The following is a 57,671-nucleotide window of genomic DNA, read 5'->3' on the forward strand; positions in this document are numbered from 1 at the left end:
TAAACTTGATGACGGTAACTGTTGTTGTCTTAGGGTTAACGAACTGAATCACTTTCGCTTCTAGAGAAATTGACTGGATTTTGCCTCCCACCTCTGCCGCCATCAATGAGAGCGGCATAAGAAATAGGGAAAAAAATATGACTGCTTTCTTAAACATATGGATCCTCCAATGAAAAAGTTATGCATCCACTCATAACAACTCTTACAAAGAGTGAAATTAATCAGGGAAAAGTCGTGAACATGCCTCGATCGTTCAAGTTACGGCATTCCATTTAGCGCCTTTATTAATTAGTGTATCCTTATATTCGCAAATGCTAATAAAAATAACTTGAGCTAATCCACATTTACAAAGGATTTTTATCTTTAAGAAGGCTCAAACTGCAACAAAAAGAACAAAGGAAATCAGGCTCTATCATTGGCTAACGGTGACATTATACCGATTGTTATTAGTTATAGGCACGAGCAAAACGGCCTGTCGTGCTTGCTGTGTAATTACGGGAATATGCAGGAATAAACACCGACTCACCTTTTTGGATAGTCAGTGTTTCGCCACTACTGTGATTTACGGTTAGTGGCATATCGATCGCCAGAAGAATTTCAGCACTTGATGTAGTTAGTTTTGTACCTTGCTGGTTCTGATACACACTGAACTTAAAGTCGGGTACCGGAATTGGGTAGTGAAGCCCCCCCTCAGATTGCTCAGGAGCAAGTAGTAGCATATCTGCTGGCATCGGTACAAACCGTGTACTTGCCACCAACTCAGCAATATCCATATGCTTCGGGGTTAGGCCCGCACGAAGTACGTTATCGGAGTTCGCCATGATCTCAAGGCCTGTGCCTTTGATATAGGCGTGCGGCGTGCAAGCATCGAGGAACATTGCTTCACCAGGCTGCAGTGTCAGCACATTCAGCATCAGCGGCGAGAACAGGCCGATGTCACCCGGATACTGTCCGGCCAGATCCAAAATTAACGCAAACAGAGCCTCTTCTTTGTGCTGCGCAGCATAAACCAATAGCGCATTTACCGCGGTCTCTTTCATTTCATCCTGCAACGATAGAATCGCTTCGAAGAACTGACGCAGGCCGGCTTCATTTTGATTTTCTTCCAGTGCTATCACCAATTCATTTAAATCAGCGTTTTCCAGAACATGAAAGAAACTAATTATTTCGGCAAATTCACGGAAGCCGTTCATTGCCTGATAAGGTGTCAGCGCGAAAACCAGCTCCGGCTTGTGATTTGGATCTTTGTAGTTACGGTGACCGGCACTTAGCGCAATGCCTGCTCCTTGCTCTTTGGCAAAACCAACTTCGGCCTGTGCCTTACTTGGGTGAACTTGAATAGACAGGGCTTTTTCTGCCGCTAATATTTTAAACAGGTAAGGTAGCTCACCAAACTGCTTGTCAGCTGCCTCGCCAATAATCGTTGCTTTATCGGTCTCGATAAATTCAGCCAGACGGGTTGCCTTGCCAGCGACATCAACCTGCGAACAACCGTTTGGGTGGGCACCCATCCAAATTTCCGCTTGTGGCCGGCCTTCAGGGTTGGCGATGCCAAAAAGAGATTCAATCGATGTTGTGCTACCCCATGAGTAATCTTGGATGACATTGTGCATGCGGAAAAAACACGTAGATGTAGAGACAGTCATTGTTTACCTTTCTTTTTATTACTGATTTCACGAGAAAAACCTCCCCCCGATTAAGGAGGGAGGTTAAGCGCCAAGCCGGGGGTACAAAGCTTTTTCACTCAGGAGACTGTGACGCCGTTATTCGCTATTGTTTCATTAGTACGGTTTCAGCAGTGGCTTATGCTAGTGCCGCTTGTGCTTTCGCCTGACGCATTTTCTTCAGAGAAATCGCAACCAACGCCGTCACTACAGAGCCCGCAATCATACAGACGATAGCCATTAGTGGTTTGTTCATCGCACCAAGGAGTGCTACCACTGGCCCACCATGTGCCACGCTGTTAGTGATACCGAATGAGAATGCCATCACTGCCGCAACCATCGAGCCAAGCACGTTAGCAGGGATCACTGACATTGGGTCTTGAGCGGCAAATGGAATTGCACCTTCGGAGATACCTACCAAGCCCATCGCACTGGCAGCTTTACCCGCTTCAACTTCCGATTGTTCAAAGATATTCAGCTTGCGACCCAATATTGTCGCAAGACCCATACCCAGAGGAGCAACAGGAATGGCACACGCCATCGCTCCCATAAATTGCGTCTGACCGCTTGCAATCATGCCGACAGAGAACAGGAAGGCAACCTTGTTGAATGGACCACCCATATCAAAGCCAGCCATACCACCTAATACAATACCCAGCAGAACCACGTTACCTGTGCTCATGCTGGTTAGCATTGCATTCAGACCATCCATCAAACTTGCAATCGGTGCGCCGATACCAAAGATAAACAGGCTAGAGATAAACAAGCTACCCGTAATTGGTGCAATCATGATTGGCACCAACGGCTGGATAAACTTGTGGTAATTTTGGTTAACGACCCACTTAACGAAATAACCGACCAACAAGCCCGCAACAATCGCACCGATAAAACCCGTGCCCGCTTCCGCACCATAGAATGAGCCGTTGTTAGCAATCCAGCCACCAATCAGACCCGGAGCCAGAGCAGGACGATCGGCAATGGCATAGGCAATGTAACCAGCCAGAATCGGGATCATCAAAGTAAAGGCAACTACACCCACATCAAGCACTTTCTGCCACATGCTACCTTCAGGGATCGCCATCCCGGCTTCCGTTGGCTGACCACCTAGTGCCAGAGCCAGCGCAATCAACAGACCACCGGTAACCACGAACGGGATCATGTGGGATACGCCGTTCATCAGGAAGCGATACAGGTCGGAACGTGCCTGAGACACTTTGCTTTCCGTCTGCGCCGGCGCATCATCACCCGAAGCCTGATAACGTGTGGCTTGAAGCGCTTGGTTGATCAGCCCTTTGCCATCTTTAATTGGTGCCTTCACACCGGTTTTTACCAGTTTTTTACCGGCAAAACGTGCCATGTCTACCTGCTTGTCACAGCTAACAATAATCGCTTCGGCACGTTCGATATCTTCCGCTGTCGGGCTGTTCTTTACCCCGATCGAGCCGTTGGTTTCCACTTTGATTTCATAACCAAGCTCAGCCGCGGCTTTTTCCAGCGCTTCAGCGGCAAGGTAAGTATGCGCCACACCGGCCGGACAACCCGTGACGCCAATTAGCAGGCCTTTATCCGCTGCTGGTGCTGCTTGATTCGGTTCTGTTTTTTCCAGTAACAGGTTCAGTGCGTCCTGTTCATTTTCCGCTGACATAAAGGCATCAATGAAACCGTCTTCAATCAGTTTTGAGGAAAGTTCGGCCAGCACTTCAATATGGTGGTTTGCACCGCCGTCTGGCGAGGCAATCATGAAAAAGAGTTTTGATGGCAGGCCGTCTTCTGCGCCGTATTCGATACCCCCTCGGCTGATACCGATTGCGACTGCAGGTTCAGCCACCGCGCCACTTTTGGCATGAGGCAGTGCAACTCCATCTTCGAAACCGGTGTTACCCAGTTCTTCACGGGCATGGATATCCGCTAAAAACTGTGCTTTGTCATGAACTCGACCTTGCTGATGCAACACGTCGATCATCTCAACAAAGACCTCTTCTTTGGTCGTTGCCTGAAGGCTCAGGCATATCAATTTCTCATTAATCAAATTGGTGATCATAAGTGTTCCCCCTGTTTTATTTTTATGTTCAGCATTTATGTTGCCGTTGGGGATATTTTCAGCGAACGGGCACCAATCTGATAGTGCATCAGAGAGGCATTTACTGGATATTTGTAACATCATTTTTGCTTTGTGATCTAATTCTCATATTTCCAACCATATGCCGACAAACATAAAAAAAACACTTAAACATTAAATATCAGCAAGTTGAAATGAATATTAGTCATAAAAACCTTCACTACATTCATCAATCAGAAATAACAAATCACACCTCAACTAGACAGGAGTAACCAATAATGCGAGACCATCACGTCTATTTGCGTGACCCCGCTCACGGATATCTCCCCTTACTGCTCGCTCGGGTAGTATCAAACTGCGGGACAATGAATAATAGTGTCTGTATTTACAGAACAGATAGGCATAGTCGCGAACACCATGAGTCAAGTTTTCCATGATCTCATCGCTAACCTGCTTTCGGAGCGCGAACACTTCAACCGCATTTGGTTCGCCGGTGATCAACTCACACCACCGCCGTTTAGCTATCAGGTGAACTTTCCCCGTCTGGAACTGGTGATCAGTGGCGAGTACATCAACGAGCTCGAAGATCCGGAGCACGGGATCAGCGAAGTGAAAATTATGGCAGGGGACGCGATTTATATCCCACCCAATAGTTGGAATAAGCCTAATTGGGATACCGATTGCTCGTTGCTGAGCCTGCTATTTGGCCGCAGGCAGCTCGGATTTAGCTTGGTAAGCAAGACCAAAGATCAGGCAAATTTTTACGATATCCAAAAGCACAGTATCCAGACCCGTACAGGTCACGCCATCGACCATATTCTGTCGGCGCTCAATGCCCTGTCAAAAGAACCGCTAAAGCAACCGATGGACGAACACCTGCTCTTGGCACTGATGAGCTATTGCCAGACCATGTTGTCAATACCGTCAGACTCGAGTAAAAAACGTAGTGAAGATGTCTATCAGGGTATCTGTATCTTTATTCAGGAAAATTTTCACCGGGCAATCAGCCGGGATACCATTGCCAAGCGATTTAACATTACGCCCAACCACCTCTCTCGGCTATTCCGCCAGCAAGGTCATATGCGATTCGCCGATTACATTACTTGGGTAAGGATCGAACGCGCGAAATTCATGCTCAAGAAATACGCGTTCCGGCTACATGAAGTGGCGACCCGCTGCGGATTTCAGGACGTAAACTACTTTTACCGGGTGTTCAAGAACAAAACAGGCTTAACGCCTTCAGAGTATCGCAGCTCAGTTTAGGCCTAATGGAACGGGCGAGATAAGGTGTGGAGGATAACTGCTTTAAGTGCTTCCGGTTCGTTGTTTCCGGTCAACAAATGACAATACTCCGGTTCCAGCAAAGCTTGTGAGAAATAAACAAACGCCTGAATCTGTGGGCGTTGTGCGGGGGCTGGTAGCGTCATCGCAATCAGTCGTGTGACAGGGCCTCGATTCGAGCCCCACTCTATCGGTCGTGGCATTTGGATCACCGCCATGGCTGGCTGTTGGATTTCTGCTGACATTATGTGCGGCAACGCAATACCATTTCCCATCGCTGTCGATGATACTTGCTCCCGCTTGAGCATCAGCTTCAATAACACTGCCGATTTTTCAGGGTTGAGCATACGACACAACCGGGCAAGCAGCTTCTCTTTGGCTTGGCTTACCTTATCATCATTTGCCGGCCCTTCTCCCAATACCTGACTGGTAAATTTCATTTCGAAAGGCAGATAAAAAGTACTATTGCCCTCATCACCACTATCAACACTGCAGGCATTACGGTTCTTTTTCTTACCGCTGGTTTTCACCAGCGTAAATTGCTCGGCCAGAAAATCCGTCAGCACCATACAGGCCAGCTCAGCATCGGAGCCTTCAATGAGCAGCTGGCAGAGATCGCCCGGCATACAGCCCAGACTCATGATACGGACCGTCTGCTCGACATTGGCCTGGCGCAGATAGGTGACATCCAGCATCACAACTACCGAACGAAAATAACCCGCCAAGGTTTTTAGCTGATTCAATTTCCAGGCAGGGATTCCTTCATCACCAATGATGAAGGTAATACGGCGCTCAATCATAACTCTTGGCAGCGCGCCAGCACACTGGCGGGATCCGTCAGCACTTCTTCAATGGTGACACAATGAATAGTACTGCCAGTAAAACGGGCTCGGTGCTCTATTTCAATGTCTGAGGCGATCAATACCACATCTGCTCGACCAATATCCTGGAAGCTAAGCTGGTTCTCGATCCCCATCGCCCCCTGGGTTTCTACCATGATCTGAATACCTAACTGCTGTGCCGCTTTCTTTAGCTCAGCTGCCGCCATGTAAGTATGCGCAATCCCAGTCGGGCAGGCAGTAACTGCTGCAATTTTCATAATTTCTCTGTTGGTAGATGTTGTTTTAGATGATTGTCTCGATCCGGGGTCGATAGTCAAGTCATAAGGCAAGTAAAACTGATGATCTGCCCCAACAAGATTGGACACCAAGTTAAGCGACATTCTTCTGTTCAATTACAACGGGGCTTAGATACCCGAGGGCACTTTGCCTTCTTGTTCGGTTGTAATCAACCTCAATATATTCAAATACCGTTTGCCGCATCATTTCTTTGGTCATAATCGGTTCGTATTGGATAGCTTCAACTTTTAGCGAGTGGAAGAAGCTTTCTACACAAGCATTATCCCAGCAGTTTCCTTTTCGACTCATGCTTTGTTTTAAATTATGAGCGTTGATTATCTCGCGGTAACTTTTTGAGCAGTATTGGCTGCCACGATCACTGTGAACGATGACTTCTTCAGGCAGTCCACGACGGAACAGTGCCATCTTCAACGCATCTCCGACTAAGTTTGCTGTCATACGGTGATCCATTGACCAGCCGACTACCTGTCGAGAGTACAAGTCAATAATTACAGCAAGATAAAGCCAGCCCTCACTTGTCATCAAGTAGGTGATATCGCCAGCCCATTTCTGATTCGGCGCATCAGCAGTAAAATCTTGTTCCAGAAGGTTAGGCACAACGGGTAAGGAATGCTTACTATCTGTTGTGACCTTAAATTTACGCGCAGCTTTTGCAACCAGACTCTGCCTTTTCATGCTGTCTGATATCGTCTTAAGGTTGTGCTTGTTCCCTTGCTCTGCCAGTTCTACCTGGATACGTCTTGCACCGTCACGACCTTTGCTAGCTTCGAACGCCTTTTTGACCGTTATGTCACGCAGCGTGCGTGCTCTATCCCTTTGACTAATTTTATGACGATGCTTTAGCCAGTAGTAAAACCCACTACGCGATACAGCAAGAACCTTGGCCATTCTCATTACGGAGAACTGCTCAAGGGGCACTTGCATGAACTCGAAGCTCGCTATTTTAGATGCTTCGCGAAGTAGGTGGCGGCTTTTTTTACTATTTCAAGCTCCTCCGCTTGCTCGGCGAGGAGGCGCTTCAGACGAGCGTTTTCGGCTGCAAGATCAGCCTCGCGTTCACTGGCGGAGTCCTTCTTTCCGTTCTTACGCCAGCCGTATATTTGGGAAGCATGTAGATTGAGTTGCCGTGCTACCTCTGGAACCGATGTTCTTTCAGCAAGCTTAAGCGCCTGTTCCTTAAACTCTTCGGTGTGCTTGATACGTGTTTGAGTGTTTGTCATTGTTTACCTCGTTAAGTGATTTTACTCGCTTAACTCGGTGTCTAAAACTGCTGGTTCAGATCAATATTTTAATCTGGGAGAAAACAGGACATTTAAAAATAGGAAAAATCAGGAGTGGAGGTCTGCCATTGACTATGTAATTCATTTCAGACTCTAGAATTTCAAGCAAGCTAATCAATCCAGTTAACCTGTATATGGTTCTCAACTTCTTCTTTTAGAATATCTGACAGTGCTATAACTGTCTTGTCGTAAAACTGACCATTATTGCCAAATACTAAATAAAAAACCGTCCTGCGTGTTTGCTGAAGCGAGACATTAAGAATTTTGAGCTTTCCTGAATCAAGCATAGGCTGTATATGAGCTTTGGGTAACCAGCCATAACCCACTCCTTGACAAACTGCTTCAATCACTGCCTCTATTGTTGTAAATGACCAATTTGACATCGCCGATACTTTTTTAATTTCCTGATGTTGGGTGACTTTGTCTGTAAGAGTAATGAGAGGATATTGTGATAACTGGTTGGCTGTGATGAGAGACGGTAACCTCTGAAGAGGGTGGTTAGCGGCGGTTACAATAATAAAGTCCATATCAAGTAGATGAACACCTGGTGCGGAAATTGTCGGGTTTAACGGTGTAATATATAAATCAGCATTTCTGTCAGTTAACACTTTTTCGCTTTCTGTGCGCAATATCTCTGTCAGGTGAATTCGTGTCTGGGGATAACGCTCTTGAAACCTTTTTAGGGCTACTATAAGCAGGGATTTCGGAAAAATGCTATTAACGACTAAATTAAGAGATGAACGAATACCAGATTTTAACCCTTCTGCGCTTTGTTCTAGTTGATTGTAAGCTGAGATTAATGGTATCGCTTGAGATAACATTGTCCTGCCAACTTCAGTAAGTTCGGCTTTTCGACCTACAACATGTAATAACTTGACTCCTAATCTCTCCTGCAATGTGTTCAATGCATAACTTACAGACGACTGACTTTTGTTCAAAACCTCTGCTGCTTTCATGTAACCACCACATTCAGTGACGGTTTTCAAAACAATCCATTGTTCTATTGTCGTTTTCGGTAACATTAACTATTCCTTGGATGCAAATTGATTAATTGTTTGTTACATAGAGCACTTATCAAGTACTCATACTTCACGTCCTCGCCATTCGGCAAAAAGGCTCACTTTTTTTATGTTAATCATACAAATCGTACTCATGGTGTCACTAGTATCAGTTTACCCGTAAAAATGCCCATAATCATGGGGTAAGCGAGTTTGCGCAACCAGACACTTCTAAATTTTAGCTCATTATCATCTAATATTTGCGCTTTTTGAACTAAAAAATAGGTGTAATATATCTTCATCACATCGAGTTACTAAACAGTAAATATTACTGAGGAGATAATATGACTAACTTTAATAAAGAAGATCTAATTGGCCTGGTAGGTAGACAGTTGGTTTACACTTTCAATAACGGCTGGAAATATGAAATTTATGTTAAGAATGAGAACACCGTTGATTACCGTATTCATAGCGGGATTGTGGGAAACCGTTGGGTTAAAGACCAAGGTGTTGATATCTTCCAGGTTGCAAATGCAGTGTATAAACTATCTTGGACAGAGCCAACGGGTACAGATGTTAGTTTAATTATCAATCTTGGTGACCAATTGGTTCATGGCACTATTTTCTTCCCACGCTGGGTAGTAAACAACCCTGAAAAAACGGTTTGTTTCCAAAATGAACACCTTGAAAAAATTGAAGCTTATCGAGAAGCTGGTCCAACATATCCAACCGAAGTCATCAACCAATTTGCATCTATTATATTTTCTCGTGATTGTGGGGTTAATAATGAGGAAGTAATTAACTGCGTCGCCAGTGAATTACCATCAAACTTTCCAGAAAATCTGAAGTAATGTATTAAAGCATTCACATAGTAAAGCTAGATTTTAAAAATCCGTCTTCATAAAAGGCTGATTTCAAGTTTAGTCCCTAAAGGGAGTATTACCACGCAGTCAGTTCATCATTAGCTCAAGCAGTGCTTCATAGTCCTGCTTTTTTATTCTGATGTCTAACATAGCGCCTAATTATCCCTTTACTCACCATAAAGAAAATTTACTGATGAAGCTAGACATGGACAACCTTCAATGCCCTGATTATACGCTGTTATCAAAGCGGCTGAAGCAGCTCAATTTCACGGCGCCACGCTTTAGAAAGTATGAAAAACCAGACGACAAAATTGCAGCGACAGCCATTGATTCTACGGGACTCAAGCGGTTTGGGAAGGATGAAGGCACCATGAAAAACATAAGGTTAATGCAAAACAAAGCTGGCGAAAGGCGCACTTTGCTGTTGATGAGGGTCACTGCATTCAAGGCGCTGTCCTTACTGATAAAAACACCATGGATGATCAGGTTGTCGGGAGTCCATCATCACGGATATCGAGCACATAAGTGCCGACAAAATGTATGATACCAATGCGGTGTACCAGACATTAGAGGATCATTTCCCGGATGCTGAGATTGTTATACCGCCGAAAGACAATACGTTTGCCGATGAGGTTCATCACCCAAAGCGGATGAGCAACCTGATAGGTTGCTTCGCCCTTGGCATTATCGGTTGGCAGAGAGTTTGAAAATCAGTCGAAGGAAATGTTACTCGGTTGATCTATTTTAAATCGCTTTACTCACCTCGGGATGCCCAAGAGCTACCGAGTCGCTTAACCGTATCAAAAGACCACGTAGATTTAGTGCTGCAACAAAGCCCTAAGAACAAAGCCCTAAGAACAGGAAATAAACAGGAGAATAATTTTACAGCGGATGATTTACTGAATTTCAGGCACAAAAAAACCAGCATTATGTCGGCTTGATAATTCCGGACTTGAACCGGCACAGCGCGAACGCCGAGGGATTTTAAATCCCTAGTGTCTACCCATTCCACCACCAGGGCATGCCATGCTTGATTGTGATGGATGAAACACCATCTTGATACCAAACTTACGTGCCATATCGCACAACAATAGAACACGGTGATTAGTTTTTATAAGCTAAAACCAATCACCGTCTGATTGCACTCCTAATACCTATTCATTGTTCTGATCAGAAAGAGCTTGTCACGCTGATATAAACTTTATCTTTTCCGAGCTTATCGTCAAAGCCATGAGCGTAGCCAAGCGTCACGGGCAAGGTAAAGCTGTATCCGATTTTTGCCTCTACCGTTAACGCTGCCCCAACACTTGTCAGCTGCTTTCTGGATTGAGTACGATCCCAAATGGCACCGGAATCGACAAATACTGAGCCAGAAACATCTCCAACCCCCACCGGGTACAATCCCCAGTTTCGTTCCACGCGCCCTAACCATGTCGTTACATTCAAACGTTGAGTTGCGTAACGGTGACCAACTTGGACTGATTCATCATAACCGCGTAACGCTTGGGTATCGCGTCCAAATAGCGCCTTCTCTTCACCAAGATCGTAGCCACCCAGTCGAAAGGCTTTTGCCTCATCATCGGCATAACCGCCGGCCAAACGTAACGTCGCTGTTGTTCTGCCAGGCAAATCCCATGTTGAGCTCCATTGCCCTTGGTATTTCTCGCCGTTGTAATCGCTGTTAAGCAGCTCATTGGTTTCAACTACGAAATCAACATAATGTCCCCAGCCAATACCAGGTACATTGAGGTAAGCTTCTCGATTATCAAAAGTAAGCGCTAACCCAGTCAGTGTTTCTTCTTTGCCTGAGTAAGGCGCAATTGCGCCAAATTTTGGTGCCTGTTCTTCGCGGCTTGTATCCAAATACAGGCCTGCATTTAAGCTTAGTTGATCGTCAAATGCATGATAGATATGGCTTCGCTGTAATAACGCACTGTCGTTTTGTTCAATACGGTACGTCTCTTTCCCCGATTGAGTGAATGTGGAAAAGGCATGATCACGCTCCAATTGAAGCAACCAGCGATTATCATATTGATAGACAATATTGTATGCAGCCAGGCTGTTTTCACTATCCCATGAAGCACTAACTTGATATTGATGCCGCCCTAACGCATCAGCGCCGTCAGTGCTAATACCGACGATGGACTGCTGATCATCAGCCGACAAAATCGGCAACCAAGTACGCGGACGCAAACTTGACCAAGGGCTATACGCCTCTGGCTCAGACTTCTCTGCAATTTGCTGGACAGGTTCAGGGTAATCAAAGTGTGCTTGCTTGGCTTTGATATCAAATCCACTCAGTACTCTTGGCTGGTCAATCTCACGCAATGTGTAGCCATCAGAATCATACGACTGATACATCAGCCCCGATCCCTCTTGCCACGTCGGTTCAAATGCTCCACCAACCTCTTGTGTCAATTGATCCACTTCCCCTGCGTTCAGATCAAGCGAGTAAATATTGTAGACGCCATCATAATCCGCGCTATACATGACCTTGCCGTCTGGCAAAAATGTAGGGCTGTTTTCTACCGCTTTCGAATCAGTCAGTTTTTTCCAGACTTTAGTCTCGAGATCGAATAACTCCAGATTCCATCCCTGATGCGGACGTTTGATGCTCGCAACTAAAGATTGTCCATCAGCTGAAATATCAAATGCTCCCAATACAACGTCTGATCCGCCAAGCCAAACACGCTTTTTCTCATGTTCAGCTTTGGTATCAACAAACCAGAGTTCACTTAATCCATCTTGCTTTCGGCTCGCAATAACGTGGCGTCCGTCATTGAGCCAACGGACTTTTCTAAATCGTTCTCGCTCTGTTAATCTTGTCCACTGTTCGTCTTGGTATAGATATAGATCAGCAAGCACTCTTCCATCGGCATAAGTATTGAGGCGCGAAACCACCAGGCCATTATTCGCGTCACAATCCATCGCAATAATATTCTTTTCACGACTGAGTGTTTTCCACTCGCCCTCACTACCATTTATTTGCGTAATAACATTACGATCTTCACCATTGTTCACATCCACTAACAGCCCATTTGGTGAGCTCGCAGTAACCTGTAGAAATGGCGCAGTTAAAAGCGCTTTACCACTCACGGCCTGGTCGACCATCTGAGTTAAATCGTTGTCATACTTATCATTTAAGTAGGTTTGAAAATCTGACCAAAGCGTATCGAAATCTTTGCCAAATGCCTTTTTGGCAGAGCTTTGCAAAAGAAAGTAAGGTAATAGTTTTCTGCTGTAGTTTTGTAAAAAAGCCTGAAGCTTATCTTCGCCATAGGTATTCGACAGATACTCGATGAAATACGCACCATATAAGTAATAGTAACCTGATGGCCATTTACGTGTAGCTACAGCGACTTCACTCAGATCTTTGACATCGCCCGACGCCACTTCCATACGCATTTCCATTGCGTAATGACTTCCTTGCAAGCGCCCATAGCCAAGATCTTTATTTGTTTCCAAATAAACGGCCAATCCCTCGACTAAAAATGACGGCGTGAGTGCGTGTGGAAATAGAAATGGGTTGCGACCGAAAATACTTCTAAATACCTTTACGGCACCCTCGCCCATTTCCATATGCATGATATGTGCGTATTCATGACGAATGAGCATATGCATCCATTCGTCATTATTTTCAAGGCTATTTACGTCTTCTGGCGGACTCATGATAAGGCGTATTTGTGCAAAAGGTAACGGTGTTGCCCAGCCATTTGAGAAATCATACTCGTCGACCAGCACAATTTCTGTTCTTGTCGCTGGGGCTTTGCCAAAAAAGGGTTTAAGTTCAGAATGAACTTGTTCTGCAATATCCAGCGCTCGATTTGCTTGCGCCTCATGCCCTTGACGAAAATTCAGTTTAAAATGTTCTGTTTGCTGAGTTAACCACACCTCATCATGTTGATCCCACGCTACCGGTTCTGCATGTACAGCGAACGCGGCCATCGATCCAGCTGTAAGTATTCCGGCTATTGATAGTGCTAATAATGTACGTGTCATGTTGCGTTATCCATCGTTATTAATCGGCCTTCGGGCTTTGGTGTTTCCTGCAAAATAATTGTACACCGTTTTATTTGTTACTGCTATCATCTCTTTGTAGGCGATTGTCCGAGTTTGTCAGACAGACAACTCAAAACATGCTCCGCCCAATTTACTTTGCTCCACTTTTAGCGTGGCATTATGACTATCCGAAATCTGCTTAACGATGGCTAAGCCAATATAATGATAAAAACAACTACCAGACTAGAAACATAAACTAGGCACTGTCTTTGGTGAATAATTCTGTTAGAGGCACGTTTCTACACAGCAAGTATTTAGCCTGGTCACTTTGATTAGATTGGTATTTGGTTTTATGAAAAAAGCGGAAGAAAGGAAATAAAGAAAGAGGCATAAAAAAACCAGCATTAAGCTGGATTATGGTTTTTTATTGGAGAATATGGAGGCGCGTCCCGGAGTCGAACCGAGGTACACGGATTTGCAATCCGCTGCATAGCCACTCTGCCAACGCGCCATAATTGTTTGCGTACTTTTGCTTCTATGGTAAAGACAGAAGTAAGATGGTGCCCCGGGCCGGACTTGAACCGGCACAGCGCGAACGCCGAGGGATTTTAAATCCCTTGTGTCTACCAATTCCACCACCAGGGCACGCAATTCTTGATTGCGGTGCTCGTAACTGATTTAAGTTAGACACCATCTAAGTACTGACCTCCTAATGGGAACATCAATACTGCAAATTATTCTTCGTTCCGATTCTCAAAGAGAATGGAGGCGCGTCCCGGAGTCGAACCGAGGTACACGGATTTGCAATCCGCTGCATAGCCACTCTGCCAACGCGCCATCGTGCTTACATCAACATGCAACCTTTTGATTGCACACCGCAGAACAGGTTCCCCGCTGCGGTATGAGGTGTAATTTACTGATTTTTAAAAATGAGTCAATAAAATATTCTTACTTTTCAATTGAATGATTAAAAACCAACAAATGCAGTTAAAAAGCGCTCCATTATCGATTAAATCAACACCACAGCCTGAATCAATGTGACATTATCCTAATGCGCGTATCTCATTTTTTAAGTGAGCGTATTTCTTCATCCAGTTGGTATTTTCGGTCAGTCACAATCTTTTCTAACACGTTCACCCGCTCTTTGAGAGCCAGTAACTCTTTTTCCAGATCGTTATTCTCACCCCGATCCTTTTGCTTTTTCAAACAAGCCAGTTCAAGCTCTTTCATTTTTGTTATGTGTTTCAGGTATCGATCAAGCCCTATAAAAGCAAAAACAATACCAACAATCATTACAGGTAGATATCCCATCTCAAGCTTACTCCGCTAGCAATAGATAGTTACCATATCAACCCGTTGAGTATTTTCAACCCATACCAATCGGAATAAGTATATGAACTAATACTTATCCCGATTGGAATTTGCTCACAGTAAAGAAAAAGGCCGATAATCGGCCTTTGTAATTTGGTAATTTGATTTGGAATACTTAGGAAACGGACCATTGGGACAGGGAACGTTTAAAGTCGTCGTAGCCAAATTCATTCAGCTTTTCGATATCACCATTGGAACGCTCACAGTACACTGACGGCATTTTCAAACCATTAAACCAGTTCAGTTTCACCATGGTATAACCGGCGCTGTCCATAATGTGCAGGCGTTGGCCAATTTCCAGCGGCTTGTCAAATTGAGTAACACAGAACTGATCGCCAGCAAGACAAGAGCAACTGCCTATCACGTACTGATGTGCCCCCTCCTCGCTTGCTTCAGCAATAGACGCCGGCTCATCGTAGATCAACGTATCCAGGCGATGGGCTTCGGTTGCACTATCGACGATTGCTGTCTTGATTTCGTTTTCAACCACGTCAACCACAGTCACAACAAGATCCGTCGTCTTCGTGATGATGGCTTCTCCAGGTTCCAGATATAGCTGAACACCGTGTTTTTCAGAAAACGCTTTTAACGCCGCTGCCAGTTTTTCAATATCGTAACCCGGCCAGGTGAAGAACACACCGCCGCCAAGGCTGACCCACTCTAACTGATCCAGATGCTCACCAAACTTATCTGAGATATCGTTCAGCAACCCGATGAACGCGTCTTCATCTTTGTTCTCACAGTTCATGTGGAACATGACACCGTCAATCTCGCTGAAGACTGCCGGCTCGATATGATCACACTGCACACCCAGACGAGAGAATTTACGGGCCGGGTTCGCTAAATCCTGACCAGCATAGCTGACACCCGGGTTCAGACGTAAACCCAGAGATGCTTTTCCTTCAACAATATGACGGTAAGCCGCTAGCTGACTTTGTGAATTGAAGATCATCTTGTCGCAGATGTCAGCCACTTCCTTCACATCATCTTCACTGTAGCCCACACTGTATGCGTGCGTTTCACCGCCAAAGGTTTCGTAGCCCAGCTTTACTTCATACGGACCGCTGCTTGTTGTGCCATCAAGATAAGGTTTGATAATGTCAAACATACCCCAGGTTGAGAAACATTTCAGTGCTAACACCAGCTTCGCACCAGACAGCTCTTTCAGCCGTTTTGCTTTCTCAAGATTGGCAATCAACTTACTTTCATCAATCATGAAGTAAGGCGTTTTTAATGCTTGCTTGTTCATTTCATCTTCCTAAAACGGAATAAAGCCGATGCAATTAACATCGGCTTAATATTTAAGTAGCGAGAATCTAGGTACTAGATACTAGGTTCGAGATTCGAGGTTCGAGGTTCTAGACTCTACATACTCGACACTATCCACTCGATACTCGGTACTAGCCTCTCGGTACTCGATTACTTCAAGATTTTGATTTCTGGCTGAGCAACTTCAAGCTCCTGAACACCCCAATCAAGACCGATTGTTGGCATTAGCTCCAGGAATGGGTCTGGGTTTAGCTGTTCCATGTTAAACACGCCTTTACCACTCCACTCATTACGGAAGTACATCAGTGCAGCCGTAATTGCTGGAACGCCCGTCGTGTATGAGATTGCCTGGTGTTCAACATCTTTGTACGCGACTTCGTGATCAGCATTGTTATAGATGAATACGCTGCGTGGCTTACCATCTTTAATACCTTGCACCCAAGTACCGATACAAGTTTTACCTGTGTAGCCCGGCGCCAGTGACGTTGGATCTGGCAGGATAGCTTTCAGTACTTTAAGCGGCTCGACCACTGTACCGTCTTGTAGCGTCACAGGATCTGGGCTTAACAGACCGATATCACGCATGCAATTGAAGTAGTTCAGGTATTTATCACCAAAGCCCATCCAGAACTCAATGCGATTTGCCGGGATGAATTCTTTCATTGAACGTACTTCATCGTGCGCCATTGAGTATACTTTGTGGCTACCCACTTCAGGGAAATCAAACTCAAGCATACGGGTGTGACAAGGTACCTGTTTCCACTCCTGGTTTTCCCAGTAGAAAGAGTCACCTTGTATTTCCAGCATGTTCGTTTCAGGATCGAAGTTCGTCGCGAACTTCTTACCGTGATCGCCTGCGTTCACGTCCATCACGTCGATAGTATCGATCTCATCGAATAGATGCTTAACCGCATAAGCGGCAAATACGCTAACAACGCCTGGATCAAAACCAGCACCCAGAATACCGGTGATACCCGCTTCTGCGAATTTTTCGCGAAATGCCCACTGTGGATCGTAAGCTTCAGGCACTTGCTGTCCTTCACTGCACAGATCAACCGCTACAGACGTATCCAGGTAAGAGACCTTCGCCTGGTAACAGGCTTCCATGATAGCGACGTTAACCCACGGAGGACCGGCGTTGATGACGAGATCTGGCTGGACTTCTTTGATCAGTGCTACCAGAGCATCAACGTCATCTGCATTAACAGCACGCGATTCCAGCTTCTTTGATGGATCTTTCAGATTATTACGACCCTTGATCGACTCGATAATCTTTTCACACTTGCTCACTGTACGCGAAGCAATCGTGATATCACCCAGAACATCATTGTTTTGCGCCGCTTTATGAGCAATAACCCAACCAACACCACCAGCACCGATTTGTAAAATAGCCATAGTTATTCGTTTTCCGTATTTATTCAGAAAAAATTTGTTGTTTACACCCCGTCGCAACGGCGACGGGATGAATCGTTACGTTCTTTCTTAATTACCCAGCTTACTTATTTAGCGACAATGCCAGCTGGCTAATTCCGTTCAGCAAAGATTCGAAGTCCGACATTTTCAGACAAGGGTTAAGAATCGTAAATTTAAGTGCGACCTGGCCATCGACAATCGTTTCACCCAGTACCGCAACACCCTTTACCAATGCTTCCATTCGAAGTTGTTTATTCAATTGATCTAAATCAGCAGACTGATTTCCGGTATAGCGGAACAGCACCGTTGATAGCGCAGGATCTGCCAGCAATTCAAAATCAGTTGAATGATTAATAAGATCTGCAACCTGCTGTGTCTGACCCAGCAAGTGATCATACATAGCACCTAGTGCCTGTGTACCCACGCACTGCATTGTCATTAATACTTTCAAAGCATCAAAACGCTTTGTCGTAGCGATCGATTTATCCACCAAGTTTGGCAGTAAATCATCTTCACGATTCAAATAATCGGCATGATGCAGTAGGTACTTAAAGTTCGCTTTGTCTTTAATCAATACTGCTCCACAACTGATTGGTTGATAGAACAGCTTGTGGAAATCGACACTCACAGAATCCGCTTTCTCGATACCATGCAGACGAGATTTATGACGACTCAGGATCAGAGCGCCACCGTATGCGCCATCAACGTGGAGCCATAGGTTATGCAGCTCTGCAATGTCAGCCATGTTCGCCAAATCATCGATAGCACCGTGATCTGTCGTACCCGCTGTACCGACCAAAGCAAACGGCAACAAACCTTCTCGCTTGAGCGTTTCAACCGTTGTCACCAGCGCAGCAAGCTTAATCGTACCGTCTGGATTGGTATCAACACACTCAACCGCATGCTCACCCAGCCCCATCAACGATGCAGATTTTTGAACGGTGAAGTGCGATTTTTTAGAACACAGAATACGCAGCTTAGATGCGTAATCAGGCAGACCATCCTTCTGGATGTTATGCCCGGAAATTGTGTCTGCCGCCCAGTCACGTGCCAGCAGTAATCCCATCAGGTTACTTTGCGTGCCACCACTGGTGAATACACCGTCTGCTTGCTCACCCAGGTTATAAACACCGCATAACCAATCAACAACCTTCTGCTCGACAAATGTCGCGGAGCTTGCCTGATCCCATGAATCCATCGACTGATTCAGAGAACTGATAAACGCCTCAGCAGCAATGGCTGGCAAAAGCGGTGGCGTATGCAGGTGGGCAATACAATGTGGATGCTGAACCATGATAGAGTTCTTAGCAATCAGTTCGCCTGTCTGCTCAATTACGGTTTCCAGTGGTAACTGCTGATGATCAAGATCGATGTTGTTAATCATCGATTTTAAAATTTGCGGTTCCAGACCAGAATATGGCGCTTGCGTACCTTCGAATACCTGCTTCAGAACTTGCGTCGTCTGATTGAGTGCAGCCTCAAAATGGTCTGCACCACCTTCACCGGTATGAATAAAGTAAGAACGCCAATCGTCTTGCTCGTTAGCAGCTGCAGGCTCAACAACTTTCGCTGGACCTGCGGTCGCGATAATCGCTTTGCTTAGCGCATCGAGAGCAAAATCAATCTGCTCGCGAGTGATAATCAATGGCGGAAGGAAACGCAGAACCGAGCCCTGACGACCACCTTTCTCGATGATCAGTCCACGCTCTAGTGCTGCGCGTTGAATCTTCGCTGTCATCTCCGGATCGGCTTCGGGCTCACCAAACTTATTCTTTTTACCGTTAGGTTTTACAATTTCAGCACCTAACATCAAGCCTTTGCCACGTACTTCTGCAATACAATCGGTGTACTGTGCAATGCGCTCTAAACCTTCTCGCAGGTACTGACCGGCTTGTTGTGCATGCTCAACCAGATTATCACGACGAATGATTTCAAGAGCTGTTGCTCCCGTTGCCATCGCCAGCTGATTACCACGGAATGTTCCTGTGTGCTCACCCGGCAACCAGGTATCTATCGACTTATCAAAAATAAGCAGTGACATTGGCAAGCCGCCGCCAACCGCTTTAGACAGACAAAGAATATCAGGGGTAACACCTGCTTCTTCGAACGCAAAGTTATGACCGGTTTTACCGATACCACACTGGATTTCATCAAAGATCAGAAGAATACCGTGTTCTTTGGTGATCCGACGCAATTCTTGTAGCCAGAAAGCGGGAGCTGGAATGACCCCACCTTCCCCTTGCACGGGCTCTACAATGATAGCTGCTGGCTTTTGTACACCACTCTCGTCATCACTTAGCATACGCTCAATATAACGAAGGCTCTGTTTCGCCCCTTCCTCGCCTTTCAGGCCAAACGGACAGCGTAAACTATATGGGAAAGGCAGAAAATGGACATCAGCCATCAAACCCTGACGACGCGCTTTAGTCTTCAGGTTACCCATCATTGCCATCGTACCGTTGGTCATACCATGGTAAGCACCATGGAAAGCTGCCATCGTGTTACGACCTGTAGTTTGCTTTGCAAGTTTAATTGCAGCTTCAACGGCATCAGCGCCTGAAGGGCCACAGAATTGAATACGCGCATTTTTTGCAAAATCAACTGGTAAGAAGTTCATCACTTCTCTAATGAATTTATCTTTTACTGGCGTTGTAATGTCTAAGGTCTGATATGGCAGACCTGCATTTAACTGATCGATGATCGCTTGATTAATTTCAGGGTGGTTATAACCCAACGCAAGCGTACCTGCACCGGCTAAACAATCAAGAAAGAGCTGGCCACGGCTATCTTCAACCATAGCACCCGAAGCCTTAACTATTGCCAAAGGCAAACGTCGTGGGTATGAGCGAACTTCTGATTCATAGTGCTCTTGGCTTAGCAATAATTCATCAGGAGTTAAATCGTATAGTTCGTGAACTACAGGGACATTTGACGCCAGCTTTAGCGCATCTAAGTCAAACACATTGTTCATGGTAATTTTCCAAAAATCATTACGTCACACACTTATCGAACGCCCTGCGGCATGAATGTACATCCTGAAGCCATTTCATAGCAAACAGGTAGGCGCAAAACTCACATAGTCAAAATTCGACCAATCAATTTTTAACTGCACGTTCATATATTCGACATTAAGTGCATACAAACACCACCGGGTATCGTCGGTGAAAATTCGAATGTTTACAGCAATAAGCTGAAATGATTTAAATCAGAAGGTTCAAGGCTCAGTAATAATACTGCAGTTAGGCAAGACAAAACTGATTTGAATAAATAAGGATTGAGTATTCACTGTTGGGTTCCTTCAATATGCGCCTGCATTATTCTTGTCAGGTCTGCGCTTATTAATGCCCTTCTACTAATGAACGTTTCATTAGTACCTACGGCACGCTGTGACACAATCGGCCTGAGTTCATCACAACGCATATGTCTCAGTGATAGTTCCCCCCTGAGATTGCGCGCAAAATATCACAATGTCGTTTTCCATGACAAGACATATTTGACAACAAACACAACATCCGACCTAAAACAACTCTATGCACCAAGTTTAAATAGCTGTTTTAGAAGCTAAAACTGTAAAGCTTCATCACCCCGACGTAAAACACTTATTTCAGCCAAGTTATAGGTATTACCTTCCAGCTATTAGAATGATTCCACATCAAAACATGAGCTAATACCAATCGGGGTAAGTCGCTGTTGGCCGATCTTCGAGGTGCAGGCGTGACCTCAACCTTGGCAAGCTTGTGTGCTAAATTTTGATAATAAAAAAACCCCGACATTTCTGTCAGGGTTTCGTATTTGGAGCGACACACGAGGTTCCCGATCTTCGAGGTGCAGGCGTGACCTCAACCTTGGCAAGCTTGCGCGCTGAATTTTAGATAAGAAAAAAACCCCGACATTTCTGTCGGGGTTTCGTATTTGGAGCGACACACGAGGTTCGAACTCGTGACCTCAACCTTGGCAAGGTTGCGCTCTACCAGCTGAGCTAGTGTCGCATGCTATCAGTTCTTTATTCAAAGAAAGACAGACTTAATAGATGGTGCCCCGGGCCGGACTTGAACCGGCACAGCGCGAACGCCGAGGGATTTTAAATCCCTTGTGTCTACCAATTCCACCACCAGGGCACGCAATTCTTGATTGCGGTGCTCGTAACTGATTTAAGTTAGACACCATCTTTAAATAACGATCTGCCAATATTTCCAATCGTCATTACAAAATTTGGAGCGACACACGAGGTTCGAACTCGTGACCTCAACCTTGGCAAGGTTGCGCTCTACCAGCTGAGCTAGTGTCGCAAATTATTCACAAAGAATAATGGAGGCGCGTCCCGGAGTCGAACCGAGGTACACGGATTTGCAATCCGCTGCATAGCCACTCTGCCAACGCGCCATTACTTCGTAGAAGTAAACAATCTCTCGATTGCTAACCGCTTAACAGGTCTCCCCGTTGCGGTATGGCGGCCATTTTACAGATTCCATTTATGCTGTCACTAAAAAAATGCATCCAACAAGATCGTTCGATTATATTTCAGCCAAAAGCGGTAGAAATAAACCACAATGCAGAATTACTCAACGATTTCATTGCTTTCACACTAATAAAAAAGCGGCCTGCTGGCCGCTTTTTTGAATTCACGATGTTTTTATTGTTCAATGGTTTTCTGCATTTAATAAATCACCTTTTGCCGCTTTTAAGTATTGATACATTGACCAATACGTCAGCACCATAGCGACATAGAGAGATGCATAACCCAACCACACGACCCATGGGTGCGGCTGCCAAAGTAGCAACAGCAATGCGAACATTTGTGAAGCCGTTTTCACTTTACCTACCCAGGAAACGGCAACACTTGCACGTTTGCCCAGTTCAGCCATCCACTCACGCAGAGCAGAAATAATAATTTCACGCCCAATCATCGTAACAGCAGGAATAGTGACCCAAATAGAATGGTAGTCTTCAACCACTAACACTAACGCCGTTGCTACCATTAACTTATCAGCGACAGGATCAATAAACGCCCCAAACCGGGTGGTTTGGTTCAATTTGCGAGCAAGAAACCCATCAAACCAATCAGTTAAACCGGCAATAAAGAAAATTAGCGCTGTTGCAAATGCAGCCCATTCATACGGCAGATAAAACGTAATAACGAAGAAAGGAATGAGGATCAGTCTGATGAAACTCAAAACATTAGGGATTGATAAACGCATAATTTTAGTTCTTATGATTAAATACAGTATCACTACAGATACAAGAGTGCCGCAAAGCTAGTGATGTTGCAATGCGTCATATATCTTTTCTGACAAAGCCTTGCTAATACCTGGCACTTTAGCTATTTCTTCTTTGCTCGCTCGTTTTAGTTCCTGCAACCCCCCCATGAACTTCAATAATGCCTGACGGCGTTTAGGACCAATGCCTTCAACATCTTCCAACGCACTGCGTTTCCTGACTTTAGCACGTTGTGCTCGGTGTCCACTGATCGCATGATTATGGCTTTCGTCGCGAATATGCTGAATTAAGTGCAAAGCGGGTGAATCACCTGACATTGAGAATTCTTCACCAGTGATGAAGACCAGGGTCTCTAAGCCAGGTTTACGGGTTGTCCCTTTAGAAACACCTAACAGTAAAGGTTGCTTAGGCCATTCATCCATAAAAGGTTTTACTACATCATACGCTCTTGATAGCTGACCTCTACCCCCATCAATAAAAATAATATCGGGAATTTTATCGGGATCCATCTGTTTACCGTACCGACGTTCCAGTACCTGAGCCATTGCGGCATAATCATCACCGCCAGTAATACCCGTGATATTGTAACGCCGGTACTCCTGTTTTAACGGCCCTTCCCGATTGAAGACCACGCAGGAGCCAACAGTCTTCTCCCCCATGGTATGACTGATATCAAAACATTCCATTCTATTAATCGAATCAAGCTGTAACGTTTTACGTAATACAGCAAAACGTTCCTGAATCGTCATTTTATGATTGAGCTTACTTGTCAATGCCGTCATGGCATTGGTCTGCGCCAGGTTTAGATAGCGCGCACGATTACCACGAGGATTGGTTTTCAGTTCGATCTTGCGGCCAGCCATTTCCGATAAAGTATCGGTAATCACTGTCACCTCATCACCTAAGCTTGAACCCAGAATGATGACTGACGGAATAGTTCGCCCCTCAGCCTGATTGAGATAAAACTGGGTCACAAAACTGGACAGCACTTCCGTCACTTCGGTATCAGTCGGCATTTTCGGGAAGTAGCTCCGACTACCCAGTATTTTACCCTGTCGAATATACAAGGCGTGGATGCACGCCATGCCATTCTGATGGGCGATACCGACAACATCGAGATCATCTTCGTTATCATGACTGACGAATTGTTGTTCCTGAATCCGGCGTAATGCCTGAATTTGATCGCGGAAAACGGCTGCTTGTTCAAAATTAAGGCTCTGACTTGCCTGCTCCATTTTTTCAACTAAAGAAGCAATAACCTGACGATCTTTGCCTTGCAAAAACATCCGCACATAACCGACCTGATCCTGATAGTCATCCTCACTGATCAGCCCTTTAACACAAGGTCCTAAACAGCGACCAATCTGGTACATCAGACAAGGACGGCTACGGTTAGCATAAACAGAGTCTTCACACTGGCGAATAGGAAACAGCTTTTGCATCAAATGCAGACTTTCACGTACTGCGCCAGCGTCAGGATACGGGCCGAAATATTCGCCTTTACGCTTTTTTGCCCCGCGATGAATAGAAAGACGCGGGTGGCGGTGGTGGCTCATGAAGATATAAGGGTAAGATTTATCATCACGCAGTAGTACATTGTACTTTGGCAGATACTGCTTAATGTAATTATGCTCAAGGATCAGTGCCTCTGTCTCGGTATGGGTTACCGTGACATCGACCTTACGGATATTCTTGACTAATGCCCGGGTCTTTTCTCCCGCGACATTGGTACGAAAGTAACTCGACAGGCGTTTTTTGAGGTCTTTTGCTTTTCCGACATAAATGACCTCACCAGTGACGTCATACATCCGGTAGACGCCAGGCTGGTGAGTAACTGTTTTCAGAAAGCTTTTGTTATCAAATGCATCTGACACTACAACGTCTCTGCGTCCAACATCCCATGGCGAATAGCAAGGTGGGTCAGCTCTACATCACCGCTAATGTCTAATTTACTGAATAAACGGTAACGGTAACTATTAACAGTTTTAGGGCTTAAATTAAGTTGCTCCGAGATGTCGGTAACCTTCTGTCCCTTAGTGATCATCATCATGATCTGAAGCTCACGTTCTGAAAGCTCTTTAAAAGGATTCTCCGAATCTGGCGCAAACTGACTTAACGCCATTTGCTGAGCAATCTCAGGCGAAATATAGCGTTGCCCACTATTAACCATACGAATTGCATTGACCATCTCATTCGGCCCTGCACCTTTGGTGAGGTATCCAGCGGCACCGGCTTGCATCACTTTAGTAGGAAAAGGATTCTCGGTATGGATTGTCAGTACAATAATCTTAATATCGGGATTGAAACGAAGAATCTTCCGGGTTGCTTCCAGGCCACCGATACCTGGCATATTCATATCCATAAGAACGATATCCGCATTTTCACTACGGCACCATTTTACGGCATCTTCACCACTGTCGGCTTCCCCTACCACTTTTATACCACGGACATCTTCAAGAAGACGTCGGATCCCTGTGCGAACCAGTTCGTGATCATCTACAAGGAATACATTAATCAAGCTGTATCTCCAATATGATTTGGCTCTGCACCCAGCCGAAATTGGCAGGATAGCTGTTACTGATATTACCCAATTTTACCCTAACTTGAAATCCGAACACATACGGATTCTGCGTATTAGCGCAAATTTTCGAATAAACCTAATGCTTGACACTATTTAGTCAAGTGTATTTTTTACACACTTCAAGATAAAAAAGTATGAACATCAGTATTTACCATACATATGAAAAAATAAAGAGAAAAATTCAGAATAACTAAGCAGTTATATTTTAGACATAAAAAGCGACCTGACCGCCCACAACATACCCAGAGATTTAATATATGTTTAATCAGTAAATTATCTCGAAACTCTATCAATTTGCAGGTATAAATCGCCTTGTTGACATTATTACCAATAAAACCTCAGCAAACACAACGTTATATTTTTGTTGAGCAAAAAATACTCACCTATAACACCTACCCTCCCTTTGACCCGCTAACCATACATTTTCAGCTTTCTTCCCGTAACCATTTCATCTGACAAATAAGCTGTTCGATAACTAAATTTTTATACTAAAATCTGAAATGATTTCAAAAAAAAGAGGTCTATACTAAATATGGTAGCACTCGAAATACCATACCGAATTATATGCTACCACCTGTTCAACTTGGAGGATGTGAAATGAAAGTACTATTCGCCATTATGATGCTTTCCCTGTCAGGCTACGTGCTTGCATATGGGGGCGGAGGTAGTTACGGCGGTAACCCTGCAGTCTCGACGGGGGCAGTAAAAAATATTACCTCTGTTTGTCTTGATAAAAAGGGAAAACCAATTGCTAAAACTCAAAGCCTGAAGCTAAGCCGTGAATGTTCTCTCACCGGAGTGACTAGCATTGATTTAACCAACTATGACAATTTCTACAAAAATAAACCCAAAAATGAAACGCTTGCCGATATAAGAAAGATACAATACTAACCTGCCTATTTTAAAGCTTCTTACCTTTCTTAGTCTCTGATCCCTAACTGAAACGAAAGAAGGCCAGTAACAATGCTGGCCTTCCAAATTTGGCAGAGCTGATCTTTATATAAGCCGGAATTAATCGACGCTGGCGATAAGTAATTCAAATCGTTCGTTGCCTCTCAGCATCTCAAAATCCGCCTCCTCTGATGCTAACTCACGCAACGAGGCACTGCCTGTAATGGCACATTCCAGATCTGAAATTGCCTGTTCTTCTACGCCAAGGCAAGAATAGGCACAAGCACGCTGATAAAGGGCATGGGCGTTGCTATCATCCACTTCTAATACGCGGTTACACAAACTCAGTGCCCAGTGGAATTCTCGTATTTCCATCGCGGCATCCGCTTTATAGGTCAACGCTTCAAGATCACCCGGTCGTATTTTCAATACCTCATCATACACTTCCATCTTCTGCTCTGGTGTCTGCAGGCCCTGTGCACGTAACCAGAGATTATGTACTTCGTTGATTCTCTCGATTTCTTTGTTGTTTTCACTGATGCTGCGGGTTTTACGTTTCAGATCACGCTCCAAAACCTGAAATTTTTCCTCATATTGTTCAGCGATTTCTCGTAATTTCTTATCGGCATCTTGTAATTGCTGCTCTGCCATTTTTTTAGTGTTTGTGCGAAGTTCTCGCAAAGACTGCCAGCCAATCATCGCAATCAAGGATGCCACACCCGCGATGATGTAGAAAAAATAAGTTACCGTAACATTGGCATAATTGAGTGATTTGTCGGCAACCGCAAGCTCACGATCCGTAATGCTCACAACTAGACGCCGCTCCAAATCCTGCTGATCCGTTCGCAACGACTTAAGCTCATCGAGAACATAACGTTCCATCAGCGGCTTATCGTAAATACTTTCTTCAGAGTACTTTTCTGCTGCCAGGCTAGAAAATGATAAGCAAGCCAGTACAAACGCAAGCAAAATAGTTCGAAGCATAATGAGCCTTATTAAAAATGACAATATCCAGTAGCAACTGCACCACTAGCGACACCCTAACAAATTTAAACCGAGGTTATCCATACCGAATGACATTTTGTGGGCTATATCGGTGATAATTCGATACTTGATACGCATATAATTACACATATAGAAATCAATCAAGGCTCTTCTTAAACCGCTGCGATGCGACCAACAGGCCGAGAATGGTAAAGCCCATCAGCCAGACCGCGTCACGCCACAAATCAACCAATTGCGCACCGCGCAGCACAATCCCGCGGATCATTCGCATAAAATGTGTTGCCGGCAGAATTTCAGATATCCACTGCGCAGCTATCGGCATTGCTTCATAAGGGAATATAAAACCCGACAGCAAGATTGACGGCAAAAGAATGAAGATCGTCATCTGCATCGCCTGCAACTGGGTCTGGGCAATAGTCGAAATGACTAAACCTAGCGTCAGGCTGGCGGAAATAAACAGCAATGTACCCAGTAAGATCTGCGTGACAGCACCGTTAATCGGTACGTTAAAAATAAAATGTCCCAGCCCGAGAATAATTCCTACCTGGATCAGACCAACAAAAATATAGGGAATAATCTTGCCGATCATCAGCTCCAGCGGATGCACTGGTGTGGTGATCAGCAATTCTAGATTGCCTCGCTCCCGCTCACGTACAATGGCCGCCGAGGTAAACAATATCATGGTCATCGTCAGGATCACTCCCAATAAACCCGGAACAATATTCACCGCCGAGCGCCTTTCGGGGTTATACAACAAGGTCACTTCAAAAGTGGATAGTCCGGCAGGCTGATAGGTTATCAGCTCTTTCAGCGGCATATTTCTCAGCTGTAACAAAGCGGCGCTGATCATCGTATCGGAACCGTCAACCAGCCACTGTCCGACGATACGGTTCTGGCCGATCCGCTGAGTTAAATCCGCTGGCAAAATTAACGCACCGCGTACCGTTCCCTCGTTTATCGCCCGCTCAGCTTCATCTACGGTCAGAAACACATGCTTCACTGTCACCACCTGAGTGGCTTTTACTGATTCAGTAATGACTCGCCCGGCTGCGGAATAACTCTGATCAACGACTGCAATCGGGATATTTCTGACATCGGTGTTAATGGCATAACCAAATAACAATAGCTGGATCAACGGGATCATGACCACCATGCCAAAGGTCAGACGGTCTCGGAACAGCTGCCGTATTTCTTTAACCATTATGGCTTTTATACGGAACAAGCCTGTAGGAAGAAACCTATTCATTGCCGTCCCTCCCCCGTACAGGTCACGAACACATCCTCAAGGCTAGGACGCGCAATGGTTAGCTCTGCTTTCTCCAGAGAGGAAAAACCAGCACGCAGCCAGCCAATCGGATCATTGACTTCCTTGCGAACCAGCACACGCAGCCGGATGCCTAACTGGGCTGCTGAGCGCACTTCTGGCAGCTTGAGCAGAGTCTCTTTTAACTGACGCAGATCCTCCGCTTGAATTTCTACGACAGTGATCCCCATGCTACTCATCAGTGCTTCCGGCGTATCATCAGCCCGTATCACACCCGACTCCATAATCGCCAAAGCATGGCAGCGTTCCGCTTCATCCATATAGTGCGTGGTCACCAGAATTGTGGTGCCCTGATCGCTTAAATCAAACAGCTGCTCCCAGAACTCGCGACGGTTTTCCGGATCGACCGCTGAGGTTGGCTCGTCAAGCAATAACATCTTCGGCTGATGCATTGTGGCAGCGGCCAAGCCCAGCCGCTGCTTCTGGCCACCGCTGAGACTCCCTGCCCGCTGTTTTGTCAGTAAGCTTAAGCCATAAGTGGAGAGCTGCCCCTCTATGCGAGAATTTAATTGTTTGCCCGGCATTCCGAAAATCTGGCCGATAAACTGGAGGTTTTCTTTTACCGTCAAATCGTCATAAAGCGAGAACTTCTGGGTCATATAACCGATACGCAAGCGCAGCTTTTCTGCCTGCCGGGGAATAGACAACCCCAGCACTTCAACCGTACCGGATGTCGGACTCAGCAGCCCGGTTAACATCCGCAGCGTTGTCGACTTACCGCAACCATTCGGACCGAGAAAACCGTAAATGCTGCCTTCAGGCACCACCAGTTCAAGTCCGTCAACAGCGGTAAAATCACCAAACTTGCGGGTCAGCTTATTGGCAATAATAACATTCTCACTCATCAGGCATCTCCACTTGCGCCGGCACACCTGCAGGTAGGATTCTGGCTTCGTCAGGTAGATCTATTTCGGCCAGATAGACCAGCCGCGCCCGATCTTGTTCGTTTAACGCAAAGTAAGGCGTGAATGCAGGCTCGGTTGACACCCATCGCAATGTACCCTGAAAGCTATGCTCTATGCCGTCGACATGAACAATTAATCTATCCCCCGGCTGTAACTTCACGCGGTAGGGTTCAGGTACATATACCCGGGCATAAGGCGCTGTGTCGGCCTGAATGGTGGCCACAATGCCGTTCTTCGGTACACGTTCCCCCACGTTATACGGCAAACTGTCGAGCACTCCGCTGCGTGTGGCAACCACCGTCAGATCATTGAGTATTTGCTGTTGCAACTGCACTTCCGCATCTGCCGCTGCCAGAGCAGCTTGCGCTTGCTTAATATCTTCGGGGCGTTCGCCGTTGGTCAGCTTGGTGAGTTTTTCTTTTGACGAGTCGTAATCCGCCTGAGCCGCATCTCTTTGTGCTCTGGCTTTGTCTTTTTCGGCAAAACTGGCCAGCTTCTGCTCAACCAGCTTACTCATCCGTTTATAGGTTTTCTGCGCCTCGACCAGCAATGCTTCGGCGCGTCCCAGGTTTGCCTGAGCAGCGGCGATATCTTCTTCCCTTTCACCATTAGTTAGCCGCAGTAAGTAAGCGCCCGCTTTCGCCTTTTCAGCCTCTGCTCTGGCAAGAACTGCACTTTGCTGCATGGTATCGAGTCTCACCAGCACATCGCCCAACTTCACCGCAGCACCTTCTCTTACTGGCAGTTCACGGACAATTTCATTCGCTGTTGCGGTGAGAGTGACCCTGTCACGTTCCAGTATACCAAGAGCCTGATGGGCGCGGTTATTGTCACAAGCGGTGAGTAACATCACCATGCTTAAAACAAGTAAGGGGGATAATATTCTTTGACGAGATAAAGCTATGTGACGAAATAAAGCAATGAGTTCTCTTTTCATCATATTCTGCCCGGCCATCAGCAAAGGGATAATAAAAGTGTACGCCTCTTTGTCAGGTATACAATTGAATTAATACGGTTAAATCAACACCACTGGACTTCCGGTGCCTATTACCGGTATTGCTTTGACATTATGTTCCGCGACCAATTGTTATTCAGAGTCTGACGGGGATTTACAAGCGAGAGATTTGATCATTTCAATCACTTTTTCCTGCTGTGAAAAAAGCTCTTTTGAGGTATATATTCCCACAGTTCCTCGGAAATATTGTTTTTCCATCGTGAGCGGCTGAAGCCCGAAACGTGAAAAATATGACGTCATATCACTTGGATACGGCATCACCGCATTCGTTTCAAGCGTTATATCGATACTCGCAAGCAGTGATCCCATTTCAAAAACCGTGCGCTCATCCAGCTTCTGTTTTTGTCGTTCAATACGCTTAGGCACTGGGTTTTCGATAATATGGCTGTATTTTTCGGCATCGTAAGTAACCGCAACAGACGGGTATTCTTCAAGCATCGTATCGGTGACAAGCTGATCACGCAACGGGTGGGAATCATTGACGAAAAAACTGTCATAGGTCTGAAAAAGCGGAATAAAAATCACATTGAACTTCGATGACAGTCCCACAATTTCATGTCCGATAAACAGCTCCATCTCATTTTTAACCAGAGAATCCATCAAACTCAGATGATTCCCGAACTCCACCTGAATTGAGGCTGAAGGACAGAACTGACGGTACTGATGTACAAGCTCCTTGATAAACAGCGCCCACCACGCATCACCAGTGCCAATTCGCAACTTGCCAGCCTTATGTTGTTTTCTCTCTTCGATCCTATCCAGCATATGTTTATATTGCTGCTGCATTACTGAGCAATCATCAAACAAGATTTCGCCAAATTCGGTCAGCTTCATACCGGAAGCTTTTCGCTCAAATACTGTGACACCCAATGATTGTTCTAGCTTCTTAATGCTACTGGTAACCGCAGGCTGGCTCATTCCCAGCATCTGGGCGGCCTCGCTCACACTCTCCAGCCGGGCGACCAGTAAAAAATGCTGTAATACTTTGTCCATTTCTATCTCGTTATAATTGAAGAAATAATCCGACGATTGGTTATTTGAAAATATTGCTCCAATGATCACATATTCATCAGTTTTATTAATAGTCAATTGTGATAAATAGTCGATATACCTCTCCTTTTTTTCGACCATTATAAATAAAATTTATACCATGACATTTCCTTACTATTTCTACTGCATCAGGCCACGATCTAAGATGCGCAGCAGATTTAGCTATAATTTAAGGAAAGAACAATGAAACCAACATTACTCGCGGTTGCTGTCGCACTTGTGTTCTCAGTCGCTGGTTGTAACTCCAGTGATACCCGTTCGGACACTGTTATGGGAAATACGGGCAATACCGACAATGGCGGTAAAGACATACCGATCATCAGTGAAGACAGACCTGTCATCGAAGAGGCCTTATACTTACGGGGGATCAACGGTGACTGGGGAGCATCAGATCGCGCAAAACTGATATACCAAGGTAAGAGCCAATACGTCTCTGTCATTCGTGTCGCGAGGGGAACGAACCAGTTTAAAGTTGCAGACGAAGGTTGGCAGATCGAGTACACCGGCTACCGCACACCCATTGTATTTGGCCAGCAGAATGAATTTGTCAGTAAGCCTGCCGAAAACACAGACTGTATGAATCAGGACTGTAATTCTGAAATCACTTTTCCTGATAAAGGCTATTACAAGTTTGCGGTCGATCTGTCAGATATAAAAAGACTTCAGTTAACCGTTACAGAAGCCACTCAGGAAGAAGCCGAACAATTTTATAAAGATGCCATTATTGATCCTTCCACGGTGCATATCGGACATAAACAATCAACGTCCAGCCCTTATAGTAACTATGACAACACAACCGATACCGTAAAAATTTCAGTTAAAGATCCGGATGCCAGCCTTCGTACGTTCGGAATTTCCACCACAGCAGAATTACGCGACGCCTTGGATCAGGGGCTGTACGTTAGCGAAGATAGTGACAAGCCACGGGTACGAACAGGTGATCTGGCCTTTGATGGTCTTTTCGCCCTGTCCATTCAGGAATTAAACCAACTTGCAGTCTCTGAAATCAAAGATGGCAATTACAACCATAACAAACCGATTACAGCGGATGTTTTTGAAACCGGTGCTAAATGGCATTACGTCTGGACTCGCGACCTCGCTTATGCCGCCGATCTGTCCGTAGCACTGCTTGATCCGACACGTGTCAAAAACGGGTTGGAATTCAAGCTGTCTGATTTCAGAGAAGGTACTGGTCGTGAATATGATGGTGAACAAATTATTCAGGACACCGGTACCGGCGGCAGCTGGCCAATCAGTACCGACAGAACGTCATGGGCACTGGGTGCCGAGCGCCTACTCAGTACACTCACCGGGGAAGAGTACGATGCATTTGCCATGCGCGCTTACCATGCCCTGAGCAACACCATTAAAGCCGACCGGGTCGCCGCTTTTGATGAAACCGACGGCCTGTATCAAGGAGAACAGTCGTTCCTCGACTGGCGTGATCAGACATATTCAAGCTGGACACCCGATGATGTAAATTACATCGCCACCAGCAAAGCACTCTCTACGAATATTGTCCACTATCGCGCTCTGATGCTGGCGTCAAAGCTCGCAGAAAGTTATGACACCTCAGCGGTAGCAGAATACCAGCAATGGGCGAATGAACTGAAGCAAGCCATTAATGATCAGTTCTGGAACAGCACTAAAGGACTGTATTCAAGCTATCTTTTTGATGCCAAATCCAATATTCAGGTTGATAAATACGATATGCTCGGTGAAGCACTGGCAATCATCAGCGGTATTGCCGATGACGGTCAGGCAAAAAAAATCATGGCCAATTACCCGCATAGCGAGTTTGGTGTACCGGTTTACTTCCCGCAGCAGCCAGGCGTCGCGGTTTATCACAACCGAGCCATCTGGCCTTTTGTCACAGCCTACAGTCTGAAAGCAGCCGCCAAAGCCAAAAATGTCGCCGCGGCAAACAATGCCTATCAATCCCTGCTTCGCGGAACCGCGCTGAATTTGTCAAATATGGAGAATTTAGAATGGCTGTCCGGCCAGTCACTGGTTTTACACGGCGACCATGGTAAAGACTCTTCACTCGACGGCCCGGTTATTAACTCTCAGCGCCAGTTATGGTCTGTCGGTGGTTACCTGGGAATGGTGGTCGAAAACATCTTTGGCTTTAACACCGACAATGGCGTGCTTACGATTAAGCCCTTTATTACGGCAGAGCTGAGAAACAACACATTCAAAAACTCCTCACAAATAAAAATAGAAAACCTGGTTTATAAAGGTGCAAAATACAGCGTAACCGTTGAACTGCCACCGGTTGACAACAATAACAGTGGCTATTTTGATATTGCATCGGTCAACAAGACCAACAACGACATTGTTGTCAAACTGGGCCAACGCCTAGCGGGTGATGAGTCACTAACGCTTATCGAAGGCGTACTGCCGTACGATACCGATAATGCCAAAGCGTTCTCTCCGCAAGAGCCTACTCTGGAAGTCACCAACACCGATGGTGATATAAGTGTTGTGATTGAAAATCAAAACAACTACGCCGTGAACATCTACCGCAATAGTCAGCAATTTCACACCAACTACAGTGGCAGTAAGTTCACAGATAAGTTAAACGGCAATGAATATGTCTGTTATGTAGCGGAAACTATTAACAGTGCGGGCTATCGCTCTAACCCGAGTAAGCCAGTGTGTACCGGTGAAGCACTGCAGGTTGAATTCAACGGAACCTATACCGTATTTAACAAGGATATCAATGTCGTTTCATTTGACGGGATCAATAACGAGTTAGACGGTAAGCAGACGTTCCGGATTGCAGAAACGGGTACCTACGATTTTGCGGCACTCTACAATAACAACCTTGGTCAGCTTAATACCGGTATTACCAATGCCGTGAAAAAACTGACGATCAAAGATGGTGACGGCAAACTTGTTGCTGATGGTATTTTACAAATGGGTCATATTGGTGAAGCGCAGGGGTTACGCATGTCAACACCGATGACCGTTCAGTTATCACAAGGGGTCGATTACAGCTTTACCCTCAGTGATTATTTCAACATGAGCTATCTCAACGCCAACAATACGTACATTTACTCTGGCGGACTGGACGGTTTTGAGAACTCAACCAATCTGGTTGACATGAAAATTACCCGTCATTAATCCTCGAAACAACTAAGCTAAATGCCAGTCAACGATTTGCTGACTGGCATTTCTCATCAAAGAGCTTTTTGTTTGCCTTAATTTTGTGTTGCGATAGTCAAACTGGACTGGAGCAGGCTGGCCATTACGGTAGCTTGCCGCCAGCCATTACGGCCTGCGGTATTCCGTTTGGGTTCGATGTTCCTACTTAACTCAGACTGCAGGTTTACCCCTGTATTTCGTATGCAACAGATGGTGAGATTTCTCACTAAGCGGCTGTTCGAGGAACTCAGCGTACAGCTGCTGAACCGCCTCATTCTCATGGGATTTACGCATCAGCTTGCCTTCATCTTCAGCATAAATTGCGTTAATCCGTTTCATGCGCACAGCATCAGTGGTTAGGCGCGGTTGCCCGCCACCTCCGATGCAGCCTCCGGGACAAGCCATCACCTCGATAAAATGGTAGCTCTTCTCGCCTGATTCGATATGTTCAATCAGGCTGCGGGCATTGGCCAGACCGTGCGATACTGCCACCTTGACTTCCACGCCATCCAGGAATGACCAGTCGGCCACCGGGTGCTCAATCACAATCGATGCCTCTTTTACCCCTTCCAGCCCAGTCACCGGAGTAACGTGCAGGTTCTTTACTGGTAGCTCCCGTCCGGTAACTATCTCGTAGGCGGTACGCAGTGCTGCCTCCATGACCCCACCGGTATTGGCAAAGATGTCTGCGGCACCGGAGCTCAGCCCCAGCGGTGCATCCATCTCACTCTCCTGTAGTGCCATGAAGTCGATACCTGCCTCTTTGACCATCTGCCCTAACTCGCGGGTTGTTAGTACATAGTCCACATCCTGCACGCTGCTATCAATCATCTCCTGCCGCTGGCACTCAAATTTTTTCGCCGTACAAGGCATGATGGATACTACGGTCATCTGTTCCGGCCGGATCCCCTGCTTCCGGGCATAGTAGGTCTTGGCAACCGCACCAAACATCTGCTGTGGCGATTTACAACTGGAGAGGTTGGGCAGCATGTCAGAATAGTAGTATTCGGCAAAATTGATCCACGCAGGACAACAGCTGGTGAACATTGGCAGCGAGACTGTTTCCTTATCCTGCAGCGCCTTCTTCAGCCGCATCAGCAGCTCTGTACCTTCCTCCATGATGGTGAGGTCTGCGGTAAAGTTGGTGTCGAACACCCCATCAAAACCCAACTGACGCAGTGCGCTGGTCATCTTACCTGTCACCAGGGTACCTGGTTCACAGCCGAAGCACTCGCCAAGTGCCGCGCGAATGGCCGGTGCGGTCTGCACCACGACGGTTTGCTGTGGATCCTCGAGCACTTTCCAGACATCCTCTACGTGATTGCGCTCTGAGATGGCGCCAACCGGACAAACCGCAGCACACTGACCACACTGGACGCATGCCACGTCATTTAGACCCAGGGCAAACGCCGGTCCGATGACTGTCTCGAAGCCACGCCCCTGCGGATAGAGTGCACCCACGCTCTGCACTTGGGAGCAGACTGTGACACAGCGACGGCATTTAATGCATTTGCCATTATCGCGCAGCAGTGCTGGCGTACTGTCGTCGATGTGTGAGGCTGCCTTTTCGCCCTGATAGCGGATCGCTTTCAGTCCCAGCTCTGCGGCCAGTTGCTGCAGATCACAATCTTCATTACGGTCACAGATCTGGCAGTTGCCCTCATGCTCTGAAAGGATCAGTTCAACCACTTTTCTGCGGGCGTCACGCACCTTAGGACTATGGGTCATCACCCGCATCCCGTCTGCAACCGGTGTAGAGCAAGCTGCCATCAGGTTTCGCGCCCCCTCTATTTCAACCAGACAGACCCGGCAGGCCCCGGTGGGCGCAAGCTTCTCCAGAAAGCAGAGCGTAGGGATATGGATGGCGGCCTGCTTCGCTGCCTCCAGAATGGTCGTGCCTTCGCCTGCGACAATCTCCTTTCCATTGATGGTAACCTTAAGCATCGGAAGCCTCCTCCTGGTGAACCGGGCATTTTCCATAATCACAGCGCAGACAACGTTTCGCCTGGCGGATCGCCTCGGTCTCGTTCCACGCCTGCTCCACCTCATCAAAGTTATTTCTTCGTTTTTCTACCGGGATCATCCGTAGTGCCTCCCTTGGATAGGGAACGGGATCGGCATCGGGATCATAGTTGGTGGTATTTTCATGCTCTGCCCGCCAGAAGGCATGCTTCTCACCGCAAAGGAAGCAGTCGATGCCCACGGCAGCCCGCTCACCATCGGCAATCGCCCTGACCACCGACATCGGTCCGGTCACAGAATCGCCACCGGCAAACACGCCCTCCATTGAGGTCTGGCCGGTGACCGGATCGGCTTTCACCCAGCCATTGCTGTTGAGTAACTGCTCTTTGCCAAACACACTTGTATCCAGAGTCTGTCCCACTGCCAGGATCACCTGGTCAGCATCGACGCTGAAGCATTCATTTTCATCAGCTTCAGGGCGTCTGCGACCGGAGCGGTCGAACTCACCCAGGTGCATATGTCGACATTTCACCGCTGCTACCCGGCCCGCCGAATCGCTCTTTATCTCTTGTGGAGCGGTCAGGGTTCTGATGCTGACACCCTCCTGGATCGCCTCATCGATCTCCTCGGCGTAGGCTGGCATCTCCTCGCGAGTACGACGATAGAGCACGGTGACCGTTTCCGCTCCTAGTCGAATCGCTGTGCGAGCAGCATCAATGGCAGCATTCCCCCCACCGATAACAGCAACGTTCCGGCCAACCGGAACTGAACCTCGAATGTTGTATTCACGCAGGAATGCCATCCCATCGACGACAAATTCAGCATCGCTACCAGCACGCTCCAGGGTCACTCCCTGTGGTGCACCAATGCCTATGAATATCGCATCTGCGCCCTCATCTTTCAGTTGCTCGATGGTGAAGTCTCGCCCCAATGCCAAGCCAGTTTTTATGGTGACGCCCATATTTTCAATCATCCGGATCTCACGGGCGATGGTTTCTCTGGGCAGTCGGTAGGCGGGAATGGCCTGCACCAGCATCCCGCCAGGACGCGGCTCTTTCTCATAGATAACCGGTTTATAACCCAGTCGGGCAAGGAAGAAGGCGCAGGAGATGCCAGCGGGGCCACCACCAACGATGGCGATATTGCGACGTGCATTTTCTTCGTTATGCCGGAACTCTGGTAGTTGTGGTTCCAGCTCCTGATCGACCATGAATCGCTTTATGCCACGGATAGATACTGGCTGGTCCAACGAGGAGCGACGACACTTCTCTTCACAGGTGTGGAAGCAGACCCGGGCGCACACGCTGGCAAACGGATTGCGGCTGCGATGCAGCTGCAGTGCTTCATCGTAGCGCTGCTCACCCACCAGCGACACAAATCCCGGGATATCGACCCCGGCGGGACAAGCGGTCTGGCAGGGAGCACGCACCAGTGACGGGCAGACACCCGCCCGGCAGTGGCGGTCCCTTATATGCTCAACATATTCTTCGCGGAAATGGCGGATGGTCGATAACACAGGGTTGGGCGCAGTCTGCCCTAGTCCGCACAGCGAGGTTTCCTGGATCAGCTCACCCAACTCCACCAACTGGTCGATATCCTCCATCTGGCCACGGCCTTCGCAAATTCGGGTCAGGATCTCCAGCATCCGCTTGGTGCCGACCCGACAGGGAACACACTTACCACAGGACTCCTCTTGGACAAATTCCAGAAAGAAGCGGGCAATATCAACCATACAGGCATCATCATCCATCACAATCAGCCCGCCTGAACCCATGATGGCACCCAGTTCACTAAGCGACTCATAGTCCAGCGGCACATTGAGGTGCTGTTTCGGCACACATCCACCTGAGGGGCCCCCCAGCTGTGCGGCCTTGAACGTCTTGTCGTTGACTATCCCACCGCCGATGTCATAGATCAGCTCACCCAGGCTGGTGCCGATCGGCACCTCAACCAGCCCTGTGTTGCGTACCGCTCCGGCGAGTGCAAACACCTTGGTTCCCTTACTCTTGCCGGTACCGAAGGCGGCGTACCAGCCGGCTCCACGGTTGATGATTTCGGGTACACTGGCAAAGGTTTCGACGTTGTTCAGACAGGAGGGTTTATCCCACAGTCCCTTCTGCGCCGGGAATGGCGGACGCGGACGCGGCTCCCCCCTGCGCCCCTCGATGGAAGCCATCAGCGCAGTTTCCTCGCCACAAACAAAAGCACCGGAACCCATCCGGATCTCAAGATTGAAGGAGAAACGGGAACCGAGAATATTCTCACCCAGCAGACCATATTGCCTGGCTTCATCGATCGCTTTCTGCAACCGGTATACAGCCAGAGGATATTCTGCCCGCACGTAAACATAGCCCTGTGAGGCGCCAATGGCATAGGCACCGATGATCACCCCCTCAATCAGGCTATGCGGGTCGCCCTCCAGCACGCTGCGATCCATGTAGGCCCCCGGGTCCCCTTCGTCGGCGTTACACAGCATGTAACGCTGATCCGCCGGGCTATTGCGGGTGGAATTCCATTTCATCCAGGTCGGAAAACCGGCACCACCACGGCCGCGCTGCCCAGAGATTTTCATCTGCTCAATAACATCATCGGCAGTCATGCCATCGAGCACCTTTCCAAGTGCCTGATAGACACCCACATTTAGCGCTTCGGTAATGCTTTCCGGGTCAATTTGCCCGCAATGTCGCAACACAATCTTTGTCTGCTTGCTGAAGAAATCGATATCGGAAATAGAAGGAATAGCCCTGTCGCCACTGCCGTCACGGGCAACCAGACGTTCAATCACCTGACCACCCAGTAGGTGCTGATTAACGATTTGTGCAGCATCTTCCGGCTTAACGCGTTGATAGAACGTCATATCGTCGAGCATCAGCATTACCGGACCTTCCACACACAGTCCCATGCAACCCACAGCAATCACGTTCGCCCGGTCATTAAGTTGCTGTGCGGCTATCTGCTCCCGGAGAGCGGCAATCACCTTGTCTGAGCCGGAGGCCAGACAGCCGCCACCGGCACAAACCAGTATCTGGCTGACACCCTCGGCCCGGTTGAGTTGTTCAGGAAGTCGGCGAAGCGCTTCAAATGAAGAGATGCGTTTTACTGGCAGGTTCATCCGGCATCCCCCATCTCGTCCGTTGTACAGGGTTCTTCAATCTGCCCATCAGCATAGGCTTTTAACAGCTCGCCCAATCTGGTTGGTTTAATCCGTTGATGAACATCGTCATTAATCATAATTACTGGTGCGAGGCCACAGGCACCATAACAGCGGCCAACATCCAGAGAAAACTGCCGGTCTTCGGTGGTTTCTCCCACATCGATACCCAGCTCCTTTTTCAGTGACGACAGGACCTCTTTTCCTCCCCGCACATAACAGGCGGTTCCCAGACATACCCGGACCACATATCGCCCTCGCGGCACTGTAGAGAAGAAGGAGTAGAAGCCGACAACGCTGGCAACCTCGCTGTAGGATTTGTTGAACCGGGAGCTGATCTGCTTCAGAATACTCTCGGAAAGATAGCCAAACCGACTTTGCGCAATCTGCAATGCGGGGATCAATCCACCAGGTTTATCCAGGTAATCCGCAATAAGCCCATCCAGTTGCTCAAGCATCTCCTGTTCGGTCAACTCCTCGCAACAGTTACAACCAGTCACATTTTCCGTCATCAGAAATCTCCGTATCTCAGACATGAGATGCATCAGGCGTATTGCCTTATTCCTGCCGCCCTGATACCCATATAGAAATTATGGACTAACTGTAATCAGTTACAGTTCGAAAAACGGTCAGCAGTCACATTATTTATAACCAAAAGGCTGAAATATAGAACGATAATTTGAATTTCACGATTTGGTCACGGAAGAACAATGTCATGAATAAAATCTTATTTTCAACAATTGCATTGTTAGGGGCGATATTTAGCTTATCTGCGCAAGGGGAACAGGTACAGGCGTCTGATATTAAGATTCAGAATTTGGTCAAGCCTGTTCACATCAGAATGGCAGCGTTGAAAGGACCTACAGCATTTGGGATGATCCGGATGATTGATCAGGTTGAATCACCTGGAAATAATATCACTCTTTCCTATGAGCTGGTGGCAACACCTCAGGACATGGTGGCCCGTATATCTTCAGGACAGGTTGACATTGCAGCCATGCCGGTCAACCTTGCCGCAAAGTTATATAACAAGATGCGGGCAAAGGGATACGCTATCGGAGCCAGTGTTGGAGATGGTGTGATTTATGCCCTTACTACCAGCAAAGAGAATATCACCTGGGAATCCTTTCGGGGTAAAACGATTAATAGCATTGCTAAAGGGTCGACACCTGATTATCTCACGCAATACGTTTTGAACGGCCGGGGTCTGAAGGAAGGTAAGGATGTGACTCTTCGTTTCACCTATTCTCATCAGCAGTTAGCCCAGATGATGGCTGCAGGTAAGATTGACAACGCGATTCTTCCTGAACCACTGGTTACCATGGTATTAAATAACAATCCTGAAGCGCGGATTTTTTCAGATATGCAGAAAGAATGGGGAGAGTTGAGTGGTACAGGACACAATTATCCCATTTCTCTGGCGGTTGTTTCTCCAAAAATAACGAACAAAGAAGTCCTTGATGCTATTTTTTCAGCATATGAAGAGTCTATTGAATGGGTATTGAATAATCCGGAAAAAGCGGCCTCTGCTATTGAACGTCAGGGTATCATGCCTGCAGCTATAGCATTGAAAGCGATTCCACGCTGTAACCTGAACTTCAGTAAACCGGCAGAGATTAAAAAAGAATTAGAGCTATTTTATGACGTTCTTTTTAGATTTGATCCCGCATCAATAGGCGGAAAGCTCCCAGATGACCAGTTTTACCTCGAATACTAGTTTGATCACTTTTATCAGCATTTTATTTATCCTGCTGCTCTGGAAATCCGGAGCGGTAGTGATCTCTTCTCCGCTTATTCTTCCTCCACCGGAAGAAGTCATTGAAGTCTTTGGTTCTCTGATGAAGAGTCCGGATTTTTTGCATCATTGGATAGCCACTGTGTGGCGGGCAGTGGCTGCTTTTTTTCTTGCCATGACTGCCGGGCTGGTTATCGGCGTTTTTAGCGGGATCAGCCGTGAGTGCCGGGCATTTTTTCAGCCCTATATTATTGTTGTGAGGGCGGTTCCCGTTCTTGCCGTTATTCTTCTGGCTGTTATGTGGCTCGAATCGGACAGAGTGCCTGTGTTTGTGGCTTTCCTTATGGCCTTTCCTCTTTTTGAGCAGAATGTTCAACAGGGCATACGCGAAACCGATCCAGAACTGCTTGAAGCCGCTCAGTTCTACAACTGGAGCAAAAGCGACATCATCCGGCATATTTACCTGCCTTCGTGTATACCATTCCTGTACAGTGCCGTTATTTCAAATGCCGGGCTGACATGGAAGGTGGTCATCGCCGCTGAAATATTAAGTCAGCCCCTTTATGCGATAGGAACCAAAATACAATATGCCCAAATGAATCTGGCTACTGCTGAAGTTATGGCCTGGACATTATTGGCAGTAATTACAAGCGGAGGCGTTGATCGCCTGCTGCGTTTTTCCATGAGGTTCTATGTCCGGAATTATTCTTGATAGGGTAAGTTATTCAATTGGTGAACAAACTATATTCAGGGATATCGACCTGGAAATCCCGGATGGGGAGATCACCGTTATTCTTGGGCCTTCTGGTTGTGGGAAGACCTGTATGCTCAGGTGCATTGCTGGTTTGGCCGGTTTTTCTAAAGGAAACGTTACGAATCCCTATGAAAAATCCATGAGTTTTGTCTTTCAGGAACCGCGCTTATTGCCCTGGTATACGGTTTGCAAAAATCTGGAAATTAACCTGAAGAAGAATTTCCCTGATAAGAAAGAGCGCCTGAGTCAGATTGCAGACTGGCTTGAAAAAACCGGACTGTCAGATAAAACCGCATCTTATCCGGAAGAGCTTTCAGGAGGCATGAAATTTCGTCTTTCTCTGGCGAGAGCGTTCTCGCGGGATTGCCGTTTGCTATTGCTGGATGAGCCTATGCAAGGGCAGGATATTAATACCAAGCAGACTCTGATTCATCTAATCCGTGATATTTGGCAAGAACAGAAAACCACGGCGATATATGTTACTCACGATACGAGAGAAGCCGTTCTTCTTGGGCATCGGATTGTTGTCATGTCTTCTGCGCCTGGAAAAGTGCTAAAAATACTCGACAACCCAGCTATAGCAGAAAAGCTATCTCTTGACGATCCCAGGGTCTTGGAACTGGAGAAAAGACTGTACGAATTTTTACTGACCTGATCCATTCAGACTGTACTCCAAGCTACTCCACTTTATACTTGAATAGTCCCTGACCAATATGTTTTTCATATGAAATAAGCAGTAAATCAAGTCACTTCATCAAAACATGCTGAATCTAAAATCGAGCCCACTACATCATTAAAACTCAACCCTGACTCTTTCGCAGCCATCGGGAACACGCTGCGAGTTGTCATTCCAGGTACGGTATTCATCTCAATAAGATACACTTCATCATTCTCATCTAAAATGACATCGACACGCCCCCAACCACGACAACCTAGTGCTTCATAAGCTTGTAAAGTTATTGATTGCATATGTTTCTGTTGTTCAATAGTGAGGTCACTTGGGCAATGATAGGTGGCACTTTGACTACCAAACTTTGCATCAAAATCAAAGAAAGCTTCAGATTTTATTTGCACCGCAGGCAACGGTTTGCCGCCTAAAACAGCACAGGTGTATTCTCGTCCAATTATAAACGCCTCAACCAAAACGGTATCATCGTATTCAAATGCATTGATTACCGATTCAAATAACTGTGCTTTATTCTCGGCTTTAGTAATACCAATACTACAACCCTGTGTTAAAGGCTTAACAACCACTGGGAATATTACTTGCGACAACATTGCTTCAAGTTCTTTCGCTGACATATTTTTATTTACTGTCAGCCAATCAGCCGTTTTAAGATTGGCAGAACGCCAGACTTCTTTGGTTTTTAATTTATTGAGCGACAGTGCAGACGCTAGCATACCACTTCCGGTATAAGGAATTTTTAGCAAGTCGAGTAATGCTTGAAGATGTCCACCTTCCCCCATGCCACCATGTAATGCGATAAAAACCTTATCAAGATTAAAGAAACCTTGCAGGGTTATATCAATATGTCGAGGATCAATAGACATCACTTCATGGCCCATTGATTCAATTGCATCAGCAATGCACTTCCCCGATTTTAAAGACACCTCTCTTTCACTTGAATCACCGCCCAGTAAAACACCAATTCTCATTCCATACTTCCACTATTATGCATTCAACTGTAACCATGATTGCTGCCTTTAACGTTGATGCGCTCAATTAACAATCAATTTCCCAGTTAAGAATAAGTTCAGTTACTATTGATGACTGAAATCATTGCCCATTCTTTCTTTATCAAGAACGATTAAGTATGCAAAATTATGCACTTATACCAGTTGAGTGTCTAGTTATTCCTACACCAAGCTGTCTATGATCATCGTCACCCTGTCTGAGGGACGATGATCATAAGAAGTAACGTGATTTCTATCCCTGTTTATTCAACGTTATTTGCTTACCCAAACTGAAACGGAACCACCATTCACGGGGAAGTATGCCCAGCCATCGCTGTTCGTCCATACGCTTTCTGCTCTGTTAGACAGGTGATCTTTAAATTCGGTGCTCGCTTTACCTGCGTACATCCATTTACCTCCACCAGCCGCATCAGTCATGATAACAGCCATGGACTGAGGGTGTTCCAGATCGCCTTCACGCGTCCAGCCGATAATGTTCGGATCGTCCATGTAGTTGTTTTGTTTGCCGTAGGCATAATTTTTTCGTGCTGTGATCAACTCTTTCAGGTGCTTCACCGGCACCATATTGATGTCATGCCCTTTGTCCGTGTACTGTGCGCCATAGTAATCGGCATAAAAAACATTGGGGTAGCCTTCTTCTCTCAACAAAATGAAGGCGTAGGCCAACGGCTTGAACCACCAATCGACGGTAGATTCTAATGCCTGCAGCGGTTGCGTATCATGGTTTTCGACAATAGTAACGGCTTTAACAGGGTTATCTTTCATCAAGGTGCCGTCCATGAGCTGTCTCATATCGTAGTTACCACCGGATTTCGATGCCTGATAAAAGTTCATGTGCAACGGCGCGTCGAATAACGACATCGCACCTTGTGTTTTAGTGATGAAATTATGCAGGTTATTAACGTCATAATTCCAATATTCACCCACAGTAAATAATTCTTTACCTGTTTTGTTTCGCAAATACTGGATCCATTCCTGTAGGTATTGATACTTGATGTGTTTTACTGCATCTAATCTGAAACCATCGACTCCCGTTGTCTTGATATACCATTCGCCCCAATCCTTTAGCTCTTGCTTAACTTCAGGGTGATCCATATCTAAATCGGCATACATCAGGTAATCATAATTGCCTTTTTCTGAGCTGACTTCCCAGTCCCACGCTTTGCCGATGCCTTTAAATTTGAATATTGCTTTTTCTTTGCCGGCATCATCCCAGTCTACGCCATCAAAGTGATACCAGGTCCAGTGAAAGCTGGAGTATTTATCGTTTCTTCCCGGGAAGGTAAAATCAACCCAAGCTTCAATCCATTTGTCGCCGATTTCTTTGTTTCTGTCGTCCCAGTCAACTTTCTTAGTATCTACCCATACTTTATTGTCAGCTCCGCCACGATGGTTGAATACAACATCACCATAAATTTGAATATTGTTTTTATGGGCTTCGCTAATAGCGGTAAGGTATTGCTCTTTCGTACCATATTTGGTTCGCACAGAATCTTTCTGATTAAACTCACCCAGATCATACATATCGTACACACCATAACCGACATCGGAATTACCGCCGGCACCTTTATAGGCGGGTGGCAGCCAAAGTGCCGTAATACCGTTTTGTGCAAGATCTGGGGCGTTATTTTGAACATCACTCCACAATGTCCCATCATTATTATTGTACCAGTGGAAGTATTGCATCATGGTTCCGTTTTCAGATGCATTTACGCTGAAAGATAGCAGAAGGGTAATAGATAAAGACAGACCACGTTTAATTTTAAAGCACGTCATGTTTCATTCCTATTTTTTAATTATTATTTCGCTTTATAATGGATTAACGTGGCTCTTGATATATAGCAAAAGCCAATATTTGAGCAATCCGTCATTCTGTGCAGTGATTTAAGTCAGATTTTTGGACTTGATGCCAATAATCCGATTGGACGTTAGATGGCTGTAATGAGCCTTAGTTTTAAGTCTTCAGATCATGTGTAAACTCACCAACGAACCACTAAAACTGATCGGCCACTCCATTCACTGAAAAGGGATTTTTCGTGTTACATATTACCCTCTTTGTGTTTATTGCTAATGCCCTCGCCTTACTGCTGATTGCATTGCTTGGCCACTTTTTTGCGCCTCTCTCTGAGATCCCTGCTAGTGATTATCTGTTTTATAGCTGCATTATACAGTGGGGGATCGCTAAATTGGTTTGGGATGGCGGGCATGAGAGCACTACGCTTTCACACGATCCTCATGCACGGAAAGTGATGACTATGGTGAAGGGCTTCGACTTTGATGCTGACAGACTTGAACAGCGCGCAGCCAATATTCATTTCGGTATGAAGATGTTTATTGCAGGTATTCCCCCACTTGTGGGCTGTCTGGTTCTTTCGTTCTTATAATTCACACTCTGACGGCTTGCCCTAATTACTTATAGGACAAACCGATCAGAAGTGAATTAATCTAAAAAGTAATAGTGCTCAATATGCAACACCAAGTTGTTGTACTGTAGCTGATTGCTCTGCATTAGGAATACGGAATATCATCGCGTAACAAACAGGCAGTACCAGCAGCGTCAGCAGTGTGGCAAAACCAAGGCCAAAGATGATGGTCACTGCCATCGCCATAAAGAACGGATCAAACAGCAACGGGATCATACCTAGCATGGTGGTGATCGCAGCCATACAAACCGGACGCACACGGCTCACCGATGATTCAAAGATTGCCGCATAAGGATCTTTACCCGCATCTAACTCAGCATTGATCTGATCCACCAGAACGATACCGTTTTTGATGATCATCCCGGTTAAACTCAGCACGCCCAAAATAGCCATGAAACTCATTGGCGCATCGAACAGAAGCAGACCGGATGCGATACCAATTATCGCCAGCGGTACAGTAAACCAAATCACTAACGGTTGCCTCACTGAGTTAAACAGCAACACGGTGATCAGGAACATCGCCAGATAACCCATTGGCAGAGAACTGAAAATACTTGCCTGGGCATCGCGGGACGTTTCATATTCACCGCCCCACTCCAGCTCATAACCGTCAGGTAATGGAATGGCTTCAATGCTGCCGCGGATCTTACGGTGCACCGAATCAGCGGTTTCATCCGTTCCCAGTATCGGATCAGCCATCACTGTCAGCAAACGCTTGCGATCACGACGCATAATAATTGGATTTTCCCACTCGGTCTTAAAGTCACGGACCAACTGAGTCACCGGCACAAAGGCATTATTTTCGGCGCTCCACACCTGCAATTTCAGCAAACTGTCGGCGTCCAGTCGCTCCTGCTCCGGTGCCCGGGCAACAACTGGCATCAGGTGGCTTTGTTCACGGTAAGTACCCACTGTCATACCACTGAAGTTAATCAGCATTGCCGTGTCAAGATCTTGCTTGCTGATCCCCACTTCCCTCGCCTGAGCCGGGTTTAGCTGCGGACGAACGACCATCACCTGGTTACGCCAGTCATGACGCACATTTACGGCTGATGGCTCGTCCAGCATGACCTGCTCGACCTGCGTGGCCAGCTGCCGTAATACCTCAGGATCTTCACCATAGAGGCGTGCTTCAATTTTTGCTGCCGGTGACGGACCATTCTCCAGCATTTTGACGCGGAACTGGGCTTCGGGGTAATTATCCTTCAAATGCTTGGTCAGACCCGGCATGTTTGCCTGCTCCGCTGCAAGATCTGTCATTTCGATCATCAGCTGGGCATACGCGTCATAACCTTTCTCGGGAACATATGGCAATACAAAACGTTGTGCGCCCTGGCCAATCACCGAGGTGACATTCTTCAGACCAATATGATTCTCTTGCTCATAAGCGATAATTTCATCTTCAATCTTGCTGACAAAATCTTCGGTACCGCGAATATCCGTCCCTTCCGGCAACCAGACATCAACAAAGAAGATTGGCGTATTAGAAGCCGGGAAGAACACATTTTTCACGTGCCCCATACCCATCACTGCCACGATTAGCATGGCAACCACTGCTGCAACGGTCAGCGCCCGGAAACGCATCGCAAAAGTCAGAATGCCGCGGTAGGCATTGAAGAACCAACCTTTATACAGCTCTTGCGGCTCATCGCTGACTTCGCCATCTTTAAACAGCATGTGACAGAAGAACGGGGTGATCGTAATCGCCGTGATCCAACTGAAAAACAGTGAAATCAACAATACCTTGAACAGCGATCCACAGAACTCCCCCGACGCATCTTGTGACAGGCCAATTGGCGCAAAGGCCATAATCGCAATCACTGTTGCACCAAGCAAAGGCCACTGGGTCTGCTTTACCACATCGCCAGCAGCTTCCAGTCGGGTTTGCCCGCGCTGGATACCGATCAAGATCCCTTCGGTAACCACAATGGCGTTGTCGACCAGCATCCCGAGCGCGATGATCAGGGCCCCCAGTGAGATGATCTGCAGCTGAATGCCCAGAACATTCATCACAATAAAGGTGGCAAAAATCGTTAACAGCAGCACCGCGCCGATCAGCAAGCCAGATCGCAGTCCCATAAAGACCAGAAGCACTACAATTACGATAGCAACAGATTCAGCAAGGTTGAGCAGGAAACCTGCCACCGAGACATCAACTACAGCCCCTTGGTCATAAACCGTATTCAGGTCCATGCCTACCGGCAGGTGGCTTTCAAGTTGCTCGATTTTGTCTGAGATCGCCTTAGATACATCAACAACATTGACCCCAGAGGTGAACGATATACCCAGTGACAGCGCCTTTTGACCCATGTTGTGGTACAAAAGATCCGGTGTTTCCGTTTCCGTTTTATAAACCTTGGCTATATCACCGAGATAGACCAGATTCTGGCTACGCGGAGGGCTGACGAGCAGCTGCTCCATCTCTGTAACATCGGCAAATTCACCGGTTGGGTGGATCCGGATCCGCCCGTCACCCACACGAATTTTACCTGCATTTGAAACAACGTTTTGTGTCTGGATAAGGCCGTAGATGTAGTTCTGATCTAAGCCCAATGCCGCAAGTTTCTGCTGGCTGATCTCAACCACCACCTGTTCTTGGGGAGCACCGACCACGGAAACCTTTTTCACGCCATCAATCAGTACCAGCTCGCGACGTAAGAAGTCGGCATAATTCTCCAGTTCGCGATAGCTGTAACCTTCACCTTTGATGTTCATCAGAATGCCGAACACATCTGAGTAATCATCAATGACCATCGGGGTAACGGCGCCCGGAGGCAGATCGGATACCGCATCATTTACCTTACGGCGAAGCTCATCCCAAATCTGCGGCAGCATAGTGGCATCGTAGCGATCCTCCATCTCCACATCAATTTGCGACAACCCTGCACTGTTAATTGAGGTAATGTGCTTGATCTGCTTCATCTGCTGGATAGCATCTTCCAGCACCAGCGTCACTTCTTCTTCAACCTGCTCTGGCGACGCGCCCGGGTACGGCGTAATTACCAACGCATTTTTAATGGTAAATTCCGGAAACTCTAACTGGCCAAGGCCGATAAAGGAGATGGCCCCGCCAATCAGCATCAGCAGAACAAACATCCAACTGATGACTTTATTTTTAATACTGTAATGAGCAACATTCATCAATTAAACGCCTCGTTCCCAGCGAAGAGGTTTCACATCCATGCCCGGTTTCAGAACGCTCGCGCCAACGGCAACAATCTGGTCGCCTTTATCAAGACCTGACAGCACTTCGATCCCTTGTGCTCGTACCTGGCCTAACGTCACTGCAACAGAATCCAGTTTTTTTGTTTCAGCGCTGTAACGCCATACCTTCGTTAAGCTATCTTCATCACTCTTGAATATCGCGGTTTGCGGCAATACTGCAATTGTGCCTACGCTGTCTTTATTCATTGCCGACATATTAAGCAGAAGCTCGGCACTCATACCAGGCAATACATTAAGCTGTTCAAGTTGATCCAGGCTAAATACCACTTCATATGTTTGGGTACCCGGCGAAACCTTGCTTGCATGCTCTTTATAGGTGACAGGGAAAAGCTCATTGTGCGAACCAAAGCGGACCTGAGGCTGAAATTTCTCATCCAGCTGCTTATTGTTCAGGGTAAGCAATAGCGACTCAGGTAACTCGATTTGTACATCAAGCTGCTGATTGCCCTGCAGAGAAAGTACCGTCTGAGAAGGTTGGATCATCTGGTGGTTATCAAGCTCAACTTTAGCCACAATGCCAGAAAACGGTGCAGTTAAACGTGTGTAGTCGAGTTGATCTCGCGCAGTAGAAAGTGCCGCTTTTGCTGATTTCAATGTCGCTTTAGCCGTATCAAACTCCGCTTTTGAGATCAGTTTTCGCTTGAAGATTTCTTCTTTACGCTTGAAATCAGCTGCCGCCAGATCATAGTTCGCTTCTGCATTGAGCAAGGCATTTTTTGCATCACGATCATCAAGCTTTGCCAGTAACTCACCCTGAGTAACCTGCTGGCCTTCTGTCAGATTCAATTTCACCAATTCGCCATTAATACGAAAGGCCAGATCAGCCTGCTGACTCGCCGCTATCTTAGCGGGAAAAATGCGTGTCTGCTGAGCCGCAGTATCACCGATAGTCATGAGTTTCACCGGGCGAACCGATGCGGTCTGCGAGACTGCACTTTCTGCAGAATCGCACCCAGTCAGGACAGTGCCTGATAAAAGTAGAGCAAGCATGCTCAAAGTGGCCGATTTCATTGAATTATTCTCTGTTGGTATCTATTGAGCGCGAATATAACGTGCTATTATGTTGAAAAAAATAAAACTATTTGAAACCCTGAGTTCCACTTTTCAGAACTACGATTATCAGTACAAAATTCGAGCGGATATACTATGAAAACCGAAGATATCAAATTGTTCCATCAGATCGTTGAAACCGGTAGCATGGTACATGCATCAGAAATCCTTGATTTGCCAAAATCAAACCTCAGCCGCCGCTTAAAAGGGCTGGAAGAAGAACTTAATATCTTGCTGTTTCACCGCCAGAACCGCTCAATGCTGCTAACGGAAGCCGGTGAAAAGTTTTATAAGCAAACCAAGCCAATCCTCAATCAGCTTGAAACTACTATTCAGGAAGTCACTGCACCCAGCAATGAGATCGGCGGCCATCTGAGAATTCAGCTACTGCCGCTGCCAGACTTACTGATGATCGGAAAGATGATTTTTAAGTTCATGGATCTTTACCCCAAGATCACTGTTGAGGTACTGACTAGTTCAGAAGATAAAAACTTAGCAGAAAACCATATTGATGTTGCGTTCAGGATTGCCATTGGCCAAACCCTGAAAGATTCCTCTTTGATTGCCCGACCATTTAAATCGGCCCATCTCAGTTTTTATGCCAGCCCCGACTATATTAAAGAATGTGGTCTCCCTGCCAGCCCGGATGAACTGAAGCACCACAACGTGCTCCGCTTTCGCGCCCCTGATGGTCAGATCTACAGCCAATTAGAGCTTGGCTCTGGACAAAAAAAGGTGGAAGTCTCTGGTAATTTAGTCATAAACAGCGCCCCTCTAATCATTGAGGCCGGCTTACAGGGCAGAGGCATTATGTTTATACCAGAAGATATCGCTAACCATTATGTAGAAAAGGGAGAACTGGTGAGGTTATTCGAGGACATTGAACCATCAGTCAACTTCGGATGGCTGGTGTATCCTTCCCGTACTCATATGTCACTGACAGCCCGTACCTTCATTGACTTTATGATGTCAAACGTTGAAAACAACGCGTCGATGATTGACGAATCGGAAGATATCCGACGGCTGCTAATTTAATCTCCCCATCAAACAGGTGTGTAAGAACAATACAAGCCACACAAAACGCCATAGACTATTTATTCAAAATAGTCCTATTCTGCCACGAAATTTCAAGAGTTTGCCTATCACATCCAAGCAACTATTTCTGGGCTTATGGTACTGTGGTGTTCGTCCTATTTTCAGTACCGCTCCAAACCTGCCCCCATCAAAAGAAAGAACGTGACCATCTGATCTGAAATAATCGGGATTATTTCTGTTTCGGTCGGAAATTAATCACTTACAATTTAATGGCGCAACAAGTGCTTGATGCCGCAAAATGGCAAAAAGCAGATTTATTCAAACCGCTAACAACGGCACAATTTAGTTAACCAGAACACAACCTGCATATAGCCAAGGTTACACTGTCACCTTGAAGTTTTGCTGTCCAGATGTGGCAACTGGATTGACACACCTCAGAGCGGCATTACCAGATACCTCATGACAATTAATAATAACAGCGAATGGCTGCTGGTCATCGACAACGGCACCCAAAGTGTACGTGCATTGGTTTTTGATCTACAGGGGCAACTGATTGCCAAATCTAAGATCAAACTGACGCCGTACGTGAGCCCTCAACCTGGCAGGTGTGAGCAGGACGGTAACTATTACTGGCAAAAACTTTGCGAGGCTTGTCAGCTGCTTTGGCAGCAAGGCATCGATAAATCCCGTATCAAGGCGATGTCAGTGACGACTCAGCGCGGCACGATGCTGCCGCTTGATGCCGATGGCGAACCATTGCGACCGGCTATTCTCTGGCTCGATCAGCGAAAATATCGCCCGAATACAGGTATGGGATGGTTTTGGGATAACAGCTTTAAGCTTTTGGGCCTGACCGAAACAATTGATACTTTTCGCCAAAAAGCACAGCCCAACTGGATTTATCAGGCTGAGCGTGAGATCTGGGATAAAACCCATAAGTTCACTTTCCTTTCTGGCTTCTTTCACCATCGATTAACTGGCGAATGGGCTGACTCATCAGGTTCACAGGTTGGTTACCTGCCTTTTGACTACAAAAAACACAAATGGGCCAGCGATCTGGACTGGAAATGGCGGGCATTGCATATCAAGCCGGAGCAACTGCTCCAGCTGGTTAAACCCGGCACCCGGATAGGTCAGGTTACAGCTCAGGCGGCAGAACAAACCGGGATCCCCGAAGATCTGCCGGTTATTGCTGCTGCTGCCGATAAAGCCTGTGAAGTACTGGGGTCAGGCGGCCAATCGTCTGAGATTGGCTGTTTAAGTTTCGGCACAACAGCCACTATCAATGTCACCATGTCGAAATATGTCGAGGCGGTTCGCTTCCTACCGCCTTATCCATCCGCAATCGCCGGCTCCTACTGCTCTGAAGTGATGCTCTATCGCGGGTTCTGGATGGTCAGCTGGTTCAAGGATCAATTTGCCCATTTAGAACAAATCAAAGCCGAACAGACTGGCGTTGAAGCCGAATCATTATTCGATGAGCTGGTGAATTCAGTCCCGCCCGGCTCGATGGGGCTGATGCTACAACCCTATTGGGGCCCCGGTGTGAAACAGCCCGGTCCCGAGGCCAAGGGTGCCGTCATTGGATTTGGCGATGTGCATACCAGAGCTCACCTCTATCGGGCTATTTTAGAAGGTCTGGCTTTTGGCCTGAGAGAAGGCCTGGAAGCCATTGAAAAACGAAGCGGCTATAAAATATCGGAACTGCGGGTATCCGGAGGCGGCTCACAAAGCGATGCCGCAATGCAAATTGCTGCCGATATCTTCGGTCTGCCAGCCTTCAGGCCGCATACATACGAAACATCGGGCTTGGGTGCCGCGATTGATGCTGCCGTCGGCATCGGGCTGCACGACAGTTTCACTGAAGCGGTTCAGGCCATGGTCCATAAAGGGCAGTGTTTTGAACCCAACCCGACGCATCACCAAATGTACGATAAACTCTATAATCAGGTTTATCTCGATATCTACAAAAAGCTCCAGCCCCTGTACGCGAAAATCCGCGAAATAACTTGCTACCCCGAATAGGTATAAAAAACCCTTTTGCCATAAAAGAAGCAAAAGGGTTTTCAGTAAGAAACGGTACTAATACCTAAACTTGTCATCCCGTAAAGTGAGAAACGAACTTATACGGAATCTAAGGGGCACACGGTTAGAGGTGGATCCCGGATATCTCGTCCCTCAATTCCGGGATGACGGTGCTTCAACGCTTGATAATTTATGTGGAAAAACACGAGCAGTTAAGACGATTACAGGTGCTCACCACGACGCAGTGCATCAATACGTTTTTCCAGTGGCGGGTGCGTCATGAACAGTTCAGACAACGATTTCTTACCATTGATACCGAAAGCCATCATTGACCCCTCTAGCTGAGATTCCTGGCTAAGTTTAAGGCGCTCAAGCGCTGCAATCATCTTATCTCTACCAACCAAATGAGCTGATCCCGCATCGGCCTTAAATTCACGGTGACGGCTATACCACATGGTCAGAATGCTTGCCAGGAAGCCAAACAGCACTTCCATAATTGAAGATACGATGAAGTAAGTCATGTAGCTACCGCCTTCGCCTTCTTCGTCGCTGCTGTTAACGCCACTAACAATACCGGCAACTAAACGAGAAACGAAGATAACAAAAGTATTCACGACGCCCTGCATCAGAGTCATGGTGACCATGTCACCATTCGAAATGTGGCTGATTTCATGTGCCAGTACGGCTTCCGCCTCATCGCGCGTCATGCTGTGCAGCAATCCTGTTGATACTGCGACTAATGAATCATCACGCTTCGCGCCTGTTGCAAACGCGTTGATATCGGCAGAATCATAGACCGCGACGGTCGGCATACCGATACCGGCATTTTGCGCCTGACGAGAAACCGTTTCCATAAGCCAATGCTCGGTTTCATTGCGCGGGTGTTCGATAACCATCCCACCCACAGAGCGAAGTGCCATTTTCTTTGACATAAACAAAGAAAACAGCGAGCCGCCGAAACCAAACAGTGCAGCCATCACCAACAGGCCAGAAAGACTACCAGGCTGGAGGTCAGTGACAGCATAAATAACGTTCAGGACAACACTGAAAACCAGCATTACGGCAAGGTTAGTTGCCAAAAACAATGCAATTCGCTTCATATTTACAATTTTCTCCAACAAAAGAAGCTTCTGATATTTACACCAAACAGAATTATTATGGTGTCACAGATTTAAGCAATCTATCAAGAGTGTCCCACCTATTATTCCGGTTAGATATTTACAGTATGGTCGATCAAAGTGATTAAAAGTGAAAGTTGTAAATTGTTACCATTCGTAATGATCAAAACCAACTCTGTAAGTCAATACGCTGATTTTACACATTCGTGATAATTGATAACACCCTTTGTTAATGAAAGATTACAAATGGTGGTTGTCTGAATCAATAGAAAATCCGGTAATTACAGATATTCGTTCTTTTGTTTTATCGCAGCTTTATATACAGCTTCAGCCACTTTGTTGTGAGCATCCCTATCTAAGGATGCCGGCACTAAAGCACCATTTTTCGCCAGTGCCGACAAGGTTTCTGAGACGGCAATTTTCATCTGGTGAGTGATTTTTGTAACATCAGCATCTAGTGTACCTTTGAATAAACCCGGAAACGCCAGCATGTTATTCACCACTTTACCGCAGGTGGCAAATAGTGCGCCATTTTCTAAAGCTACACTGGGTTCAATTTCCGGATCAGGGTTGGTTAATGCCATGATAATTTGACCTTCACGAACCATTTCTGGTTTTATTAAACCTCTCACCCCTGTGGTGGCCACTACCACATCGGCGGTTGCCATAACCTCATCTAAACTTAATGGCTTCCCGCCTAAGCTGCGAAGTTTCTTTTGTGCATCAATACTTAGATCGCAACCAACAACATCTTTTACGCCATATTCTATGAGCAAGCTACAAATGCCCATCCCTGCAGCACCAAGACCTATTTGGCCGAATACACGATCTTTTAAGTTAACCCTAGCTTGCCTTGTAGCAGATAACAGTGCAGCTAATACCACCATGGCGGTTCCATGTTGATCATCATGAAAAACTGGCTTATTTACTCGCTCAATTAATTCATCTTCAATAGTAAAGCATTCAGGAGCTTTTATATCTTCCAATAAAATAGCACCAAAAGATGGTGAAATAGCTTCGACAATTTCAATGATTTTTAACGGGTCTTTTTCTTTTAACAATATAGGTACGCCAGATAAACCGACTATTTCGGCCAGTATCGCGGCTTTACCTTCCATTACCGGTAAACCCGCTTCCGGGCCAATATCCCCTAAACCTAGAATGGCGGTACCATTGGTAACTATAGCTACAGTATTTTGAAGGTTAGTAAAATCCTTTATTTTACTCGGAGTTTGTTGTATTGCCTGGCAAACTCTGGCAACGCCAGGAGTGTATACATCTCTTAAAATTTCTAAAGAGTCTATAGTAATGGTCGATACGGTTTTAATCTTACCTTGCTTATGACGATTAAAAACTCGATCTGACTTGCCGGTTATAAAGGTATCTGGAAGAAGATTGATTTGCTCAGATAATTCTTCAATGCTTAGCGAATCATCATATTCTACAGTGACCTCCCAAATTGTGTCTTTATCTAAACGACGAACCGCATTTAAGCCTTCTACCGTTGCACCAAACTCACCAATCACACCAAGAACTTTGGCCATATAACCAGGTTTATGTGGGGCTTCTACTAATAGTATTTCAACAATGCGCATATCCACCTCTGGCTCATGATGTTTTTGATTAAAAATAATACGTTATCAGGTCCAATCACATTTGACGATAGCTTGCTAATAAGAATAATGGAAAAATACTTATTGGAATAAATTTCATATGAAATTTCACCCCACATTCCATACTACCTGTAAGGTGCTGATTTAGTTCATTTCCCTCTCAAATTACGTCTAATTACGTCTAATTACGCATACAGATGAACAATTATTACTGGTAGACAGTTATAAGATTAGGCGTGGAAGGTCAGATTGGAGTATCACGCCCTTTTCATCGTTGACAAATAAAGGGATCGATTGTTCATGTAGCAAGGCATCAGCGCTTAAGCTTTGATGCTTTTCGGGGGATTAGACTCAGGTCTTAGACTTTAGTCTTATTGCATCAGGAAAAAAATTTGACTATGTTTGTCAGGACATTTATTTTATTTCCTCGTTAATTTATCAAGGAAGGATCATGGCCGACCAAGAGAAATACCAAGTTGCGATTGATATCCTATGCTGCCATCTTGGCATGACAGTTGATGAAGCTCATAAAGAATTAGGGCTGGACACATCAGGCAAGAAGCCACTGACAAATACGCAAGAAGCACTTATCGGCCTAACTGACGATAATTGCTAAGCTATTCAAAGAATACAGAAAAGGCACCGATTGGTGCCTTTTTCGTTAGCGCTGTATCGAGGTGCGAGTTCTAATCTCTCGAGTCTCGGAGCGAAGCATCAGCCGCTTCTGCCGACTAAAGCCCCAGAGGCTCTAAATCAATGTACTTCGACAAGTCGCGCTTTTTGATGCCCGGCATATAAGGAATTTCACCTAACTTTTTACCTGGCAGATTGTCTTCCAGCATCCGAATAAGTTCAGCGTAGTTTTCCAGTCCCGGATTGATCCGGTTCGCAACCCAGCCAACCAGCTCTAAACCATCATGTTGAATCGCTTCTGCCGTCAAAATAGCGTGGCTTAAACAGCCCAGCTTGACACCGACCACCAGGATCACCGGTAATTTTTCACGTTTTACCCAGCTTGAGAGGTAATCGCTGCGTGATATCGGTACGCGCCAGCCACCCGCACCTTCAATTAACACGGCGTCTGACTTCGCCTTCAGGTTTTCTAAACCTTGTGACAGCACGTCAAAATCAATGACGCGATCTTCGTGTTCCGCAGCCAGGTGAGGGGAAATCGGCGCTTCAAAAGCGTAAGGGTTAACCTCATCATATTCCAGCTCAACAACTGAAGCAGCCTGGATATACAATGCGTCTGAATTACGCATACCTTCACTTGTTAACGTACTATCTGACGCCACAGGCTTATAACCCGCCATCTTTATATTCGCGCTGGCAGCTGCGTGTAAAATTGCGCGAGAAGCAACAGTTTTACCAACTTCGGTATCTGTTCCTGTTAGAAAGAAAGCGTTAGTCATTA

Annotated in this window: 44 protein-coding genes and 7 tRNA genes (2 of these 51 cut by a window edge); 13 read left to right on the top strand and 38 right to left on the bottom strand. The window is 46.4% G+C overall.

Annotated features, from left to right (window positions below):
* The 3 genes from C9I89_RS00240 to C9I89_RS00250 form a co-directional block, all read right to left on the bottom strand.
* Nucleotides 1-157 carry the start of a rhodanese-like domain-containing protein gene (locus C9I89_RS00240; protein ID WP_107281351.1) on the bottom strand. Its footprint begins 1,136 nt before the window's first position, so only the first 157 of its 1,293 coding nucleotides appear in the window; it begins with the start codon at nt 155-157; the stop codon falls past the left edge of the window.
* A gap of 289 nt (nt 158-446) precedes the next feature.
* A complete protein-coding gene (manA, locus tag C9I89_RS00245; protein WP_107281352.1) occupies nt 447-1,646 on the bottom strand; it encodes a mannose-6-phosphate isomerase, class I in 1,200 nt (399 codons plus the stop codon).
* Between the two features lie 157 nt (nt 1,647-1,803).
* On the bottom strand, nt 1,804-3,705 hold the full coding sequence (locus C9I89_RS00250; RefSeq protein WP_107281820.1) for a PTS fructose transporter subunit IIABC: 1,902 nt from the start codon (nt 3,703-3,705) through the stop codon (nt 1,804-1,806).
* Nucleotides 3,706-4,140: 435 nt separating this feature from the next.
* Here C9I89_RS00250 and C9I89_RS00255 point away from each other — a divergent pair, with 435 nt between their 5' ends.
* A complete protein-coding gene (locus C9I89_RS00255) occupies nt 4,141-4,986 on the top strand; it encodes a helix-turn-helix domain-containing protein (RefSeq protein WP_107281353.1) in 846 nt (281 codons plus the stop codon).
* Nucleotides 4,987-4,988: 2 nt separating this feature from the next.
* Here C9I89_RS00255 and C9I89_RS00260 read toward each other — a convergent pair whose 3' ends face one another.
* The 4 genes from C9I89_RS00260 to C9I89_RS00275 form a co-directional block, all read right to left on the bottom strand.
* Complete coding sequence (locus tag C9I89_RS00260; protein ID WP_107281354.1) at nt 4,989-5,804, bottom strand: PTS sugar transporter subunit IIA; 816 nt, start codon at nt 5,802-5,804, stop codon at nt 4,989-4,991.
* The gene (locus C9I89_RS00265; RefSeq protein ID WP_107281821.1) at nt 5,801-6,103 is read right to left on the bottom strand and encodes a PTS fructose transporter subunit IIB; all 303 of its coding nucleotides are present in this window, start codon (nt 6,101-6,103) and stop codon (nt 5,801-5,803) included. The genes C9I89_RS00260 and C9I89_RS00265 overlap by 4 nt, the downstream gene beginning before the upstream one ends.
* 112 nt (nt 6,104-6,215) lie before the next feature.
* Nucleotides 6,216-7,363, bottom strand: a protein-coding gene (locus C9I89_RS00270; RefSeq protein WP_107281355.1) for an IS3 family transposase whose coding sequence is annotated in 2 segments (ribosomal slippage) — nt 6,216-7,114 and nt 7,114-7,363 — 1,149 coding nt in all. Because the reading frame shifts where the segments join, the coding sequence is not laid out codon by codon here.
* Between the two features lie 170 nt (nt 7,364-7,533).
* The gene (locus C9I89_RS00275) at nt 7,534-8,445 is read right to left on the bottom strand and encodes a LysR family transcriptional regulator (RefSeq protein ID WP_107281356.1); all 912 of its coding nucleotides are present in this window, start codon (nt 8,443-8,445) and stop codon (nt 7,534-7,536) included.
* Nucleotides 8,446-8,765: 320 nt separating this feature from the next.
* Between C9I89_RS00275 and C9I89_RS00280 the strand changes: the two genes are divergently transcribed.
* The 3 genes from C9I89_RS00280 (at nt 8,766) to C9I89_RS22720 (ending at nt 9,991) form a co-directional block, all read left to right on the top strand.
* Nucleotides 8,766-9,272, top strand: coding sequence for a phenolic acid decarboxylase (locus C9I89_RS00280; RefSeq protein ID WP_107281357.1), 507 nt, complete (start codon nt 8,766-8,768; stop codon nt 9,270-9,272).
* 217 nt (nt 9,273-9,489) lie between these two features.
* Nucleotides 9,490-9,828, top strand: coding sequence for a hypothetical protein (locus C9I89_RS22715; RefSeq protein ID WP_245905367.1), 339 nt, complete (start codon nt 9,490-9,492; stop codon nt 9,826-9,828).
* Complete coding sequence (locus C9I89_RS22720) at nt 9,821-9,991, top strand: hypothetical protein (protein WP_245905368.1); 171 nt, start codon at nt 9,821-9,823, stop codon at nt 9,989-9,991. The genes C9I89_RS22715 and C9I89_RS22720 overlap by 8 nt, the downstream gene beginning before the upstream one ends.
* 463 nt (nt 9,992-10,454) lie before the next feature.
* On the opposite strand, the gene C9I89_RS00290 is transcribed toward C9I89_RS22720, so the two are convergent.
* From C9I89_RS00290 to uvrY, 15 genes are all read right to left on the bottom strand, one after another.
* Nucleotides 10,455-13,283 carry a hypothetical protein gene (locus C9I89_RS00290; RefSeq protein WP_107281358.1) on the bottom strand — a complete coding sequence of 943 codons (2,829 nt, stop codon included), beginning with the start codon at nt 13,281-13,283 and terminating at the stop codon, nt 10,455-10,457.
* Nucleotides 13,284-13,720: 437 nt separating this feature from the next.
* Nucleotides 13,721-13,794: transfer RNA gene (locus C9I89_RS00295), tRNA-Cys, on the bottom strand.
* A gap of 47 nt (nt 13,795-13,841) precedes the next feature.
* Nucleotides 13,842-13,928 (bottom strand) — tRNA-Leu (locus tag C9I89_RS00300).
* Nucleotides 13,929-14,046: 118 nt separating this feature from the next.
* A tRNA-Cys gene (locus C9I89_RS00305) sits at nt 14,047-14,120 on the bottom strand.
* Between the two features lie 225 nt (nt 14,121-14,345).
* Nucleotides 14,346-14,576: a nitrite reductase gene (locus C9I89_RS00310; protein WP_107281359.1), complete on the bottom strand. Its 231-nt coding sequence runs from the start codon at nt 14,574-14,576 to the stop codon at nt 14,346-14,348.
* Between the two features lie 193 nt (nt 14,577-14,769).
* Nucleotides 14,770-15,903, bottom strand: coding sequence for a carboxynorspermidine decarboxylase (gene nspC / locus C9I89_RS00315; protein ID WP_107281360.1), 1,134 nt, complete (start codon nt 15,901-15,903; stop codon nt 14,770-14,772).
* Nucleotides 15,904-16,073: 170 nt separating this feature from the next.
* A complete protein-coding gene (locus C9I89_RS00320; RefSeq protein WP_107281361.1) occupies nt 16,074-17,318 on the bottom strand; it encodes a carboxynorspermidine synthase in 1,245 nt (414 codons plus the stop codon).
* Nucleotides 17,319-17,418: 100 nt separating this feature from the next.
* On the bottom strand, nt 17,419-20,307 hold the full coding sequence (locus C9I89_RS00325; protein ID WP_107281362.1) for a pyridoxal phosphate-dependent class III aminotransferase: 2,889 nt from the start codon (nt 20,305-20,307) through the stop codon (nt 17,419-17,421).
* 942 nt (nt 20,308-21,249) lie between these two features.
* A tRNA-Gly gene (locus C9I89_RS00330) sits at nt 21,250-21,325 on the bottom strand.
* Between the two features lie 42 nt (nt 21,326-21,367).
* Nucleotides 21,368-21,454 (bottom strand) — tRNA-Leu (locus C9I89_RS00335).
* A 95-nt stretch (nt 21,455-21,549) separates the two neighbouring features.
* Nucleotides 21,550-21,625 (bottom strand) — tRNA-Gly (locus C9I89_RS00340).
* A gap of 20 nt (nt 21,626-21,645) precedes the next feature.
* Nucleotides 21,646-21,719, bottom strand: a tRNA-Cys gene (locus tag C9I89_RS00345).
* 257 nt (nt 21,720-21,976) lie between these two features.
* Nucleotides 21,977-22,534 (bottom strand): CDP-diacylglycerol--glycerol-3-phosphate 3-phosphatidyltransferase, encoded by a 558-nt coding sequence (pgsA, locus tag C9I89_RS00350; RefSeq protein WP_107281363.1) that lies wholly within the window; start codon nt 22,532-22,534, stop codon nt 21,977-21,979.
* A gap of 57 nt (nt 22,535-22,591) precedes the next feature.
* On the bottom strand, nt 22,592-24,427 hold the full coding sequence (uvrC, locus tag C9I89_RS00355) for an excinuclease ABC subunit UvrC (RefSeq protein WP_107281364.1): 1,836 nt from the start codon (nt 24,425-24,427) through the stop codon (nt 22,592-22,594).
* Complete coding sequence (gene uvrY / locus C9I89_RS00360; protein ID WP_107281365.1) at nt 24,427-25,071, bottom strand: UvrY/SirA/GacA family response regulator transcription factor; 645 nt, start codon at nt 25,069-25,071, stop codon at nt 24,427-24,429. The genes uvrC and uvrY overlap by 1 nt, the downstream gene beginning before the upstream one ends.
* 660 nt (nt 25,072-25,731) lie before the next feature.
* Here uvrY and C9I89_RS00365 point away from each other — a divergent pair.
* Nucleotides 25,732-26,025, top strand: a complete 294-nt coding sequence (locus C9I89_RS00365; protein WP_107281366.1) for a hypothetical protein — start codon at nt 25,732-25,734, stop codon at nt 26,023-26,025.
* A 120-nt stretch (nt 26,026-26,145) separates the two neighbouring features.
* Here C9I89_RS00365 and C9I89_RS00370 read toward each other — a convergent pair whose 3' ends face one another.
* The 5 genes from C9I89_RS00370 to C9I89_RS00390 all read right to left on the bottom strand — a co-directional run bounded on the left by C9I89_RS00370 (nt 26,146) and on the right by C9I89_RS00390 (nt 31,267).
* The gene (locus C9I89_RS00370) at nt 26,146-27,009 is read right to left on the bottom strand and encodes a tetratricopeptide repeat protein (RefSeq protein ID WP_107281367.1); all 864 of its coding nucleotides are present in this window, start codon (nt 27,007-27,009) and stop codon (nt 26,146-26,148) included.
* A gap of 157 nt (nt 27,010-27,166) precedes the next feature.
* Nucleotides 27,167-28,276, bottom strand: a complete 1,110-nt coding sequence (locus C9I89_RS00375) for an ABC transporter permease (protein ID WP_107281368.1) — start codon at nt 28,274-28,276, stop codon at nt 27,167-27,169.
* A complete protein-coding gene (locus tag C9I89_RS00380) occupies nt 28,273-29,199 on the bottom strand; it encodes an ABC transporter ATP-binding protein (protein ID WP_107281369.1) in 927 nt (308 codons plus the stop codon). Before C9I89_RS00380 ends, C9I89_RS00375 begins: the two co-directional genes overlap by 4 nt.
* Nucleotides 29,192-30,115 (bottom strand): HlyD family secretion protein, encoded by a 924-nt coding sequence (locus C9I89_RS00385; RefSeq protein WP_170107600.1) that lies wholly within the window; start codon nt 30,113-30,115, stop codon nt 29,192-29,194. The genes C9I89_RS00380 and C9I89_RS00385 overlap by 8 nt, the downstream gene beginning before the upstream one ends.
* 231 nt (nt 30,116-30,346) lie before the next feature.
* Complete coding sequence (locus tag C9I89_RS00390) at nt 30,347-31,267, bottom strand: LysR family transcriptional regulator (protein WP_107281823.1); 921 nt, start codon at nt 31,265-31,267, stop codon at nt 30,347-30,349.
* A 240-nt stretch (nt 31,268-31,507) separates the two neighbouring features.
* Between C9I89_RS00390 and C9I89_RS00395 the strand changes: the two genes are divergently transcribed.
* On the top strand, nt 31,508-34,450 hold the full coding sequence (locus C9I89_RS00395; RefSeq protein WP_107281370.1) for an alpha-L-rhamnosidase-related protein: 2,943 nt from the start codon (nt 31,508-31,510) through the stop codon (nt 34,448-34,450).
* A 192-nt stretch (nt 34,451-34,642) separates the two neighbouring features.
* On the opposite strand, the gene C9I89_RS00400 is transcribed toward C9I89_RS00395, so the two are convergent.
* Genes C9I89_RS00400 through C9I89_RS00410 form a run of 3 tightly spaced genes read right to left on the bottom strand, consistent with a single transcriptional unit; the run spans nt 34,643 to nt 40,120 of the window.
* Nucleotides 34,643-36,415, bottom strand: a complete 1,773-nt coding sequence (locus C9I89_RS00400; protein WP_107281371.1) for an NADH-dependent [FeFe] hydrogenase, group A6 — start codon at nt 36,413-36,415, stop codon at nt 34,643-34,645.
* Nucleotides 36,408-39,545, bottom strand: coding sequence for an NADH-ubiquinone oxidoreductase-F iron-sulfur binding region domain-containing protein (locus C9I89_RS00405; RefSeq protein ID WP_107281372.1), 3,138 nt, complete (start codon nt 39,543-39,545; stop codon nt 36,408-36,410). Before C9I89_RS00405 ends, C9I89_RS00400 begins: the two co-directional genes overlap by 8 nt.
* Nucleotides 39,542-40,120 (bottom strand): NADH-quinone oxidoreductase subunit NuoE family protein, encoded by a 579-nt coding sequence (locus C9I89_RS00410; protein WP_211315188.1) that lies wholly within the window; start codon nt 40,118-40,120, stop codon nt 39,542-39,544. Before C9I89_RS00410 ends, C9I89_RS00405 begins: the two co-directional genes overlap by 4 nt.
* Before the next feature lie 179 nt (nt 40,121-40,299).
* Here C9I89_RS00410 and C9I89_RS00415 point away from each other — a divergent pair, with 179 nt between their 5' ends.
* From C9I89_RS00415 to C9I89_RS00425, 3 genes are read left to right on the top strand one after another with little or no spacing between them, the layout of a single operon-like run.
* The gene (locus C9I89_RS00415) at nt 40,300-41,301 is read left to right on the top strand and encodes an ABC transporter substrate-binding protein (RefSeq protein ID WP_107281374.1); all 1,002 of its coding nucleotides are present in this window, start codon (nt 40,300-40,302) and stop codon (nt 41,299-41,301) included.
* Entirely contained in the window at nt 41,276-42,031 is a 756-nt protein-coding gene (locus C9I89_RS00420; protein WP_107281375.1) for an ABC transporter permease, read from the top strand. The genes C9I89_RS00415 and C9I89_RS00420 overlap by 26 nt, the downstream gene beginning before the upstream one ends.
* Nucleotides 42,012-42,728, top strand: coding sequence for an ABC transporter ATP-binding protein (locus C9I89_RS00425; protein WP_107281376.1), 717 nt, complete (start codon nt 42,012-42,014; stop codon nt 42,726-42,728). Before C9I89_RS00420 ends, C9I89_RS00425 begins: the two co-directional genes overlap by 20 nt.
* An 86-nt stretch (nt 42,729-42,814) precedes the next feature.
* On the opposite strand, the gene C9I89_RS00430 is transcribed toward C9I89_RS00425, so the two are convergent.
* Entirely contained in the window at nt 42,815-43,729 is a 915-nt protein-coding gene (locus C9I89_RS00430; RefSeq protein ID WP_107281377.1) for a D-alanine--D-alanine ligase family protein, read from the bottom strand.
* A 291-nt stretch (nt 43,730-44,020) separates the two neighbouring features.
* On the bottom strand, nt 44,021-45,544 hold the full coding sequence (amyS, locus tag C9I89_RS00435) for an alpha-amylase (RefSeq protein WP_107281378.1): 1,524 nt from the start codon (nt 45,542-45,544) through the stop codon (nt 44,021-44,023).
* A gap of 260 nt (nt 45,545-45,804) precedes the next feature.
* On the opposite strand from amyS, the gene C9I89_RS00440 reads away from it, so the two are divergent.
* Nucleotides 45,805-46,152, top strand: coding sequence for a hypothetical protein (locus C9I89_RS00440; RefSeq protein ID WP_107281379.1), 348 nt, complete (start codon nt 45,805-45,807; stop codon nt 46,150-46,152).
* Nucleotides 46,153-46,230: 78 nt separating this feature from the next.
* Here the strand turns inward: C9I89_RS00440 and C9I89_RS00445 are convergent, their stop codons facing one another.
* Together C9I89_RS00445 and C9I89_RS00450 are read right to left on the bottom strand one after the other, a co-directional pair.
* Nucleotides 46,231-49,332 (bottom strand): efflux RND transporter permease subunit, encoded by a 3,102-nt coding sequence (locus C9I89_RS00445; RefSeq protein WP_107281380.1) that lies wholly within the window; start codon nt 49,330-49,332, stop codon nt 46,231-46,233.
* 3 nt (nt 49,333-49,335) lie between these two features.
* The gene (locus C9I89_RS00450; RefSeq protein ID WP_107281381.1) at nt 49,336-50,427 is read right to left on the bottom strand and encodes an efflux RND transporter periplasmic adaptor subunit; all 1,092 of its coding nucleotides are present in this window, start codon (nt 50,425-50,427) and stop codon (nt 49,336-49,338) included.
* 135 nt (nt 50,428-50,562) lie between these two features.
* Between C9I89_RS00450 and C9I89_RS00455 the strand changes: the two genes are divergently transcribed.
* Both C9I89_RS00455 and C9I89_RS00460 read left to right on the top strand, forming a co-directional pair.
* Entirely contained in the window at nt 50,563-51,501 is a 939-nt protein-coding gene (locus C9I89_RS00455) for a LysR family transcriptional regulator (protein ID WP_107281382.1), read from the top strand.
* A 459-nt stretch (nt 51,502-51,960) separates the two neighbouring features.
* Nucleotides 51,961-53,526, top strand: a complete 1,566-nt coding sequence (locus tag C9I89_RS00460) for an FGGY-family carbohydrate kinase (RefSeq protein ID WP_107281383.1) — start codon at nt 51,961-51,963, stop codon at nt 53,524-53,526.
* Nucleotides 53,527-53,747: 221 nt separating this feature from the next.
* On the opposite strand, the gene htpX is transcribed toward C9I89_RS00460, so the two are convergent.
* Both htpX and C9I89_RS00470 read right to left on the bottom strand, forming a co-directional pair.
* Nucleotides 53,748-54,626, bottom strand: coding sequence for a protease HtpX (htpX, locus tag C9I89_RS00465; protein ID WP_107281384.1), 879 nt, complete (start codon nt 54,624-54,626; stop codon nt 53,748-53,750).
* Nucleotides 54,627-54,925: 299 nt separating this feature from the next.
* Nucleotides 54,926-56,239: a malic enzyme-like NAD(P)-binding protein gene (locus C9I89_RS00470; protein WP_107281824.1), complete on the bottom strand. Its 1,314-nt coding sequence runs from the start codon at nt 56,237-56,239 to the stop codon at nt 54,926-54,928.
* Between the two features lie 469 nt (nt 56,240-56,708).
* On the opposite strand from C9I89_RS00470, the gene C9I89_RS22370 reads away from it, so the two are divergent.
* Complete coding sequence (locus tag C9I89_RS22370) at nt 56,709-56,873, top strand: hypothetical protein (protein WP_170107590.1); 165 nt, start codon at nt 56,709-56,711, stop codon at nt 56,871-56,873.
* A gap of 115 nt (nt 56,874-56,988) precedes the next feature.
* On the opposite strand, the gene bioD is transcribed toward C9I89_RS22370, so the two are convergent.
* The gene (gene bioD / locus C9I89_RS00475; RefSeq protein WP_107281385.1) at nt 56,989-57,669 is read right to left on the bottom strand and encodes a dethiobiotin synthase; all 681 of its coding nucleotides are present in this window, start codon (nt 57,667-57,669) and stop codon (nt 56,989-56,991) included.
* Nucleotides 57,662-57,671, bottom strand: partial view of a malonyl-ACP O-methyltransferase BioC gene (gene bioC, locus C9I89_RS00480; RefSeq protein WP_107281386.1) — the 3' portion only. Its footprint extends 842 nt past the window's final position; only the last 10 of its 852 coding nucleotides appear in the window; its start codon lies beyond the right edge, outside the window — the gene reads right to left on this strand; its stop codon occupies nt 57,662-57,664. The genes bioD and bioC overlap by 8 nt, the downstream gene beginning before the upstream one ends.

It is taken from the genome of Photobacterium lipolyticum (assembly GCF_003026475.1).
GTDB classification, from domain to species: domain Bacteria; phylum Pseudomonadota; class Gammaproteobacteria; order Enterobacterales; family Vibrionaceae; genus Photobacterium; species Photobacterium lipolyticum.

Excerpts from the sequence above, each read along its gene's own strand:
- C9I89_RS00395 (WP_107281370.1), top strand. The coding sequence starts at position 31,508 with ATGAAACCAACATTACTCGCGGTTGCTGTCGCACTTGTGTTCTCAGTC.
- C9I89_RS00260 (WP_107281354.1), bottom strand. The coding sequence starts at position 5,804 with ATGATTGAGCGCCGTATTACCTTCATCATTGGTGATGAAGGAATCCCT.
- C9I89_RS00275 (WP_107281356.1), bottom strand. The coding sequence starts at position 8,445 with ATGTTACCGAAAACGACAATAGAACAATGGATTGTTTTGAAAACCGTC.
- C9I89_RS00375 (WP_107281368.1), bottom strand. The coding sequence starts at position 28,276 with ATGAATAGGTTTCTTCCTACAGGCTTGTTCCGTATAAAAGCCATAATG.
- C9I89_RS00420 (WP_107281375.1), top strand. The coding sequence starts at position 41,276 with ATGACCAGTTTTACCTCGAATACTAGTTTGATCACTTTTATCAGCATT.
- C9I89_RS00410 (WP_211315188.1), bottom strand. The coding sequence starts at position 40,120 with ATGTCTGAGATACGGAGATTTCTGATGACGGAAAATGTGACTGGTTGT.
- C9I89_RS00445 (WP_107281380.1), bottom strand. The coding sequence starts at position 49,332 with ATGAATGTTGCTCATTACAGTATTAAAAATAAAGTCATCAGTTGGATG.
- C9I89_RS00310 (WP_107281359.1), bottom strand. The coding sequence starts at position 14,576 with ATGATTGTTGGTATTGTTTTTGCTTTTATAGGGCTTGATCGATACCTG.
- C9I89_RS00250 (WP_107281820.1), bottom strand. The coding sequence starts at position 3,705 with ATGATCACCAATTTGATTAATGAGAAATTGATATGCCTGAGCCTTCAG.
- C9I89_RS00385 (WP_170107600.1), bottom strand. The coding sequence starts at position 30,115 with ATGGTGATGTTACTCACCGCTTGTGACAATAACCGCGCCCATCAGGCT.
- manA (WP_107281352.1), bottom strand. The coding sequence starts at position 1,646 with ATGACTGTCTCTACATCTACGTGTTTTTTCCGCATGCACAATGTCATC.
- C9I89_RS00460 (WP_107281383.1), top strand. The coding sequence starts at position 51,961 with ATGACAATTAATAATAACAGCGAATGGCTGCTGGTCATCGACAACGGC.
- C9I89_RS00265 (WP_107281821.1), bottom strand. The coding sequence starts at position 6,103 with ATGAAAATTGCAGCAGTTACTGCCTGCCCGACTGGGATTGCGCATACT.
- C9I89_RS00370 (WP_107281367.1), bottom strand. The coding sequence starts at position 27,009 with ATGCTTCGAACTATTTTGCTTGCGTTTGTACTGGCTTGCTTATCATTT.
- C9I89_RS00390 (WP_107281823.1), bottom strand. The coding sequence starts at position 31,267 with ATGGACAAAGTATTACAGCATTTTTTACTGGTCGCCCGGCTGGAGAGT.
- C9I89_RS22720 (WP_245905368.1), top strand. The coding sequence starts at position 9,821 with ATGTATGATACCAATGCGGTGTACCAGACATTAGAGGATCATTTCCCG.
- C9I89_RS00320 (WP_107281361.1), bottom strand. The coding sequence starts at position 17,318 with ATGGCTATTTTACAAATCGGTGCTGGTGGTGTTGGTTGGGTTATTGCT.
- C9I89_RS00450 (WP_107281381.1), bottom strand. The coding sequence starts at position 50,427 with ATGAAATCGGCCACTTTGAGCATGCTTGCTCTACTTTTATCAGGCACT.
- C9I89_RS22370 (WP_170107590.1), top strand. The coding sequence starts at position 56,709 with ATGGCCGACCAAGAGAAATACCAAGTTGCGATTGATATCCTATGCTGC.
- amyS (WP_107281378.1), bottom strand. The coding sequence starts at position 45,544 with ATGACGTGCTTTAAAATTAAACGTGGTCTGTCTTTATCTATTACCCTT.
- C9I89_RS22715 (WP_245905367.1), top strand. The coding sequence starts at position 9,490 with ATGGACAACCTTCAATGCCCTGATTATACGCTGTTATCAAAGCGGCTG.
- bioD (WP_107281385.1), bottom strand. The coding sequence starts at position 57,669 with ATGACTAACGCTTTCTTTCTAACAGGAACAGATACCGAAGTTGGTAAA.
- C9I89_RS00365 (WP_107281366.1), top strand. The coding sequence starts at position 25,732 with ATGAAAGTACTATTCGCCATTATGATGCTTTCCCTGTCAGGCTACGTG.
- C9I89_RS00255 (WP_107281353.1), top strand. The coding sequence starts at position 4,141 with ATGAGTCAAGTTTTCCATGATCTCATCGCTAACCTGCTTTCGGAGCGC.
- pgsA (WP_107281363.1), bottom strand. The coding sequence starts at position 22,534 with ATGCGTTTATCAATCCCTAATGTTTTGAGTTTCATCAGACTGATCCTC.
- htpX (WP_107281384.1), bottom strand. The coding sequence starts at position 54,626 with ATGAAGCGAATTGCATTGTTTTTGGCAACTAACCTTGCCGTAATGCTG.
- C9I89_RS00380 (WP_107281369.1), bottom strand. The coding sequence starts at position 29,199 with ATGAGTGAGAATGTTATTATTGCCAATAAGCTGACCCGCAAGTTTGGT.
- C9I89_RS00325 (WP_107281362.1), bottom strand. The coding sequence starts at position 20,307 with ATGAACAATGTGTTTGACTTAGATGCGCTAAAGCTGGCGTCAAATGTC.
- C9I89_RS00415 (WP_107281374.1), top strand. The coding sequence starts at position 40,300 with ATGAATAAAATCTTATTTTCAACAATTGCATTGTTAGGGGCGATATTT.
- C9I89_RS00430 (WP_107281377.1), bottom strand. The coding sequence starts at position 43,729 with ATGAGAATTGGTGTTTTACTGGGCGGTGATTCAAGTGAAAGAGAGGTG.
- C9I89_RS00455 (WP_107281382.1), top strand. The coding sequence starts at position 50,563 with ATGAAAACCGAAGATATCAAATTGTTCCATCAGATCGTTGAAACCGGT.
- C9I89_RS00290 (WP_107281358.1), bottom strand. The coding sequence starts at position 13,283 with ATGACACGTACATTATTAGCACTATCAATAGCCGGAATACTTACAGCT.
- C9I89_RS00470 (WP_107281824.1), bottom strand. The coding sequence starts at position 56,239 with ATGCGCATTGTTGAAATACTATTAGTAGAAGCCCCACATAAACCTGGT.
- C9I89_RS00400 (WP_107281371.1), bottom strand. The coding sequence starts at position 36,415 with ATGCTTAAGGTTACCATCAATGGAAAGGAGATTGTCGCAGGCGAAGGC.
- C9I89_RS00425 (WP_107281376.1), top strand. The coding sequence starts at position 42,012 with ATGTCCGGAATTATTCTTGATAGGGTAAGTTATTCAATTGGTGAACAA.
- nspC (WP_107281360.1), bottom strand. The coding sequence starts at position 15,903 with ATGAACAAGCAAGCATTAAAAACGCCTTACTTCATGATTGATGAAAGT.
- C9I89_RS00280 (WP_107281357.1), top strand. The coding sequence starts at position 8,766 with ATGACTAACTTTAATAAAGAAGATCTAATTGGCCTGGTAGGTAGACAG.
- C9I89_RS00405 (WP_107281372.1), bottom strand. The coding sequence starts at position 39,545 with ATGAACCTGCCAGTAAAACGCATCTCTTCATTTGAAGCGCTTCGCCGA.